A 57,671-nucleotide genomic window follows, 5' to 3' on the forward strand; every position below is an offset into this window, starting at 1 on the left:
GGGCAAGAGGAAAACCGACAGTATCAGCCAGAGCTACGTGATTGAAGTGGGCGAAAACCTACGCCTGGTCTGCGGTAAAAGCATTCTGGAGTTGAACGCCAGCGGGCAGATCAACCTGAGCGGCGTCAATATCAGCTTCCACGCCAGCGGCGATGCCGAGTTCAACACCGGCGGCGTGCTGCACCTGAACAACGGCGGCGGCCCCGGCGCCACGCCCGATGGCCAAGGCCAGAAAGGCGCCATTGACGCCAATATCAAGGCAGCGTTCCCCGCACCTAAAAGCTCCTGACGAGACCTGTTTGCCATGACGTACCGAATCAACGAATTCCAGTTTCAACTGCCCGCCAGTGAGTTGCAGGACGCGACGATCAACATCCTCAAGTTCCCCGAACTGGGCACGTCCCTGATCGTCAGCCGCAGCCTGCTGGCCGAAGGCGAAACCCTGCACAGCAACTTCAACGACCAACTCCAGCGCCTGGAAAAACAGGTGCAGGACTTGCGCTACCAACCGGGTGTCGATGTGCGCCTGGGCGCCGCGCAAGAGGTCGAAGGCATCGAGCTGCGCAGCCAGTTCAACAAGGGCAATGACAAGGTGTTCCAGTATCAGTTGGCCCTGGTGATACCGGGCACACGCAAGATGCTCGCGTTGAGTTATGTGAAGGCGGATAAGCTGGGTGATGCCGAGGCGGCGCATTGGGCGTTGATCAAGAACTCGCTGTCGTTCGACGCGCTTTGATGAGCGGCCTGCATGTCTGACGCACTTTGGGCGGCCCGGATGGGCGATGCGCTCGACCATACCTCGATGATGGCCGACATTCTCGGCGGCGTGCTGGAGGTGGCGGCGAACATCGCGATTACCGCACTGGCCACGGCGGCGGTGGTGGCCGCCACCGGGATCACCGTTGTCACGGGCGGGTTGGGGTGCTTCCTGCTGGGCGCAGTAGTCGGCGTGGTGGTGGGCCTCGCGATGAGCAAGACCGGAGCCGACAAGGGCCTGAGCAATTTATGCGAGGGCATCGGCAACGCGCTGTTCCCACCGACGGTACAGGCCAATATCCTCACAGGATCCCTCGATACCTTTACCAATAACATCCCCTCTGCCCGTGCTGCCGGGGCGGTTGTTTCCCATGTAGCACCGGCCGGCACGGAGTTGGAAATGCAGGCTCCGGAAGAAGAGCCTGAAGCCGAAGCCAGTTACCTGGACATGGCCGGCGAGTTCTTCTCACAGATGTGGCGCCCCACCGTGGCTTCGCCTGCGCCAGGTACAGAAACTAAGCCCGAAGACCTGGTGCTTTGCATGAAGCACCCACCGATGCCGCCGCAGTTCATGGCCGAAGGCTCGGACAAGGTGACCATCAACGGCCAGCCCGCGGTGCGCAGCGGCGATCGCAGCACCTGCGATGCGAAAGTGGTGTCCTCCGGCCTGATCTCCCCCGACGTCACCATCGGCGGCGGCTCGGTGGTGGTGCGTGAGATTCGCAGCGGCAAAACCCCGGGGGTCGGGTTGGCAGTGACTGTGCTGCTGATGCTCAAGGGCGGCAAGGGCAAGTTCTTCAGCAAATTGCCGTGCATGTTGGCCGGCGCGGCGGCGTCGATGGCTGTGAGCAGTGCGATGGGCGCGGCGGCCAACGCCGCCATGGGCTCGTCGAACCCGGTCCATGCGGCCACTGGGGCCAAGGTGCTCGGCGGCGATGACGAACTGGATTTCGTCCTACCCGGCCTGTTGCCGATTGACTGGCAGCGCTTCTACAACAGCCGCGATGAACGCCGTAACACGCTGTTCGGCAAGGGCTGGAGCGTTGCCTACGAAGTGTGCGTCGAAATCCGGCCCCATCCCGAAGGCGGCGACACCCTGGTCTACACCGACGAACAGGGGCGCCCCATCGATATGGGCACCATTCCTTTGGGCGGCGCGGTGTTCAGCGCCGGTGAGGGGCTTGCTGTACGGCGCAACCGCAATGGGCAGTTGTTGATCGAAAGCGACGACGGTGCGTACCGCTTGTTCGAGCCCACCCCGACAAACCCGTCGCTGCTGCGCCTGAGCCAATTGGGTGACCGTAACGACAACCGCATCTATCTCGATTATGACGAGGCCGACGGCCTGGTGCGGCTGCGCGACACCTTCGACCTGACTCAGGTCGAACTGATTCGCGACCCACTCCACGTGACCCGCATCGAGCGCGTCTACCCCGATCAACGCCGAGAAGTACTCGCAAGCTACGATTACGACGCCATCGGCAACTTGGCCGAGGTACGCGATGCCAGCGGCCAAGTGCAAAGGCGCTTTGCCTATGACACCGGGCAACGCATGGTGGAGCACCAGTTGCCCAGCGGCTTGCACTGCTTTTATGAGTGGGCCCTGATAGATGGTCTGGAATGGCGCGTGGTCAAACATTGGACCAATGAAGGTGATGCCTACCGGTTCGACTATGACTTGCAGGCCGGCACCACACGCATTACCGACAGCTTGCAGCGTGTCAGCACCCGGCACTGGAACAGCCAACACCAGATCATCCTCTACAGCGACAACCTCGGCCAGACCTGGCTGTTCGAATGGAACGACGAGCGCCAACTGCTCAACGCCACCGACCCACAGGGCGGCCGCTATGAATACAGCTACGACGAGGCAGGCAACCTCATCGGCGAAACCGACCCCCTGGGGCGCAGCGACTCGACGTTATGGCTGGAGCACTGGGCCCTGCCGTTGGCGCAAACCGACGCCGCCGGCAACAGTTGGCGCTACCGCTATGATCAGCGCGGCAACTGCACCGCCGCCATTGACCCGCTGGGCCATGTCACCCGCTATCGCTATGACGACCATGGCCAGGTCGTCGAGATCATCGACGCCACGGGTAAAAGCAAAAAGCTGCGTTGGAACCCGTTCGGGCAACTGATCGAGCACATCGATTGCTCGGGGTACCCGACCCGGTTCAGCTACAACGAGCAGGGCTTTTTGCAAGTCATCACCGACGCCCTCGGCGAACGTACCCAATTCCACTACGACGCCCAAGGCCGCTTGCTCAGCAGCCAATTACCCGACGGCCGTAGCGAGCAGTACCAACGAGATATCAGCGGCCAACTGACCGCTTATACCGACCCGGCCGGCCACACCACGCGCTATCAACACAACCGCCGGGGCCAGGTGCGCCAACGCACCGATGCCCATGGCCGGCAAGTGCAGTTCGGGTATGACAACTTTGGTCGGCTGCAAGCGCTGGTCAACGAGAACGGGGAACGTTACCGGTTTGCCTGGGATGATGGGGATCGGTTGACGGAGCAGCGTAACCTTGATGGCAGCGCGAAACGTTATACATACGATGCCCTCGATAACGTAAACAGAGTCGAGACCATCGCGGCGATGCGAACAGGTCAGCAGACCAATGAAAAAACTATCGTCCAGCATCTGCAACGGGATGCGATGGGCCGACTGACAACCCGAATCACACCAGATGGACAGTCCTGCTTCCGCTACAGTCCGTTGAACCAGTTAGTCGAAGCAATCGCTATCGATAACGACGGCAACCAACAACGAGTGGGCTTCGCTTATGACGCGCGGGGTTATCTCACCGAAGAAAAGAGCACCGCCGGGAACCTGAAGCATCACTATGATGAACTCGGCAATCTAATCCAGACGCAATTGCCTGATGGCCGCCGGATTAACCGCTTGCACTATGGCAGTGGCCATTTGCATCAGCTAAATCTCGACGGCCATGTAATAAGCGACTTCGAGCATGATCGACTGTATCGAGAGGTCATCCGGACACAAGGCCACATCAGTACGCGAAGCGAATATGACCGCAGCGGCCGCTTACGCACTCGCCAACATCGGCATGCCAGCCTAGCGGCCTTGATGCCAGCGCCCGAACAAATACATTTTGAGTTCGATCCCAGCGACCATCTTGTGGGTCGTCTCGAACGGGGCCCACAAGGACAACAACGCCAACTGCTGCACTACGATATGACAGGGCGGATCCGTGCAACCCAGGGAGGCCGCCAAACTCAGAACGAATCATTTTGCTTCGATGCCGCTGCCAATCTTCTCGACAGCTCATCCGGTTCTACAGAGCAGGTAGCGCATAACCAACTGATCACTTATCAGGATAAGCGGTACTGCTACGACGGGTTCGGGAGAGTGATTGAAAAATCCAGCAGACGACACGGTTTACAGCATTTTAGCTATGACACTGATCACCGGCTGATCGAAGTCCGAACGCAAAAACCAGAGGGAGAAAGCGTAGTCAGAATGCGCTATGACCCGCTGGGACGACGGATTGAGAAAACCGAACATAACAGCAAAGGGCAGCTCATAGGCCACACCCGCTTCGACTGGGACGGCCTGCAATTACTGAAAGAGCATAAAAATAGTCAAATCAGCCTGTACCTCTACCTCAATAATGGTCACGAGCCCCTGGCTAGGGTCGATGGTATTGGTGAAGGTCAACGAATTCGTTACTACCACAACGATCCCAATGGGCTGCCCCACGCGTTGACGGAAAGTGACGGTCACCCGCTATGGCATGCAGAGTTTCAGGTTTGGGGCAACACAGTCGATGAGACCCGCGAGCCCTACTTTATTGAGGAACAGAACCTGCGTTTCCAGGGGCAGTACCTAGACCGGGAAACAGGCTTGCACTACAACACCTTTCGTTTCTATGACCCAGACATAGGACGCTTCACCAGCCCCGACCCGTTGGGTCTGACAGGAAGCCTCAATCTTTATCGCTATGCACCGAATCCATTCACCTGGATCGATCCGCTCGGACTAAAAGAGGACGAAATCATTCGCTACATGGGCAAAAGCGAAACTGTCGCCTCTAAGGCTGCCAACGGCGGTAAGGGGGGCTTGGTTCCGAATATTAGGGGTGAGAAAGCCATCTGGGTCAATCATGACAGCAACCCCGGCTTCAACCCTGGAAAGGAACAGTATCGGGTAGTGGCCACAGTCAACAATGAAGGGGTCAGCATGCTCAACAATCATAAGGACATTTCTGACGTTGACTATAAAGAGACAGGGTTGAAAGATGGCGTGCTGTCAAAAACGAATGAACCCAAGGCAAAAGGAATCGGTAACCGATTACTCGACAAATTTAACAAAACCATTACCTCCTTTCGAGTCGAGAAAAAAGGCCCGAACGGAAAGTGGAAGACATGCGGATAGCGGAAAATGGACCTGTTCAACCTCCTTTCATACAAGCTTGAAAATTTCCTGAACATCCGGCCATGTCCGACAGAGTTCGGTGATGTTTTTTACCGAGAAGATGAGCCTTCTCTACTCTCTGTCGCCGCCAGAAAGCTCAATGGGACTACGCTTTATGTGAGCCGCTGGCATGACCTGTTTTCCATCAGTACCTTCGAAAAAGCCATGTCGAAGCTCGGCTTCACAGAACCGGACTGTTATGCCCTCCTGTCAGTCCTGTCACGCTTCGGTTATTTACTTGAAATAGACAACCGTCAACGGACCAATAAAGACTACTTTATCTTCTTCTATATAATTCAATTGATCACTTTGAAAAACAATCAGATCGATGCGAATGAACAGTTCAAAAACCACATACTCAAATCCCTGCTTTTCGAACTGAGCATTGAAGACGAAATTTATAAGCGTTTCAGCATCAAAAATAATAAACTGATACTAAACGCAGATATTCTAGGGCCAACCCCACTACTGGACGTTATTGACCTGATTTATCAGGCAATCAAGGCCGACGACCGAAAAGAAAATGTAATCTTTAGCGTCTTAAAAGACTACCAAAAAAGTATTATTACACTACTGACAAAACCCAACGACACGAATTATCGTTTCCGATTTAATGATTGCCACAGCGAATTCATGTATCCAGATGTATTTCTGCATGCTTACGCTAACGACAGGCAAACGTTATTTGACGCTATCGTTGATACGGTCAACCCACTTCAATCCACACACAATCTTTTTGTTTCCAACATCATCCTAATGAACTACGCCTTTTATATTATTAAAAATAAACCTCAAGAAATATTGAGACTTAAAAAGCATACCCGTGATAAAGCCGTGTTCGAAAAAGTGGTGCAAGCAATCATCTCTCGCCGGATGTCTGTCAAAAAAGAATGCTTCAGGAATATTCTGACAGATCACGATCTTTCCTCAATAAACGATAGCCCAACCGTGTTCTACAACATTTTATATTCGCTATAGCCGCTACGCCGTCAAGGCCATTGGATTGTCTGGGCAACCCTATCCTGATCAAGCGCCTGAAGACCGCATTGACCTGTATGCCTTAAAACACAAGGATCCTGTGACTATGGAAGGTAACGTGCTAAACACCGATTGGCCCAGCAGAGCAGCCTATGTCTGATGCCCTATGGGCGGCCCGGATGGGGGATGCGCTTTCCCACACTTCGATGATGGCCGACATCCTTGGCGGTGTGCTGGAGGTGGCGGCCAATATCGCGATCACCGCCGTGGCGACCGCGGCCGTGGTTGCGGCCACCGGCATTACCGTCGCCACTGGCGGGCTGGGTTGCTTCCTGCTGGGCGCGGTGGTGGGCACGATTGTCGGCCTGGCCATGAGCAAGACGGGGGCAGATAAAGGTCTGACGAATTTATGCGATAGCTTCAGCAATGCGCTGTTCCCGCCCACGGTGCAGGCGAACATTCTCACGGGCTCCACCGACACCCTCACCAACAACATCCCCGCCGCCCGTGCCGCCGGGGCGATCAGCTCCCACGTCGCGCCGGCCGGCACCGAGCTGGAAGAACCCGAGCCTGAGCCAGAAGCCAGCTACCTGGACATGGCCGAGAGTTTCTTCTCGCAGATGTGGCGTCCTACAGTGGCAACCCCCGCTCCCGGCGCCGTGCCCAAGCCGCTGGACCTGGTGGTGTGCATGAAGCACCCTCCTATGCCACCGCAGTTCCTTGCCGAGGGCTCGAACAAGGTCACGATCAACGGCCAGCCGGCGGTGCGCAGTGGTGATCGCAGTACGTGCGATGCGACCGTGGTGTCGTCCGGGTTGATTTCATCGAACGTGACCATCGGCGGCGGCTCGGTGGTGGTGCGCGAGATTCGCAGCGGCAAGACCCCGGGTGTGGGGCTGGCGGTGACGGCGTTGTTGATGCTCAAGGGTGGCAAGGGCAAGTTCTTCAGCAAGCTGCCGTGCATGTTGATCGGCGGCGCGACCTCGATGGCCGTGAGCAGTGCGATGGGGGCCATGGCCAACGCGGCGATGGGCTCGTCGAACCCGGTGCATGCGGCCACCGGCGCCAAGGTGTTGGGCGGCGATGATGAGCTGGATTTCGTACTGCCTGGCATCCTGCCGATTGATTGGCAGCGTTTCTACAACAGCCGTGACGAACGCACGGGCGGTTTGTTCGGTGCGGGTTGGAGCGTGCCGTATGAGGTGTGCGTCGAAATTCGTCCCCATCCCGAGGGCGGCGAAACGCTGGTCTACACCGATGAACAGGGCCGGCCTATCGACATGGGCAGTATTCCCCTGGGCGGCGCGGTGTTCAGCGCCGGTGAAGGGCTGGCCGTGCGGCGACACCTCAACGGGCAGTTGCTGATTGAAAGCGATGACGGTCTGTATCGCTTATTTGAGCCTTCCGCCAACCCGGCGTTGCTGCGCCTCAGCCAGCTCGGCAACCGCAACAACAACCGCATCCATGTTGATTACGACGAAGCCGGGCGGCTGATCCGGCTGCGCGATACGTTCGACTTGGTGCAAGTGGAGTTGATCCGCGATCAAGGCCACGTGATGCGGCTCGAACGTCTTTACCCCGATCAACGCCGCGAAGTACTGGTCAGCTATAGCTATGATGCCGCCGGTAATCTGGCTGAAGTACGCGACGCCACCGGCCAGGTGCAGCGGCGCTTCAGCTACGATGCCGGCCAGCGCATGGTCGAGCACCAGTTGCCGACCGGTCTGCGCTGTTTCTACGAATGGGCCTTGGTTGAAGACGTGGAATGGCGCGTGGTCCGGCACTGGACCGACGAAGGCGATGCCTACCAGTTCGACTATGACTTGCAGGCCGGTATCACGCGGATTACCGACGGCTTGCAACGCGTCAGTAGCCGCCACTGGAACACCCAGCACCAGATCGTTCGCTACTGCGATAACCTCGGGCAAACCTGGCGGTTCGAGTGGAACGACGAGCGCCAATTGCTCAGCGCCACCGACCCGCTGGGCGGGCGCTTTGCATACAGCTACGACGACGCCGGCAACCTGATCGGCGAGACCGACCCGCTGGGCCGCAGCGACTCGACCTTGTGGCTTGAGCACTGGGCACTGCCGCTGGTGGAGACCGACGCCGCCGATAATAGCTGGGCGTATCGCTACGATCAGCGCGGCAACTGCATCGCCGAAACCGATCCGCTGGGCTACGTCACCCGCTACCGCTATGACGATCACGGCCAGGTCGTGGAGATCATCGACGCCACCGGCAAAAGCAAGAAGATGCGCTGGAACCCGTTCGGGCAGTTGGTTGAGCATATTGATTGTTCGGGTTACCCGACGCGTTTCAGTTATGACGAGCGCGGTTATTTGCAGGTCATTACCGACCCGCTAGGGGAACGAACAACCTTCACATACGACACGATGGGCAGGATGCTCAGCCAGCAGTTGCCAGATGGTCGTATCGAGTATTTTCAACGCAACGCCTGTGGACAATTGACGGTCCATACCGACCCGTCAGGCCACTCGACTCATTATCAGTACAACCCTCGCGGGCGCATTCGCCAGCGCACGGATGCGCACGGCCGCAAAGTGCAATTCAGCTATGACAGCTACGCACGGCTGCAAGCACTGACCAATGAGAATGGCGAATGTTATCGTTTCACGTGGAATGCCAATGATCGCCTGGTCGAGCAGCGCGACCTAGATGGCAGCGCCCATCGCTATGACTACGATGCATTGAACAGCATCACCAGCGTCACTGCTTTACCACCTCACGACAGCAATGCGCCAGGTCTCCCTGAACAGCCTATTGTTCACTGTTTGGAGCGTGACGCTGCCGGGCGCCTGGTTGTCAAAATCACCGACGATGGCCGCACGGATTATTTATACGATCTCCTGGATCAATTGATCGCAATCACGTTCAAGGACGCCCAGGGCAACGAACAAAAATTGAGTTATCGCTATGACGCCCTCGGCCAGCCACTCGAAGAGCAAAGCTCGGCCGGCAGTTTGAAACATCGCTATGACGAATTGGGCAATCTGACCCAGACCCAATTACCCGATGGTCGCTGGATCAACCGTCTGTACTACGGCAGTGGTCATTTGCACCAGATCAACCTCGATGGCCAAGTCATCAGTGACTTCGAGCGGGACCGCCTGCATCGTGAAGTACTTCGCACACAAGGTCAGATCAGCACCCGCACTGAATATGATCGGGGCGGGCGGTTGCGCGCTCGTGTACGGTATCCAAGTACCCTGCCGCGACCACTGACGGGAATGAGCTCGACATACTTCGACTTTGATCCCAGCGACAACCTGATCGCCCGCCACGAACAAAAAGCAGGAATTGCACACCAAAAGTCGTTTCACTACGACGCCACTGATCGCATCATTGCCAGCCAGAATCCAATACATGGGACGCAGGAAAGCTTTGCTTATGACGCAGCGGCCAACCTTCTGGATGGTCCCCGGCCGGGTGTAGGCCTGGTGGTACATAACAAATTAATAACCTACCAAGACAAGCGTTACCGGTATGACAGTTTCGGTCGCCTGGTTGAAAAACGTAGTGCTCGTCGCGCCGTTCAACTATTCAAGTACGACGCTGAAAGCAGAGTGGTCGAAATACGAAATCAGCACGCCGCCAATGAAACTGTCATCACAATGACCTACGACCCTTTAGGTCGTCGGATTACAAAAACCGAACAAAACAGCAACGGTAATACGCTTGGTACCACTCGTTTTGTCTGGGACGGGTTGCAACTGATACAAGAGCACCGTAATAACCAGACCAGCCTTTATCTTTATGAAGATGGGAGCTATGAAGCACTGGCACGTGTTGATGGCCTCGGCCCACTGCAAAGAATCAGGTACTACCACAACGATCCTAACGGACTGCCGCACGAATTGACGGACCACGATGGGCACCGCGTATGGCAGGCCAGTTATTACGCTTGGGGTAATACTGCCGAGGAAACCAGAGAGTCTTCTTACATCGAAGAACAGAACTTGAGGTTTCAGGGGCAATACTTGGACCGGGAAACCGGTTTGCACTACAACACGTTCAGGTTTTACGACCCCGATATAGGTCGGTTTATCACGCCGGACCCCATAGGACTCGCCGGTGGCTTGAACCTCTATCAGTACGGGCCTAATCCGATGGGCTGGTGTGATGCGTGGGGGCTGGCAGGCAGTCCAACCACAGCGACTCATATCACCTACCTGGGCGTCGACAAAGCGACCGGCAAACCTTATGTCGGTTATGCCAGCATGCAAGGCAAACAGGTAGGTTCAGACGTATTGAACTATCGCTACGGGTCAAATTTCGATCGCTTTGGCGGCCAAGCACCTCAAGTCCTGCATACCGCCTACGGCCAGGATGGCAAGGACACTACACGAGGGCTGGAACAACGAGTGTATGAAGGCTTGGGAGGAAAAGATGGAACCGCCAACGCACAAAACCCGGTCGGCAAAGGAAATGGCCGAAGGAAAGAATACCTGGCTGCGGCGGATAAACATTTGTCTCAGACAGACTCAGGCAAAGCACTGGATAAACGCATAAAAGCCGCGAATAAAACCAAGGGCAAAGCCCCTGTCAAAGTCGCCGGCAAAAGCAGAGGTGCGCGAGCAGGCCGCTGCTCGTGAATATCATCAATGACTATTGAAAATGGAGTGGGCCCATGGCCAAGCGCATCCTCTGGAAGGAAGGCGATCTAGTCAGCCTCAAATTGCGAGATGACTTATACACCGTAGGCCAGATGATCAAGAACTCCGTCATGCGCTTCTACGATGTGAGAAGCGTGGACGGCGTCTGGACCGATCTTGCGCTGGACAAGAGTATGATCCTGTTCAGTGGTTTTGTCGGCAAGGTGGTGACCCAGAGATTGGCAACGGAAAAACTAATTTCCGTCACGCCATTTAGCCTTTCGGATCATGAGCGTTATTGGCTCAGGCCCCACGTCAGCTTTGAGGGTGGCTTTCCGTTTCGAGATGCTGATCTTGTTGACCTCGGCATCGACTGCGATGCTGACTACAGCCTGGTACCTGCACTAAAGGAAGATCTGCAACTTTCGGACAGTCGCGACATTATCGAAAAGTATGAGTTGACCAATATGTGGGGAGATGAGGACCTCAGCGACAGACTGTGTCGCTACTTCGATACCGGTGTTAACCGGGATGATTTGAAATATGAAGTCTTTCCGGGGCTCTGGAACGATCGTGAAAACCTCAGGCCTTTAACCCGACGACTGCCTTTGCCGTTGAGATAGACAAGCAGTGTTTAGGTGGTTTGAAGCATTAAAAAATGGGCACCCAACCCAGTCGGCGTGCCCATTTTTTCTACCACCCCCGCCCCCTGTCGAGACGGTACTGCAATTACGCGTTAACAGTGTCTTTCAGCGATTTACCCGGCTTGAATGCAACGGTGTTGCTCGCCTTGATTTTCACAGGCTCACCGGTTTGCGGTTTTTTGCCGGTGCGGGCGCCACGATGGCGTTGCAGGAAGGTGCCGAAGCCAACCAGGGTGACGCTGTCCTTGCGGTGCAGGGCGCCGGTGATTTCTTCGAGAACGGCGTTGAGGACGCGGTTGGCCTGTTCTTTGACACGGATCCTGCCGGCCATAGCACCATTGGGCTGGTACCGGAAATAGCTGTAAAACCCATTATTCATCGACTCAAGCGTGATGCAATGGGGCGCTTGAGCGCCAAGGTGACAGATGATGGTCACACCCAATACCCCTACGATGTGTTGGACCAACTGACTCGCGTCCACTTCATGGACACGAGCGGTCATTCACAGACACTGGGGTTCTCGTACGACGCTCTCGGGTAAATGCTGGAAGAACGGAGCCAAGCGGGCTCGTTGCAAAATCACTACGACGAACTGGGGAACCTGATCCAAAGCAAACTGCCCGATGGGCGCTGGATCAATCGCCTACATTACGGCAGCGGTCATCTGCATCAGATCAACCTCGACGGCCACGTCATCAGTGACTTTGAGCGCGACCGCCTGCACCGTGAAGTACTGCGCACCCAAGGCCAGATCAGCACCCGCAGCGAGTACGACCGCAGCGGCCGCCTGCGCTCACGCCAACGCCGCCACACCAGCCAGCCGGCGTTGGTACCGGCGGCGATACAGAAGCACTTCGAATACGACCCCGCCGACAACCTGATCGGCAAACTCGACCAGCAACCCACCACGCAGCATCGCCAACTGCTGCACCGGCCGCATCATTGCCAGCCAGGACAGCCTGGGTGGACAACGTGAAACGTTTGCCTACGACGCTGCAGCCAATTTACTCGATGGTCCAGCCACAGGTGCCGGGCTGGTCGTTAATAACCAACTGCTCACCTATCAAGACAAGCGATACCGCTATGACGGGTTTGGCAGGCTGATCGAGAAGCGTAGCGCTAGCCGAGGCGCACAGCACTTCAGCTATGACGCAGAACATCGCTTGGTTGAAGTCGTCAATCAAAGCAGCGCCGGCCAAACCATTGTGCGCATGACTTACGACCCGGTGGGACGACGGGTCGCCAAGTGTGAATATGACAGTAACGGCTACGTCCTTGGGGAGACCCGCTTCACATGGGGCGGTTTGCAATTGCTGCTTGAGAACCGTAACCAGCAGACCAGCCTGTACTTATACGAAGGCAGTGGCTACCAACCGTTAGCACGCGTTGACGGTGTAGGTACGTTGTCGAAAGTGCGTTATTACCACAATGACCTCAATGGCCTGCCCGAACTGCTGACCGAGTCCAACGGGCATGCACTATGGCAGGCCAGTTACCGGGTATGGGGTAATACGGTAGAAGAAATCCGGGAACCTTATTACATCGAAGAACAGAACCTGAGGTTTCAGGGGCAGTACTTCGATCGAGAAACGGGACTGAATTACAACACGTTTCGATTTTATGACCCCGACATCGGCCGGTTCACCACGCCTGATCCGATAGGGTTGGCGGGAGGAATAAATCTTTACCAGTATGCGAAAAATCCTGTCGGATATATCGATCCGCTAGGCCTGACGCCAGTTGACGCTCCTGGCTACAACGTATACGGCCTGTATGATCTGGACATAAATGGTAAGCCTGTCGGCGACCCCTATTACGTGGGCATCACCAACGACCTTGATCGAAGAACGGCAGAACATGTTGACTCTGGAAGGCTGACCGGAACGAGAAAAACCGGTTTGATCCCGATTGATGAGGACATCACTTATGGGAAAGCCAGGGGTTATGAACAAGCCTATATCGAACGCTATCAAACCAAGAACGGGATAATCGGCGAAAGCCCATCGGCCACCAACCGAGGCAATAAATACAACTCCTTCGATCACGACAACACCACGCGTGAACGAGGTCGCCATAAGTACTTTACAGATGCCTATAACAGCAAAAATTCCGGCCCAGGAAAAAGAGGAGGAGGAAAATGTCGTTGAGTAATTTCAAATTATTCGGCTGGGAAAAAAAGCCAAGAACGGTACTGCGCTCAATCAAGCCTGGGGATGTCTTCTGCTTTGAAGTGAGTAAAGGCCGTTACTGCTTCGGACGGATAATTGCCAAAGTCAGCGTCGGACACACAGCAGAAATTTATGACCTGTTTCTGCCTGAACCCACTGTTTCGGAGCAACAGATAAGCGCCGCAAAGAGAATAATTCCACCCGTTGTGCTGGACAGTTATGGTCTGTTCGATAAAAAAATATCGGGCGAGTGGCGAATCATCGGTTCAGGCCCCGAATTTATCCCTGGCGACGTAGACAACTTTTATTTCGTTTATGGTGCAGAAGAAAACCGTAAAAAAGTCGACATATTTGGCAACACCAGCCCTGTCTCAAATGCTGCGTCACAGGACTACCCCGCCTACAGCCCAAAACAGGACGATCAAATAAAGTTCATGCTTGGCGCTTAGTTTCAATGGTACCCCCACAAAAAATGGGCACCCGACCCAGTCGGCGTGCCCATTTTTCCTACCACCCCGCCCCCTGTCGAGACGGCACTGCTTACGCGTTGACGGTGTCTTTAAGCGATTTACCCGGCTTGAACGCAACGGTGTTGCTCGCCTTGATTTTCACAGGCTCACCGGTTTGCGGGTTTTTGCCGGTGCGGGCGCCACGATGGCGTTGCAGGAAGGTGCCGAAGCCAACCAGGGTGACGCTGTCCTTGCGGTGCAGGGCGCCGGTGATTTCTTCGAGAACGGCGTTGAGGACGCGGTTGGCCTGTTCTTTGGTGAGATCTGCTTTTTCAGCGATGGCGGCTGCGAGTTCTGGTTTACGCATGTGTGAAGCCTCTTTGACGGTTTTTTGTTGTTATGTCCGTGCTGCTCTCTTCTGGAGCAGCGCCCAAAGCGCCGCAGGCTCTACTCTGCGGCAGACGGGAGTGAGGATGGCATGCCCTCGCACGCTCCGCCAGTCTCGCGGCGACCTTTCTGAGGGTAGGAATGTGCTAATTCCGACAGAACGACCGGCATTTACGCCAGTAAAGGCGGAAGTTCTTTGTTGAGGGCCAGTTTTTCCATCACCGCCGTGCCCGTCAGCGCATAACCCAGCAGGCGACCGCTGGCGTCGCGGCACAGGGCCTTGATGTCGGCGCCCTGGCCTTCGACGCTCCAGACGCCTTCGGTGCCCCTTGGCGGCGGCGAAACCACCAGCGGGCAGACCGGGGTTTTCACGGTGACGGGCATCGGGCCGTAGCTGACGGCGGTGGCATTGCCGGCCAGGGTTTGGGCCAGAGCGCGGGCGCAGGTCATCAGAGGCATGACGTACAGCAGGTTCAGGCCGTCGACCTCAGCGCAGTCGCCCAGGGCGTAGATGTTGGCGTGGGAGGTCTTGAGGTGACGGTCCACCATGATCCCACGGTTGATTTGCAGGCCCGCGGCGGCAGCCAGGTCGATACGTGGGCGCAGGCCGATGGCCGAAACGACCAGATCGCAGGGAATCACTTCACCGTCAGAAAGGTGCGCTTCCAGCCCGTCCGCCGTGCGCTGCAGGCGGTTGAGCACCGGCCCCAGGTGGAAACGCGCCCCCAGGCCTTCCAAGCCAGCTTGTACAGCGGCAGCGGCTGCCGGGTGCAGCAGGGTTGGCATCACTTGCTCGCACGGAGCGACCAGGTCGATTTCATACCCGCCAAGGATCAGGTCATTGGCGAATTCACAGCCGATCAAGCCGGCGCCGAGCAGCAGCACGCGGCGTTTGCCAGCAGCGGCAGCGCGAAAGCGTGCGTAGTCTTCAAGGTCGTTGATCGGGAAAATCAGTTCCGCCGCGTCGCCTTCAACCGGGACGCGTACGGTTTCTGCACCCCAGGCCAGGATGAGGTCACGGTAAACCAACGCTTCCTCGCCGATCCACAGGCGTTTGTGGCCCGGGTCGATGCCGCTGACACGGGTGTGAGTTCGCACTTCGGCCTTGAGTTGCTCGGCCATGGCGCCCGGCTCAGCCATGCTAAGGCCGTCGGCCTCCTTGTTTTTGCCAAAGCCGGTGGAGAGCATGGGCTTGGAGTAGGAGCGCCCGTCATCTGCGGTGATCAGCAGCAAGGGGGTTTCGCTGTCGAGCTTGCGAAACTCCCGGGCCACGTTATAACCGGCCAATCCTGTGCCGATGATCACGACAGGTGCGTTCATTCCATTCTCCTTGTAGTACGTTTCTTAAATTCGGGATTAAGCGATTTCGATCATTTCGAAATCCATTTTGCCCACGCCGCAATCCGGGCACAGCCAGTCTGCAGGGACATCTTCCCAACGAGTGCCGGGCGCAATGCCGTCATCCGGCCAGCCGTCGGCTTCGTTGTAGATAAGGCCACAGACGATACATTGCCACTTCTTCATTACTTGCTTCCTCAGGTTCAGGCGTCTTGGCCGGCGGTCGTTGGATCCAGCGTTGCCGCGCGGCTCAGGGCGTTTTGTACTGATCGGGGCCGGCAGATGCAAGCGCGATCGACGCAAGGTGCCGGTTGAGCCCGGCAAAAGCCCAGGGTGCCATGGTAAGCTCGCCGCCTCTTTTGCTGCCAATACTGACTCACCGTGCCGCACTCAATCGCCCTCCCCGATGCTTGCCAATGGCTGATCCAGAGCCGTTTGAGCCCTCTGCCTACACCTTTGACCCTCAATTGGCTGTTCGATGACGGCTCGCTGACACGGCGGCTGACAGGGCTGTCCAACGACAGTTTCAGCGTAACGCCACTGTTCGAAGGCTGGCAGCCGCTGCGAGACGACGAGTGCGCCGCCCTGGACTTGGCTCCGGCCACTGTCGGCTGGGTGCGCGAGGTGTATTTACGTGGGCACGATCAGCCGTGGGTGTTTGCCCGCAGCGTGGCGGCGCGCAGTGCCTTGCAGGGCGATGGGCTGCACATGGATGAACTGGGCAGCCGCTCCCTGGGCGAGTTGCTGTTCTGCGATCAAGCCTTCACGCGCCAGGCAATCGAGGTGTGCCATTACCCAAGGCAATGGCTGCCGACAGCCGATCAGGCGGATGGGCTATGGGCACGCCGCTCACGTTTTGATCGTGGATCGCTAAGCGTGTTGGTAGCGGAAATCTTCCTGCCGGACTTCTGGCACGTGCTGCATGAACATCCGGAGAACTGCTGATGTACCAACGTCTGCTCAAATCCCTGAACCGCCTGAACCCGAGGGCCTGGGACTTCATTCAGTTGACCCGAATGGACAAGCCCATCGGCATTTACTTGCTGCTGTGGCCGACACTTTGGGCGTTGTGGATTGCGGGCAAGGGTTCTCCCTCTTTCATCAATATTGTGATTTTCGTGTTGGGCGTGGTGCTGACCCGGGCGGGCGGCTGTGTGATCAATGACTGGGCTGACCGCAAGGTCGATGGCCATGTGAAGCGCACCGAGCAGCGCCCGCTGGTGAGCGGAAAGATCAGCTCCAAAGAGGCGCTGGTGTTTTTTGCGGTGCTGATGGGTATCAGTTTCCTGCTGGTGCTGCTGACCAACGCCACCACGATCCTGTTATCCCTTGGTGGATTGGCGCTGGCGGCGAGCTACCCGTTCATGAAGCGCTACACCTATTACCCGCAAGTGGTGCTGGGCGCGGCGTTCTCCTGGGGGATGCCGATGGCCTTCACCGCCGAGACCGGCAGCCTGCCCGCTGCTGCGTGGCTGTTGTACATCGCCAACCTGCTGTGGACGGTAGGCTACGACACGTATTACGCGATGACCGACCGTGACGACGACCTGAAGATTGGCGTGAAATCCACCGCGATCCTGTTTGGCGATGCCGACCGCGTGATCATCCTGACCCTGCAAAGCCTGGCGCTGGTGTGCCTGTTGCTGGCGGGGACGCGGTTTGAGTTGGGCGGATGGTTCCATCTGGGGCTGCTAGCTGCGGCGGGGTGTTTCGCTTGGGAGTTCTGGTACACCCGCGACCGAGACCGCCTGAAATGCTTCAAGGCGTTTTTGCACAACCACTGGGCCGGGTTGGCAATTTTTGTTGGGATTGTGGCGGATTACGGGTTTCGATGAGGGGCCAGGCCCCTCACCGAGAGTGGCCTGAATCAGGGCTTGGCGACTTGCCAGGCGCCGTCCATTTTGCCGTCGCCGGTCATGTCGCCGGCCTTTTTATCCATGACGAAGGTATAGAGCGGCTTACCGTTGTAGGCCCACTGGCTCTTTTGGTCATCACGGGTGATCACAGTCCATTTGCCCATTGGCTTGTCGGTAGACTCGGCCATCAACGGCGGCCAGTTAGTCGCGCACTTGTCGTTGCACATGGATTTGCCATCGGCATCCTTGGCAAAGGTATAGAGCGTCATTTCCTTGTGATCCACCAGCATCCCGTCTTTGGTCATCGCCGGCTCCGCCGCGAACGCCAGGGTCGGCAGCGTCAACGCGGCCGTTACCAGCAGGGCTTTCCAGGAAACAGTACGGTAAGTCATAGGAACCTTCCTTTTGTGGTTGTCAGGATTCGGACCCAAAGGGTAGTCCAGAGTGCCGTGATTTGCCCAAGCGACTAAATTACTGTCACACGACTGCAATAATTCCGTTATCTAATGCGGCGCAAGACAGTTAAATGACAAGAGGATTTTTGAGCATGGTTGGCAGGAGCATTCTGATTGTTGACGACGAAGCGCCCATCCGCGAGATGATCGCCGTTGCGTTGGAAATGGCCGGCTATGACTGCCTGGAGGCTGAGAACTCCCAGCAGGCCCATGCCATTATCGTCGACCGTAAGCCGGACCTGATCCTGCTGGATTGGATGCTGCCTGGCACTTCCGGCATCGAACTGGCCCGCCGCCTCAAGCGTGATGAACTGACCGGGGATATTCCGATCATCATGCTCACCGCCAAGGGCGAAGAGGACAACAAGATTCAGGGCCTGGAAGTCGGCGCTGATGACTACATCACCAAACCCTTTTCCCCACGGGAGTTGGTAGCGCGCCTGAAGGCGGTATTGCGCCGCGCCGGCCCGACCGATGGCGAAGCGCCGATTGAAGTCGGCGGTCTGATTCTCGACCCGATCAGCCACCGCGTCACCATCGACGGCACACCGGCCGAGATGGGCCCGACCGAATACCGCCTGCTGCAATTTTTCATGACCCACCAGGAACGCGCCTACACCCGTGGCCAGCTGCTGGACCAGGTGTGGGGCGGCAATGTGTATGTGGAGGAGCGCACCGTTGACGTGCATATCCGCCGCCTGCGCAAAGCCTTGGGCGACGCCTACGAGAATCTGGTACAAACCGTGCGCGGCACTGGCTACCGGTTCTCCACCAAAAGCTGAGCCAACCCTTCTACTTCCTTAGCAGCTGACAAGGACGCATGTTTAAGTGAACCAGAACTGGCATGGCACCCTGATCCGCCACATGCTTCTTTTGATCACCGGCTGCCTGTTGGTCGGGCTGATCAGCGGCTACTACGGCTGGAGCCTGGCCATCGGCATCGGCCTGTACTTGGGTTGGACCCTCAAGCAACTGCTGCGTCTGCACGAATGGCTGCGCCAGCACAAACCCGACGAAGCACCACCCGACGGCTACGGCCTGTGGGGCGAGGTGTTCGACAGTATTTACCACCTGCAACGCCGCGACCAACGGGTACGCGGTCGCCTGCAAGCGGTAATCGACCGGGTGCAGGAGTCCACCGCCGCGCTCAAGGACGCGGTGATCATGCTCGACAGCGACGGCAACCTGGAATGGTGGAACCGTGCCGCCGAGACCTTGCTGGGCCTCAAAACGCCCCAGGACAGCGGCCAGCCGGTGACCAACTTGGTACGCCACCCGCGCTTCAAGGAATACTTCGAGCAGGACAACTACGAAGAAGCCTTGGAAATCCCCTCGCCGACCAACGACCGTGTGCGCATCCAGCTGTACCTGACGCGCTATGGCAACAACGAGCACCTGATGCTGGTTCGCGACGTAACGCGCATCCACCAACTGGAGCAGATGCGCAAAGACTTCGTCGCCAACGTCTCCCATGAACTGCGCACGCCGTTGACGGTGATCTGCGGCTATCTGGAGACGCTGCTGGATAACGTCGACGAGATCAACCCACGCTGGAGCCGTGCCCTGCAGCAGATGCAGCAACAAGGCTCGCGCATGCAGACCCTGCTCAACGACCTGCTGTTGCTGGCCAAACTTGAAGCCACCGATTACCCCTCGGACAATCATCCGGTGGCGGTGCAAAGCCTGTTGCAGACCATCAAGAATGACGCGCAAGCCCTTTCCGGCGAGCGCGGGCAGCAGATCAGCCTGGAAGCCGATCCACAGGTGTTGCTCAAGGGCAGCGAAGGCGAATTGCGTAGCGCGTTCTCCAATCTGGTGTTCAACGCCGTGAAGTACACGCAGGACAAAGGCGCCATCCGCATCCGCTGGTGGGCCGACGAGCAAGGCGCGCACCTGAGCGTGCAGGACTCCGGCATCGGCATCGACGCCAAGCACTTGCCTCGCCTGACCGAGCGTTTCTACCGTGTCGACTCCAGCCGCAACTCCAACACCGGCGGCACCGGGCTGGGCCTTGCCATCGTCAAGCATGTGCTGCTGCGCCACCGAGCGCGCCTGGAAATCAGCAGCGTGCTGGGACATGGCAGTACGTTCACCTGCCATTTTCCACCAGCGCAGATGACCCGTTCGCGGCTTGTCGGAAATGACGAATAACTCAAACACAGCACAAAACCAAATGTGGGAGGGGGCTTGCTCCCGATGGCGGTGCATCAGTATCAGATATGCTGACTGACACACTGCTATCGGGAGCAAGCCCCCTCCCACAATTGGAATTGTGCTGTTTCGAATAAGGCATTCCAGGCCCCACCCGGCGGTAACCACTAGGCAAGCGCCCCGCCAGCCGCTACATTGGCCGACTTGCGCCTGCCTCTCGGGCCTGCCTGTCACCCCTTATTGAACACATGGAACCTGCAAAACCCAATCATGGACCCTTCCCCTGGTATCACCCTCTCTACACTCTTCGCCGACTTCGGCATGATTCTTTTTGCTCTGATCCTGGTACTGCTCAACGGTTTTTTCGTTGCGGCGGAATTTGCCATGGTCAAGTTGCGCTCCACCCGAGTCGAGGCCATCGCCCACACCAACGGCTGGCGTGGACAGATCCTGCGTACCGTACACAGCCAGCTCGACGCTTACCTGTCGGCCTGCCAGCTGGGTATCACCCTCGCCTCCCTGGGCCTGGGTTGGGTCGGTGAGCCGGCGTTTGCGCACATCCTTGAACCGATGTTGGCCGCCGTGGGCGTCGAATCGCCGGAAGTGATCAAGGGCGTGTCGTTCTTTGCGGCGTTCTTCGTGATTTCCTACCTGCACATCGTGGTCGGTGAGCTGGCGCCCAAATCCTGGGCCATTCGCAAACCCGAGTTGCTGTCGCTGTGGACGGCGGTGCCGCTGTACCTGTTCTACTGGGCCATGTACCCGGCCATCTACCTGCTCAACGCCAGCGCCAACGCGATCCTGCGCATCGCCGGCCAAGGCGAGCCTGGCCCGCACCATGAGCACCATTACAGCCGCGAAGAACTCAAGCTGATCCTGCACTCCAGCCGTGGCCAGGACCCTAGCGACCAAGGCATGCGCGTATTGGCCTCGGCCGTGGAAATGGGCGAACTGGAAGTGGTCGACTGGGCCAACTCCCGCGAAGACCTAGTGACACTGGAATTCAACGCTCCGCTCAAGGAAATCCTCGCACTGTTCCGCCGCCACAAGTTCAGCCGCTACCCGGTGTACGACAGCGTCCGCCAGGAGTTCGTCGGCCTGCTGCACATCAAGGACTTGCTGCTGGAGCTGGCCGAACTCGACCATATCCCCGAGTCGTTCAACCTGGCCGAGCTGACTCGCCCGCTGGAGCGCGTGTCGCGCCACATGCCGCTGTCGCAGTTGCTGGAGCAGTTCCGTAAAGGCGGCTCGCACTTCGCCGTGGTCGAAGAGGCCGACGGCAACATCATCGGCTACCTGACCATGGAAGACGTGCTGGAAGTGCTGGTCGGCGATATCCAGGACGAACACCGCAAGGCCGAACGCGGCATCCTGGCCTACCAGCCGGGCAAGCTGCTGGTACGTGGCGATACCCCGTTGTTCAAGGTGGAACGCCTGCTCGGCATCGACCTGGACCATATCGAAGCCGAAACCCTGGCCGGCCTGGTCTACGAAACCCTGAAACGGGTGCCGGAAGAGGAGGAAGTGCTGGAGGTTGAAGGCCTGCGGATCATCATCAAGAAGATGAAAGGACCGAAGATCGTACTGGCCAAGGTATTGATGCTCGATTGACCCTCAATTGCCCAACGCAAAGTTGGGCAATGCGCCCACCGGCTGGTTGAACTCATACGGGATCGACACCAGCCCTGCCTCGGTGGCGCGCTGTACCACAAAGTGCAGGTGCGGCCCGCTGCTGTTGCCGGTATTGCCCGACAACGCCAGCGGACTCCCCACCGCCACGCGCTGCCCTACCCTCACACTGACCGACCCTTGCTTCAGATGCAGGTAGACCCCCTCGGTGCCGTCATCATGCTGCACCCGCACAAAATTCCCCGATGCATCATTGCCCCGCCCGGCCTGCTCGTTCTCGGTCTTCACCACCACGCCACTGCGCGCGGCGATGATCGGCGTGCCTTCGGGCATGGCGATGTCCATGGCGTAGCGGCTCTTGACGTCGGTGTGGCTGAAGCTGCCGCTGGGACCTTGGGTCAAGCGGAACGGACCGCCGCGCCAGGGCAAGGGGTAGCGGTAGGCTTGGGGTCGATAACGGGGGGTTGGCCTGTCGAGCATTGGACGCTCGACCTTGCGTTCCTGGATCACAAACGCCTGGGCGCCGGGGGTTTGCCGGTCGCTGAAAAACACCACGCCATTGGCGTCAGTGGATTTGTAGAGGGTCATGGCCAAGGTCGAGGTGGTGACCGTGGCCAACCCGCAGCAGATCAAAAGACGAAGGAGCATGGCGCGAACCTGCCGGGATGACTGAGCGGCAGGTTAGCAAGGGATAATGACAATCTTGTGGTGAGCTGAACCTTAAAGGATCAGGCACCCGGCACAAAATGCTTCTGAGCCGTACCGCGCGCAATCAGGCGGGAAATGTAGTCGAGTTTCTGCGCATCCTGGTCAATAAACCGGAAGGTCAGTTGCAGCCAGTCGCTGTCGGGCTTGGGCTCGAAGGCGACGATGGCGTGCAGGTAGCCGTTGAGACGGGCCACCTCGGCGTTGTCGCCTTGCTCAAGGTCGAGCACCGCACTTTCCAGCACCTGAGGCAGGACTTCAGTGCGACGCACTACCAGCAGCGCCTCCTTGATGCTCAGCGCTTTGATGACACATTGCTGAGTGCCGCTGGACAGCCGCAGTTGACCCTGGCCACGACCGGCGGCCGGCGCGGCGGAAGGGGCTTGCACTGGCGGGCTGTTGAGCAGGCCTTTGCTGGGCGCTGACGCCGCAGCTGCAACGGGGGCCGAACGCAACGCTTCAGGCTTGCCGCCCGTCAGGGCGCTCAGGGAATCGTTGCCAAAGGCCGAGTTCATTTTGGTCGGCGCGCTGGCAACCAGGGCGTCGAGGCGACCGACCTTGTGCAGGGCCTGTTTGACCTTGTTCAGCAGTTGCTCGTTAGTGAACGGTTTGCTGACGTAACCAGAAACCCCGGCCTGGATCGCCTGCACTACGTTCTCTTTGTCGCCCCGGCTGGTCACCATCACAAACGGCATGGCCTTGAGGTGCGGTTGCTCACGGCACCAGGTCAACAGTTCCAGGCCGGACATTTCCGGCATTTCCCAGTCGCACAGCACCAGGTCGAAGCTCTCGCGCATCAGTATGGTCTGGGCCTTCTTGCCGTTTACCGCATCTTCAAGCTTGATCCCGGGGAAGTAGTTGCGCAGGCACTTCTTCACCAGATCGCGGATAAACGAGGCGTCATCCACCACCAATACACTGACTTTACTCATCGACCCTTCATCCTATAAAAACTTCGGCACGCAGAACGCCTGACTGATGGCATTTTGCCAAAACTCGGTAGTCACAGCTGGACTTTATTTATTCCGCTGCGCAAAAAATTCAGACACCAGAAACGAAAACGCCCGACCAAAGGCCGGGCGTTAATTTCTCGGGCAACCTTACTTATCGTCAGATTCGCCCGGAACATTAGGGATTTGATCGGCGGAACCTTCAACTTCAGCCTTCATGCGCTTAAGGCCCATGTGCCGTACGTCAGTACCGCGAACCAAATAGATCACCAGTTCCGAGATATTGCGCGCGTGATCGCCGATCCGCTCCAGGGAACGCAGCACCCAGATGATGCTCAAGACCCGCGAGATAGAGCGCGGGTCTTCCATCATGTAGGTGGCCAGTTCACGCAGGGCTGTCTTGTATTCGCGGTCGATGACTTTGTCGTACTGCGCCACCGACAACGCCAGATCGGCGTCGAAACGCGCAAACGCGTCAAGCGCATCGCGCACCATGTTGCGCACCTGGTCGCCGATGTGGCGAACCTCCACGTAGCCGCGCGGCGCTTCGCCTTCCTCGCACAGCTGGATGGCGCGACGGGCGATCTTGGTGGCCTCATCGCCGATGCGCTCCAGGTCGATTACCGACTTGGAGATGCTGATGATCAAACGCAGGTCCGAGGCCGCTGGCTGGCGACGGGCCAGAATGCGCAGGCATTCTTCGTCGATATTGCGTTCCATCTGGTTGATCTGGTCATCAATCTCACGCACCTGCTGGGCCAGGCCCGAGTCGGCCTCGATCAGCGCGGTCACGGCGTCGTTGACTTGCTTCTCCACCAAGCCGCCCATCGCCAGGAGGTGGCTGCGCACTTCCTCAAGCTCGGCGTTGAACTGCGCGGAGATGTGATGGGTAAGGCCTTCTTTGCTAATCATGTTGGCGTCCTTGGAGCGTCCGGTAAGATGCGGAGAACCGCAGCGTCAATGCAAACAGAACCACAGCTTCCTAGCCGTAGCGACCGGTGATGTAGTCTTCGGTCTGCTTCTTCGCCGGATTGGTGAACAGGGTGTCGGTATCGCCGAACTCCACCAGCTTGCCCATGTACATGAAGGCGGTGTAGTCGGAAACCCGCGCCGCCTGTTGCATGTTGTGGGTCACGATAACGATGGTGAACTTGGACTTGAGCTCGTAGATCAGCTCTTCCACTTTCAGGGTCGAGATCGGGTCGAGTGCCGAACACGGCTCGTCGAGCAGCAACACTTCCGGCTCCACGGCGATGGTGCGGGCGATCACCAGACGTTGCTGCTGACCACCGGACAAGCCGAGTGCCGACTCATGCAGACGGTCTTTGACCTCGTCCCACAGCGCCGCGCCTTTAAGGGCCCACTCAACCGCTTCGTCGAGGATGCGCTTCTTGTTGATGCCCTGGATACGCAGGCCATAGACCACGTTTTCGTAAATGGTCTTGGGGAACGGGTTCGGCTTCTGGAACACCATGCCCACGCGGCGACGCAGCTCGGCCACGTCTTCGCCCTTGCGGTAGATGTTGGTGCCGTAGAGGTTGATCGCACCTTCCACACGGCAACCGTCGACCAGGTCGTTCATGCGGTTGAACGTGCGCAACAGCGTGGACTTACCGCAGCCCGACGGGCCGATAAAGGCGGTCACGCGCTGCTTGGGAATGTTCATGCTGACGTCGAACAGCGCCTGCTTGTCACCGTAGTAAAGGCTCAAGCCCGGTACTTCGATGGCCACGGTTTCCTGGGCCAGGCTCAGGCTCTGCTTGTCGCGACCCAGGGCAGACATGTTGATGCCATGGGAATGGGTGTCGTGTTGCATGGGATGCTCCCTGTGCTGTTGTGTGGGAGGGGGCTTGCCCCCGATAGCGATGCTTCAGAAACATGTGTGCCGGCTGGCACACCGCTCGGGAGCAAGCCCCCTCCCACAAATAAGTCCGCGTTCAATTCAGATCAGCTGTCCAGCGCCTTGTACTTCTCGCGCAAGTGGTTACGAATCCACACCGCCGACAAGTTGAGCGTGGCGATCACCAGCACCAGCAGCAAGGCGGTGGCGTACACCAGTGGCCGTGCGGCTTCGACGTTGGGGCTCTGGAAGCCGACGTCATAAATATGGAAGCCCAAGTGCATGATCTTCTGGTCCAGGTGCAGGTACGGGTAGTTGCCATCCAGCGGCAGCGACGGGGCCAGTTTCACCACGCCGACCAGCATCAGCGGCGCCACTTCACCGGCGGCACGGGCCACGGCCAGGATCATGCCGGTCATCATCGCCGGGCTGGCCATCGGCAGCACGATCTTCCACAGCGTTTCCGCCTTGGTCGCGCCCAGGGCCAGGGAGCCTTCACGCACGGTGCGAGGAATCCGCGCCAGGCCTTCTTCGGTGGCCACGATCACCACCGGCACCGCCAGCAGCGCCAGGGTCAGCGAGGCCCACAGCAGGCCCGGCGTACCGAAGGTCGGTGCCGGCAGGGCTTCGGCGAAGAACAGGCGGTCAACTGAGCCACCCAGTACATACACGAAGAAGCCCAGGCCGAACACGCCGTAGACGATGGCCGGTACACCGGCCAAGTTGTTCACGGCGATGCGGATGATTCGAGTCAGGGTGTTCTGCTTGGCGTATTCACGCAGGTACACGGCCGCCAGCACGCCGAACGGGGTCACGATCATCGCCATGATCAGGGTCATCATCACGGTGCCGAAGATCGCCGGGAAAATCCCGCCTTCGGTGTTGGCTTCCCGTGGGTCATCGCTCAAGAATTCCCAGACCTTGCTGAAGTAGAAGCCGATCTTGGTCATCGTGCCCATGGCGTTCGGCTGGTAGGCGTGGACCACTTTGCCGATGCCGATTTCAATTTCCTTGCCGTTGCCATCGCGAGCAGTCAAGGCATCGCGGTTGAACTGGGCGTGCAGGTCGGCAAGGCGCGCTTCGATGTCCTGGTAACGGGCATTCAGCTCGGCGCGGTCAGCATCCATATCGGCCTGGGCGGCGGCATCAAGTTTGCCTTCCAGCTCCAGTTTGCGACCGTGCAGACGAATGCGTTCGAGTCCGGCGTTGATCGCGCCGATATCAGTCTTTTCCAGGCTCTTGAGCTGTGCGGCGAGCTTGTTGACGCGATCGACACGGGCCTGCAGCTCCGGCCAAGCGGCCTCGCCTTCGGCGATAACCTTGCCATCCTGCTTGACGTTGACCAGGGTGCCGTAGAAATTGCCCCACTCACGACGCTCGATGGCCATGAGGTTTTTCGGTGTGCTCTGGTCTTTCAACCACTCGCCAACGATCCAGGTGAAGTCGTTGCCATTCAAATCCCGGTTGCCGACCTTGATCAGCTCGCGGGTCATGAACTCCGGGCCTTCATCAGGCACCGGCAGGCCAGCACTTTTCAGGCGCTCGCGGGGTACTTCTTCTTTCTGCACCACTTCGCCGATGACGATGTGGTTTTCCTGGCCCGGCACGTTGTAGTTGGCCTGGATCAGGTCAGCTGGCCAGAAGTGGCCCAAACCACGTACGGCAATCACGGCCAGCAAACCAATGGTCATAATGACCGCGATGGACACCGCGCCACCGCTGATCCAGACGCCGGGGGCGCCGCTCTTGAACCATCCATTCAGGGAGTTCTGTTTCACAGACTTCTACCTTTCTTAAAGCGACGAGTATTTCTTGCGCAGACGCTGACGGATCAGCTCGGCGAGGGTGTTCATGACGAAGGTGAACAGCAGCAGCACCAGCGCCGAGAGGAACAGCACGCGGTAGTGACTGCCGCCCACTTCCGACTCCGGCATTTCCACCGCGACGTTGGCCGCGAGCGTTCGCAGGCCTTCGAACAGGTTCATCTCCATCACCGGCGTGTTACCGGTGGCCATCAGCACGATCATGGTTTCGCCTACTGCACGGCCCATGCCGATCATCAGTGCGGAGAAGATGCCCGGGCTGGCGGTCAGGATCACCACGCGCGTCATGGTCTGCCACGGCGTGGCGCCCAGCGCCAGGGAGCCCAGGGTCAGGCCGCGCGGCACGCTGAATACGGCGTCTTCGGCGATGGAGTAGATGTTCGGAATCACCGCAAAACCCATGGCCAGGCCGACTACCAGGGCGTTGCGCTGGTCGTAGGTAATGCCTAAGTCGTGGGAGATCCACATACGCATGTCGCCGCCGAAGAACCAGGTTTCCAGGTACGGGCTCATGTACAGCGAGAGCCAGCCCACAAACAGGATCACCGGAATCAGGATCGCGCTTTCCCAACCATCGGGAACGCGCAGGCGGATGGATTCAGGCAGGCGGCTGAAGACAAACCCGGCCACCAGGATGCCAATCGGCAACAGCATCAGCAGGCTGAAAATCCCCGGCAGATGCCCTTCGACATACGGCGCCAGGAACAGGCCGGCGAAGAAACCGAGGATCACCGTCGGCATCGCTTCCATCAATTCGATCACCGGCTTGACCTTGCGGCGCAGGCTCGGGGCCATGAAGTAGGCGGTGTAGATCGCAGCGGCAACGGCCAGCGGTGCGGCCAGCAGCATGGCGTAGAACGCGGCCTTCAAGGTACCGAAGGTCAGCGGGGCCAGACTCATTTTGGGTTCAAAGTCGGTGTTGGCGGCGGTCGACTGCCACACGTATTTAGGCTCGTCGTAGTTTTCGTACCAGACCTTGCTCCACAGCGCGCTCCATGACACTTCCGGGTGCGGGTTGTCGAGCAGCAGCGGTTGCAGCTTGCCGCCGGCTTCGACGATCACGCGGTTGGCCCGCGGTGACAGGCCGAACACGCCCTGGCCATCGACCACTGGGTCCACCAGCAGGGTGCGGTGGGCGGTGCTGTGGAACACGCCGAACTTGCCGGAAGCGTCCAGGGCAGTGAAGCCTTTGCGGCGCTCTTCGGCAGTGATTTCGACGATAGGCGCAGTGCCCATCTGGAAGGTGCGGATCTGCTTGAAGCGCTGTTCGCCATCCGGGTCGCGGGCCATGAACCACTGGGCCAGGCCGCCTTTGGAGTTACCGATGATCAGCGAGATACCGCCCACCAGTTGGGTGCTGGCCGTGATTTCGGCGTTGCCGTCTTCCAACAGTTTGTAGCGACCGTTGAGGCTCTTGTCGCGCAGGCTAAACACATCCGCCAGGGCACGGCCGTTGATCACATACAGCCATTGCTGGCGCGGGTCGATGAAGATCGCCTTCACCGGCTCGGTCATTTGCGGCAGCTCGACACGCTTCTGCTCACTGGTGACTTCGCCGGTCATCATGTTTTCTTCGCGGCTCAGGGTCAGCACGTTCAAGTGCGAACCGGCCGAGCCTGCGATCACCAACGAGCTATCAGTGGCGTTGAGGGCGACATGCTCCAGCGGGCGGCCGGCGTCATCCAGCACGATCGGCGTTTCACCGTAAGGGTATTCAATCGCCGGGGTGATTGTTTTCTTGCCGTCCGGGTAAGACACCTTATAGGTGTGGCGGAACACCAGGGACTGCCCATTGGACAAACCGAGGATCACCAGCGGGCTGCCCGGCTGGTCTTCACCAATAGAAGCAACGCTGGTGCCGGCTGGAAGCGGCAGGTCGACGCGCTTGAGTTCAGCACCGGTCTCGACTTCAAAGAACAGCGCCTGGCCCTTGTCGGAAACCCGCATGGCGACTTGGTTCTGTTCTTCGAGGGAGATCATCAGTGGCTTGCCGGCGTCCTGAATCCAGGCCGGGGTCAGCGCGTCTTCCTTGGTCAACGAGGCGCCCTGAAACAATGGCGCGACGACGTAGGCGAGGAAGAAGAAGATTAGGGTGATAGCGCCAAGGACAGCGAGGCCGCCCACCAGCACGTACCAACGGGTCAGGCGATCTTTAAGCGCGCGAATGCGGCGCTTGCGTTGCAGCTCAGGCGTATTGAAATCAATGCGCTTGGGAGGAGAAGTCGTCGTCATGGTGGAATTGGCCAGATCATTCATGCGCACACCCTAGCGATCCTGTATGACAGAAAGATGACAGTGCAGTGACGCAACAAATCCGCCGCGAAGCATAGCTGGCAGCGGACTAGAAAATTCGGATGCGAGGCCGGTGAGCCGGCCCCGCGGAGGCAATCAGTTGCCTTCTTTCAAACCCAGGTCAGCCAGGGCCTTGGCGGCAACTTTGGCTGGCAGTGGGATGTAGCCGTCTTTCACTACAACTTCCTGGCCTTGCTTCGACAGCACAAGCTTCACGAACTCAGCTTCCAGCGGAGCCAGAGGCTTGTTCGGGGCTTTGTTGACGTAAACGTAGAGGAAACGCGACAGCGGGTATTTGCCGTTCAGGGCGTTTTCTTCGGTGTCTTCGATGAAGTCAGTGCTGCCTTTCTTGGCCAGGGCCACGGTCTTCACGCTGGCGGTCTTGTAGCCGATGCCCGAGTAACCGATGCCGTTCAGCGAGGAGCTGATCGACTGCACGACCGACGCCGAGCCTGGTTGTTCGTTCACGTTAGGCTTGTAGTCACCTTTGCACAGGGCCTCTTCCTTGAAGTAGCCGTAGGTGCCGGATACCGAGTTACGACCGAACAGCTGTACTGGCTTGTTGGCCAGGTCGCCGGTCACACCCAGGTCGCCCCAGGTTTTCACGTCGGCTTTGCCACCGCACAGGCGAGTCGAGGAGAAGATCGCGTCGACTTGCTCCATGGTCAGGTGCTGGATCGGGTTGTCCTTGTGCACGAACACGGCCAGGGCATCCACGGCAACCGGGATAGCGGTTGGCTTGTAGCCGTACTTCTGCTCGAAGGCAGCCAGTTCGGTGTCCTTCATCTTGCGGCTCATCGGGCCCAGGTTGGAGGTGCCTTCAGTCAGCGCAGGTGGTGCGGTAGCGGAGCCGGCAGCTTGAATCTGGATGTTGACGTTCGGGTATTCCTTTTTGTAACCCTCGGCCCACAGGGTCATCAGGTTAGCCAGGGTATCGGAACCGACGCTGGACAAGTTGCCCGACACACCAGTGGTCTTAACGTAAGCCGGGATTGCCGGATCAACACCTGCGGCCACCGCGTTGGCGGTCGCAACGCCAGCAGCGACAAAAGTCATTGCCGCCATCAAACGTTTCAGTTTCATGCCTTGCTCCTAGCAGATAGGGATAGTTGGATCGGGGCCAAGTATCGAGAGGCCGTGTGAACACTCTATGTCTGAAATATGACAATTGGATGAAAGGCCAGCATTGGGAGATCAAGCAGGTCAGGAAGGTATGGCGCGGAGAAACGGGGGTAATGCGCAGGTAACGCGGTAAATCAGCTACACACTGCAATCAATGAACGGACACCTGCCCCGTGGCGAGGGAGCTTGCCCTCTCGCCACGGGTGGATCGGGCTGCTTTTAGCGGCCACGCTTCCACAGATAGCCACCTACCACCATCCCCATGACACACAGCGCGGCCACGTAGTAAGCCGGGCCCATCGGGCTTTCCTTCATCAGCAGGGACACCGCCAGCGGCGTGAGGCCACCAAACACGGCGTAGGCCACGTTGTAGGAAAACGATAAGCCGCTGAAGCGCACCACTGGCGGGAAGGCTTTCACCATCACGTACGGCACCACGCCAATGGTGCCGACGAACAGGCCGGTCAAGGCGTACAGCGGGAACAGCCAGTCCGGGTGAGTCAGCAGGCTGTGGTAGAGCGTCCAAGAGGTCGCCAGCAGCAGCGCGCAACCACTGATCAGCACGCGGCCGGCACCAAAGCGATCGGCCAGGGCGCCGGAGGCGATGCAACCCAGGCTCAAGGTCACGATGGCCAGGCTGTTGGCTTGAAGCGCAACGGTCGGGCTGAAATGGTAGATGGTTTGCAGCACGGTCGGAGTCATCAGGATCACCACCACCACGCCGGCCGACAGCAGCCAGGTCAGCAGCATCGACAGTACGATCGCGCCACGGTGGTCGCGCAGTACCGCGCGCAATGGCAACTCGGCGGCCAGGGTTTTGCGTTGCTGCATCTCGGCGAAGATCGGCGTTTCATGCAGCCAGCGACGCAGGTACACCGACAGCAGGCCAAACACGCCGCCAAGCAGGAACGGGATACGCCAGGCGTAATCCGAGACCTGCTCAGGGCTATAAATAGTGTTGATCGCGGTAGCCACCAGCGAACCCAGCAGAATGCCGGCGGTGAGGCCGCTGGTCAGGGTGCCGCAGGCGTAGCCGATGTGGCGTGGCGGAACGTGTTCGGAGACGAACACCCACGCGCCTGGCACTTCACCGCCAATCGCCGCGCCCTGGATGACGCGCATCAGCAGCAGCAGGATCGGCGCCCACAGGCCGATCTGCGCGTAGGTTGGCAGCAGGCCCATGATCAGGGTCGGTACGGCCATCATGAAGATGCTCAGGGTGAACATTTTCTTGCGACCCAGCAGGTCGCCGAAGTGCGCCATGATGATGCCGCCCAGCGGGCGGGCCAGGTAACCGGCGGCGAAGATGCCGAAGGTCTGCATCATTCGCAGCCATTCGGGCATATCTGCAGGGAAGAACAGCTTTCCGACCACGGTGGCGAAAAACACGAAAATGATGAAATCATAAAATTCCAGCGCCCCGCCCAAGGCAGACAGCGACAGGGTTTTGTAGTCGTTGCGGGTCAGCGGGCGCGAAGGTTGCGCACTGCTTGCGGGCACGGAGGACATGGCAAGGCTTCTCTTATAGTAATCATCGTAATAAGGACGGCACGCCCGGGACTTGCGGCGGGTCTGGCAAGATAGCAAATCGCTTGTAAAAGCACAGCGCCAGGAGAACAGTTGTGCACAAAAGCCGCGATACAGCGTCTATTTACCGACCAAATGAACGCCGGGAGGTCGTCGTGGCGCCAGGGTCTCGATATACTCGGCCCTTGCGAGCGCAAGACCCGCAGCCTTGAGGGGCTGCTGTGCCAAAACGTCGTTGGGTGCCATCCAGCCGATTTGGCAGAGTTTCCCTTTAGTACGCCTTACGAGAAACGTATCGAACGGAGTATGTTTGTGCTGAAACGTTTTTCTAACAGTCGGCTATCCACCCTGCTCCACCTATAAAAGCGTCACGGGTCAGAGGCCCCACGGCATGATCGAACTCGAACAAGAAGATCCTATCCCGCAAGGCGATCTCGCCCTGCAAATCACCGCGCTCCCGCGTGAAACCAATGGCTTTGGCGATATCTTCGGCGGCTGGCTGGTCGCGCAGATGGACTTGGCCGGTACCGCCATGGCCAGCAAGGTTGCGGGCGGTCGCGTGGCTACCGTGGCGATTGATCGCATGGCGTTCCTGGTGCCGGTGGCCGTGGGCGCGCAGTTGTCCTTCTATACCCAGGCCCTGGAAATCGGCCGCAGCTCGATCCAGATGATGGTCGAAGTGTGGAGCGACGACCCACTGTCCAGCGAATGGCGCAAGGTGACCGAGGCGGTGTTTGTATTCGTCGCTATCGATGGCAGCGGCCGAACGCGCTCAGTGCCGTCGCGCGCGCGTTAAACCTCGCCGGGTTTTGACGGTCAATTGCCCCATTGCCTGCCATTGAGAGTGCTGTGTATGCCTACGCCCCACGTTGAAACCGTGAAAATCGACGAGCTGGACTGCTGGCGTATCCGCCACAACGGCGCTGAACTGATGATTGCCCAGCAGGGCGCGCATATCTTCAGTTACGGGCGTGAGGGCGAGCAGCCGCTGATCTGGCCGAACCCTGAAGCGGTATTCAAGCAAGGCAAAGGCATCCGCACTGGCGTACCGGTGTGCTGGCCATGGTTCGGGGTGTTCGACCGAAACCCGCAGAGCGTGAAGGCGATGCGCCAAATTGATCAACCTGCGGGCGCTCACGGTTTCGTGCGCACCGCGACCTGGGCATTGGCCGGGACAACACTTGAAGGTGAAACGCTGCGGGTGGACCTGGAACTACCCGTTCCTGCAGGCGGCTTTCCCGGCTGGCCCCATCAGGTCGACCTGACCTTGAGTCTGCTGCTAAACGATCAACTGCACATCCGCCTGACCAGCCATAACCGTGGCACCGACGCCGTAACCCTGAGCCAGGCGCTGCACACCTACTTCGCCGTGAGCGATGTGCGCAACGTGCAGGTCGACGGCCTGGAAGGCTCGGCGTACATCGATACCGCCGATGGCTGGAGCGAGAAGAAGCAATCCGGCCTGCTGCACTTCAGTGCCGAAACCGACCGCATTTACCTCGATACGCCCGCGCAGTTGAGCATTGTCGACAGAGACTGGCAGCGCCAAATCCAACTCACCAGTCAAGGCTCGAAATCGACCGTGATCTGGAACCCCTGGACCGAACGCGCCAAGGCCTTCGACGACATGGCCGACGATGGCTGGCAGGGCATGCTGTGCATCGAGACGGCGAATGTGCTGGATGATGTGGTGAGCTTGGCCCCAGGTGAAAGCCACACACTGGGCGTGAGCATCACCTCTATCGCCCTGTAAACCCAATCGAAAATGTGGGAGGGGGCTTGCTCCCGATAGCAGAGTGTCAGTCAGCAGATTTATTGCTGATAGACCGCTATCGGGAGCAAGCCACCTCCCACATTGTTATGCGTCGGGTCTTAGAGATCTGACTCCTTCACCACCCGCACCTTGCCCGCATCCAGCGCATACGCCGCATCCGCCAGGTCGTTATTCACCTTCTCTACCTTCAACGTACCCGTAACCCAAAGCGGCGTGTAGATATCATCCAGCTTCAACCCTTTGGGATAACGCACCAGCACCAACTGGTTAGGCGGCGGTGGTGGGACGTGAATGCACGCGCCTGGATACGGCACCAGGAAGAACAACGTACTGCGGCCCTTGGCATCGGTTTCCAACGGCACCGGGTAGCCGCCGATGCGGATGTCCTTGCCGTTCATCGCAGCCACGGTCTTGGTGGAATACATCACCGCCGGCAAGCCTTTGCTCTGCTTGAGGCCGCCCTTATCGGTAAAGGTGCCTTGGGCTTCCGGGGAGTTGTGATCGATCTCGGGCATGGCTTCGAGAGCCTTTTGGTCCGACAGCGGCATCAGGTCGAGCCAGTCGGTTTCCGGCAATTCGCCGGCGTGCGCCAGGCCAGAGCCCAGCAGGAAGAGAGTCAACAGAAGACGGCGCATGGAGAGGCTCGGCAAGTACAAGTGCCGAGCATTCTAGCCCTCTGCGCCTGCGCAGCGCAGAGGACTTTGTCGGCTGATTACTTCTTTTTGATCAGGCCGTAGATCACCAGCAGCACAATGGCACCGACCAACGCACCGAGGAAGCCTGCACCTTGGCCAGCCTGGTAGATACCCAGTGCCTGACCACCGTAGGTCGCGGCCAGGGAGCCGGCGATACCCAGCAGGATAGTCATGATCCAGCCCATGCTGTCGTCGCCGGGCTTGAGGAAACGCGCCAGCAGGCCGACGATAAAGCCGATAAAGATGGTTCCGATGATGCCCATGGCATTTCCCTCTGATTGAATGTGAGTCATGCCAAAGCCTAGTCAGGCTTTGCCATCCTGCAATCAGAGAGACGGCGGCAACCAATGGTTCCCGCCGTCACCAGGCTTATTGCTCAGCGATCAGCGCTTCAACCTTGAGGATCTGCGCTTGCAGCGTCGCACGGTCCTTGCAGCGCAGGTTGGCGTGGCCGACCTTGCGCCCGGCCTTGAAGGCCTTGCCGTAGTGATGCAGGTGGCAGTCATCGATGGCGATGACTTTTTCCACCGGCGGCACAACGCCGATGAAGTTGAGCATGGCGCTCTCGCCGACCTTGGCCGTGGAACCCAGTGGCAAGCCCGCCACCGCCCGCAGGTGGTTTTCGAACTGGCTGCACTCGGCGCCTTCGGTGGTCCAATGCCCGGAGTTGTGCACGCGCGGGGCGATTTCGTTGGCCTTGAGGCCACCGTCGACTTCAAAGAACTCGAACGCCATCACGCCGACATAATCCAGCTGCTTGAGCACACGGCTGGAATAGTCTTCGGCCAGGGCCTGCAACGGGTGGTCGGTGCTGGCCACGGACAGCTTGAGGATGCCGCTGTCGTGGGTGTTGTGCACCAACGGATAGAAGCGGGTCTCACCATCACGGGCACGCACGGCGATCAGCGAGACTTCACCGGTGAACGGCACGAAGCCTTCCAGCAGGCAAGCGACGCTGCCCAGCTCGGCGAAGGTGCCCACCACATCATCTGCAGTGCGCAGGACTTTCTGGCCCTTGCCGTCGTAACCCAGGGTGCGGGTTTTCAGCACGGCTGGCAGGCCGATGCTGGCGACGGCGGCGTCCAGGTCCGCCTGCGATTGGATATCGGCGAAGGCTGGCGTCGGAATGCCCAGGTCCTTGAACATGCTCTTTTCGAACCAACGATCGCGAGCGATGCGCAGGGCTTCGGCGCTCGGGTACACCGGCACGAACTGCGACAGGAAGGCCACGGTTTCAGCCGGGACGCTTTCGAACTCGAACGTCACCAGGTCGACTTCATCGGCCAGTTGGCGCAGGTGGTCCGGGTCGCTGTAGTCAGCGCGCAGGTGTTCACCCAAGGCCGCCGCACAGGCGTCCGGCGCAGGGTCCAGGAAAGCGAAGTTCATCCCCAGCGGGGTGCCCGCCAAGGCCAGCATACGGCCCAGTTGGCCGCCACCGATTACACCGATTTTCATCGTCAACAACCTCAGGCGATACGTGGGTCTGGATTGTCCAGCACGCTGTCTGTCTGCTCAGCACGGAATTTTTTCAGCACCGCGTGGAACTGCGGGTGCTTGGCGCCCAGGATACTGGCGGACAGCAGGGCTGCGTTGATCGCGCCGGCCTTGCCGATTGCCAAGGTCGCCACCGGGATGCCGGCCGGCATCTGCACGATGGACAACAGCGAATCGACGCCCGAGAGCATTGCCGACTGCACCGGTACGCCAAGCACTGGCAGGTGAGTCTTGGCTGCACACATGCCCGGCAGGTGCGCTGCGCCGCCGGCACCGGCGATGATCACCTCGATGCCACGGGATTCTGCTTCATCGGCATACTGGAACAGCAAATCCGGGGTGCGGTGGGCAGAGACCACTTTCACTTCATACGGAATGCCGAGTTTTTCCAGCATATCGGCGGTGTGGCTAAGGGTGGACCAATCGGACTTGGAGCCCATGATCACGCCAACCAATGCACTCATCGTCGTGCCTCTTCTCTCTGGGCGCCCGCAGGCGCGTCAAAAAACAACAAGCCACGCGGGAAATCCGGCGTGGCTTGTTGTACGAATTTTGGCCGGTTGGACCGGCCGAAGGCCGCGCAGTATACCGTAATAATCCAGATAAACAGCCCCTCGGATGACCATCTGTCTAGCGGGGCAAACCGGCGGTTTTATTGACTTAAGAGTCAGTCCCATACACCGCGAAATACTGTGGGAGGGGGCTTGCTCCCGATGGCGGTGTGCCAGGCACTTATCTGTCACTGATACACCGCTATCGGGGGCAAGCCCCCTCCCACATTTGCCCTGCATTCGGTCCGAGATCGGGCTCAGGTGTTCTGCGCCGCGCCACCTTCCAACTTGCGCCACAACAACCGCACATTCGCCTTGCGCACCAACGCGCAGCGATACAGCCGAATTTCCAGCGGCACATGCCATTGCGGCCCACCGCAGACCACCAGTTCGCCTCGGGCAAGTTCGGCACGCACGCTCAACTGCGGCACCCAGGCAATGCCCAGGCCTTCCAGGGCCATGCTCTTGAGACTGTCGGCCATGGCGGTTTCGTAAACGGTGGTAAAGCGCAGCGCGCGCTGGCGCAGCAGCAAGTGCACCGAACGACCAAGGAACGCGCCGGCGCTGTAGGCCAGCAACGGCACGCTGCCCTCGCCTTCCAGATCGAACAGCGGCTTGCCATCAGCATCGGCCGCGCACACCGGGAGCATTTCGGTGTTACCCAGGTGCAGCGAGGGGAAGATTTCGGCGTCCATCTGCATCGCCGCGTCCGGATCGTAGAACGCCAGCATCAGGTCGCAACCGCCTTCGCGCAGGGCGTGCACGGCGTCGCCGACGTTGGTGGCGACCAGGCGGGTGGCGATGTTCAAACCTTCGTTGCGCAACTGCGCGATCCAGCGCGGGAAGAAGCCCAGCGCCAGGGAGTGGGCGGCGGCCACTTGCATGACTTCGCCCTGCCCGCCTTCCAAGTGATGCAAATGGCGCAGGACCTCGCCGAGCTGTTCGACCACGGTGCGCGCGGTGACCAGAAACAGCTGCCCCGCTGCCGTCAATTCCACCGGTGTACGGGAGCGATTGACCAGGGTCAGGCCCAACGCAGCCTCAAGGCTACGGATACGTCGGCTGAACGCTGGCTGAGTGACAAAGCGCCGCTCCGCCGCCTGGGAAAAGCTGCGCGTCGCCGCCAAGGCGCTGAAGTCTTCCAGCCATTTGCTCTCAAGGTTCATCACTGCCTCCCACGGGTACGCACCATTTTGGCACACACGCCCGCCATGATAGCCGGGTCACATCTGCATTATGCCGTTTATGCATAGGCCAGTGCTTAACAGCATTGGCCCAAATTTTCCTACAGGCCTAGCATTCGCAGCGTTCCGGCCTGTTCCGGGTCCATATTGAGATGATTTCCGTCATGTCCTCCGCTGCATCATTCCGCACAGAAAAAGACCTGCTTGGCGTACTCGAAGTACCCGCCCAAGCGTATTACGGCATCCAGACCCTGCGAGCGGTGAATAACTTCCGCCTCTCGGGCGTTCCGATTTCGCATTACCCGAAATTGGTGGTCGGCCTGGCAATGGTCAAGCAAGCAGCCGCTGATGCCAACCGCGAGTTGGGTCAGCTTAGCGAAGCCAAGCACGCTGCCATCAGCGAAGCCTGTGCCCGTCTGATCCGCGGCGATTTCCACGAAGAGTTCGTGGTGGACATGATTCAAGGCGGCGCCGGCACTTCAACCAACATGAATGCCAACGAAGTCATCGCCAACATCGCGCTGGAGGCCATGGGTCACCAGAAGGGCGAATATCAATACCTGCACCCCAACAACGACGTGAACATGGCGCAGTCGACCAACGACGCCTACCCAACCGCGATCCGTCTGGGTCTGCTGCTGGGCCATGACGCGCTGCTGGCCAGCCTCGACAGCCTGATCCAAGCCTTCGCCGCCAAAGGCGTCGAGTTCGGCCACGTGCTGAAAATGGGCCGCACCCAATTGCAAGACGCCGTGCCGATGACCCTCGGCCAGGAATTCCGCGCCTTCGCCACCACCCTCAGCGAAGACCTGGCACGCCTGAAAACCCTGGCGCCAGAGCTGCTGACCGAAGTGAACCTGGGCGGCACCGCCATCGGCACCGGCATCAACGCCGACCCGCGTTACCAGGCCCTGGCCGTGCAACGCCTGGCCACCATCAGCGGCCAACCGCTGGTACCGGCTGCCGACCTGATCGAAGCCACCTCCGACATGGGCGCCTTCGTGCTGTTCTCCGGCATGCTCAAGCGTACCGCCGTGAAGCTGTCGAAGATCTGCAACGACCTGCGCCTGCTGTCCAGCGGCCCACGCACAGGGATCAATGAGATCAACCTGCCAGCGCGTCAGCCAGGCAGCTCGATCATGCCCGGCAAGGTCAACCCGGTCATCCCGGAAGCCGTGAACCAGGTAGCGTTCCAAGTCATCGGCAACGACCTGGCCCTGACCATGGCAGCCGAAGGCGGCCAACTGCAGTTGAACGTGATGGAGCCGCTGATCGCCTTCAAGATCTTCGACTCGATCCGCCTGCTGCAACGCGCCATGGACATGCTGCGCGAGCACTGCATCGTCGGCATCACCGCCAACGAAGCACGCTGCCGCGAACTGGTGGAACATTCCATCGGTCTTGTCACCGCGCTGAACCCGTACATCGGCTATGAAAACGCCACCCGCATTGCGCGTATCGCCCTCGAAAGCGGCCGCGGAGTGCTGGAACTGGTGCGCGAAGAAGGCTTGCTCGACGACGCCATGCTCGACGACATCCTGCGCCCCGAAAACATGATCGCTCCACGTTTGGTCCCGTTGAAGGCCTAAGCGTTTGTTGCACCGCTCACCAGGTTGAGGGACTAGACACCTCTCACCTTTTGAGGGCCTGAAGGCTCGTTCTTCAGGCCCTTTTTTTTGCCTCAAGGTTGTGAAATGAAGCCCATAAAAATTCCAATATCGCCCTGCAAACCCGCCTTGCCCGAATCAGCGGCGCTGAAACCTTTAATCGGCCCGTGCAGACGTATCACGTACTCCTAGGTATAGTGCCGCCCCTCTCGCGTCTGCGGCCGTCGGTAACGAGGCCCGGTACAGCGCGAAACCGCATGAATAACAACACCCGCAAAAGGATTGGGGTCGAACTGTCGCGCACTGCCTGGTGCCATGCGACGTGTCGGACCGTCCTGCGTTTGCCATTAGAAAAATCAGCGAGGAACACTCCATGCTCGAAGTCATCAACGACTTCCTCTCAGGGAAAGTACTGATCGTGCTCATTGTCGGGCTCGGCGGTTATTTCACGATCCGCTCGCGTTTCGTTCAATTGCGTCACTTTTTCCACATGTTCTCGGTGTTCAAAGACAGCTTGAAGAGCAGCTCCGGCCAACTCAGCTCGTTCCAGGCGCTGATGCTCAGCCTCGCCGGTCGCGTGGGCGCCGGTAACATCGCCGGTGTCGGTATTGCCGTAACCCTCGGCGGCCCGGGTGCCGTGTTCTGGATGTGGGTCACCGCGCTGGTGGGTATGTCGTCGAGCTTCATCGAATGCTCCCTCGGCCAGCTGTACAAGCGCACCGACGCAGAGGGCACCTACCGTGGCGGCCCGGCTTATTACATCCAGCACGGTTTGCAGAAGCGCTGGCTGGGTATGGTCATGGCGTTCCTGCTGCTGGTGACCTTTGGCTTCGCCTTCAACGGCCTGCAAGCCCATGCCGTGACTCACTCGCTGAACAACGCTTTCGGCCTCGACACCACCTACACCGGCCTCGCGCTGGCGGTGCTGCTGGGCCTGGTGTTCATCGGCGGGATCAAGCGCATCGCGTCCATCGCCGACCTGCTGGTCCCGGTCAAAACCCTGGTGTACATCGCCGTGACCCTGTACGTGATCGTGCTGCAATTCGACCACGTGCCGGCCATGCTCGCGACCATCGTCAAGAGCGCTTTCGGCCTCGACCAAGCCTTCGGTGGCCTGGTAGGCAGCGCGATCATCATGGGCGTGAAACGCGGCGTGTTCGCCAACGAAGCCGGTCTGGGCAGTGCGCCTAACGTGGCAGCGGTGGCTTCCGTAGAACACCCGATCGCCCAAGGCGTGGTCCAGGCGTTCAGCGTTTTCCTCGACACTTTCGTGATCTGCACCTGCACCGCGCTGCTGATCCTGCTCTCCGGTTTCTACACCCCAGGCTTTGAAGGCGACGGCATTGCCCTGACCCAGAACTCCCTGGCCGCTGTGGTCGGTGACTGGGGCCGCATGTTCATCTCGGTGGCCCTGGCTTTGTTCGTGTTCACCTCGATCATGTACAACTACTACCTCGGCGAGAGCAACCTGCGCTTCCTGGTGGGCAACAACCGTAAGGTGCTGATGGGTTATCGCGCGCTGGTGCTGGTGCTGATTTTCTGGGGCTCGATCGAGAACCTGGGCACCGTATTCGCCTTCGCCGACATCACCATGACCATGCTCGCCTTCGTCAACCTGTTCGCCCTGGCGTTCCTGTTCAAGATCGCCATGCGTGTGCTGGACGACTACGACCGCCAACGCGCTGCGGGCATCAAGACCCCGGTGTTTGATTCCAGCCAATTCCCGGACCTGGATCTGGACCGCAAGGCCTGGCCGGCCAACCCGGCAAAACCGGACGCGGCCCCATCGGCTGAACTGAACGCTCAAGTACAACGCTGAGCGCAGCTAGATAGATGACACGCCGCCTGGCCTTGGGCATGCTCTGGGCCCGGCGGCGTTTTTCGTTCAGGAGATTTGTTCATGCAACCAGCTAACAACGTGATGGTGCTCTACACCGGCGGGACCATTGGCATGCAGGCCAGCGCGAATGGCCTGGCGCCCGCGTCCGGCTTCGAAGCGCGCATGCGCGAGCAACTGGCCGACGCGCCATTGCCAGCCTGGCGCTTTCGCGAAATGGCGCCGCTGATCGACAGTGCCAACATGACCCCCGCTTACTGGCAGCGCCTGCGCAGTGCCGTGGTCGAGGCCGTGGACGAGGGCTGCGATGCGGTGTTGATCCTGCACGGCACCGACACCCTGGCCTACAGCGCGGCGGCCATGAGCTTCCAACTGCTGGGTTTGCCGGCGCCGGTGGTGTTTACCGGCTCGATGCTGCCGGCCGGCGTACCTGACAGCGATGCCTGGGAAAACGTCAGCGGCGCGTTGACCGCGCTGGGCGAAGGCCTGAACGCCGGCGTGCACCTGTTTTTCCACGGTGCGCTGATGGCGCCGACCCGCTGCGCGAAAGTGCGCAGCTTTGGTCGCAACCCCTTCGCCGCGCTGCAGCGTAACGGTGGCGTAGCCAAGGCCGAGGCACTGCCCGCCGCCCTGGATTATCGCCAGCCCAAGGCCGTGGCCAACGTCGGCGTGTTGCCGCTGGTGCCGGGCATCGCCGCCGCGCAGTTGGATGCGCTGGTCGACAGCGGCATCCAGGCGCTGCTGCTTGAATGCTATGGCAGCGGCACCGGGCCCAGCGACAACCCGGCGTTCCTCGCCAGCCTCCAGCGCGCGCAGGATCAGGGCGTGGTCGTGGTCGCAATCACCCAATGCCATGAAGGTGGCGTGGAGCTGGATGTGTATGAAGCCGGCAGCCGCCTGCGCGGCGTGGGCGTGCTGTCCGGTGGCGGCATGACCCGCGAGGCCGCGTTCGGCAAGCTCAATGCGTTGATCGGCGCAGGCCTGGCCAACGCCGAGATTCGCCGCCTGGTCGAACTGGACCTGTGCGCCGAGTTGGCTTGAGATCCGATTCAAGCGATCCGGTAGAGCGTCACTCCCGCCACGATCCCGGCGGCGCACGGCATGGGAATTGCTCGGCTCAGGTATTCATTGGCCGGGATCATCCCCATGCTGCACTCGCACCTGACTACCCTCAACGCCGTTTCGCTGGTGCTTGAGGCTTTCAGCGCCCAGGGCATCAGCCCTGAGGTGCTGTTGGCCGGCAGCGGTATTGCAGCGGCGGACCTGAACCACGCCGATACACGCATCACCACGCGCCAGGAAATGCAGGTGTGCGCCAACGCGGTGGCCCTGCGCCAAGCCATCGGCCTGGAACTGGGCCAGCGCATGCGCGTGTCGTCCTACGGCCTGTTGGGCTATGCGCTGCTCACCAGTGCCACCTTCGGTGACGCTTTACGCCTGGCCCTGCGCTACCCGGCGCTGTTGGGAACACTTTTCGAGCTGAGCCTTGAGGAGGACGGCCAACGCGTCTGGTTCACCGCCCGCGATTACCGTGAAGACCCTGCGCTGGCCGCGTTCAATATTGAGTTGTGCCTGGCTTCACTCAACGTCATCTGCGACGACTTGCTCGGTCGCCCGCTCCCTCTGCTGGGTGCGCGTTTTGAATACCCGGCGCCAACCTACCAGGCGCGTTACGAAGAGCGCTTCGCCTGCCCGCTGGAATTCAACGCCACCAGCAACGCCTTTGCCTTCGACCGCCAGTGGCTCGATCAACCGCTGCCCTTGGCCGACGCCGTCACCCATCGCGCCATGACCGAGCGCTGCCGCAAACAAAACACCGAGTTCACCGGACGCCAGGCCTGGCTGGGCCGCGTGCGTCAACTGCTGGCGGCGCAACTGCCGGCAGCGCCAGGGCTGGATAAACTGGCGGAGCAGTTGAATTGCTCGCCACGCACCTTACGCCGGCACCTGCATGACTTGGGCAGCAGCTATCAGGAGTTGCTCGACGAACTGCGCTTCGAGCAGGCCAAGCAGTGGCTGGCCAACGATGCAATGCCCATCCACCGCATTGCCGAGCACCTGGGTTTCAGTGAGACCGCCAGCTTCCGTCATGCCTTTGTGCGCTGGAGCGGAGTCGCGCCAAGCCAGTTCCGCCCCTGATCCCCACGTCCAGGCGGGGTGAATACGGACAGTGTCTTTGGCCATATTCATCCCCTTTTGGCCGCTCCTGCCGTTCTCTTGCCGCGTCGGCGAGGCAACACTGCAAGACACCGCCAAACGCCTGCGAGTACACCACTATGCTGACGATCTACTCGGACGATCACCATCTGCACCACGGTCGATGCGAACTGATGGACGGGCAACTGATGCCCTGTTTCGAAATGCCCTCCCGTGCTGATCACGTACTGCAACGGGTCAAGGACCGTGATCTGGGGCCGGTGCGAGCCCCCGAGGACTTTGGATTGGCACCGCTGCAACGCATCCACAGCCACGCCTACCTGGATTTTTTCAAAGGGGCCTGGGCACGCTGGGTTGAGTTCGGCCAGGACGGCGACCTGCTGCCCTACACGTGGCCAGCCCGCACCTTGCGCCGCGTGCTGCCCACCAGCCTGCACGGTCAATTGGGCTATTACAGCTTCGACGGCGGCGCGCCGATCACCGCCGGCACCTGGCAAGCGGCCTATAGCGCAGCGCAGGTGGCGCTGACCGCGCAACAAGCGATTCAACAAGGTGCTCAAAGTGCCTTTGCCCTCTGCCGCCCACCGGGGCACCACGCTGCAGGCGACTTGATGGGCGGCTATTGCTACCTCAATAACGCTGCAATTGCCGCCCAGGCCTTTCTCGATCAAGGCCATGCCAAGGTCGCGATCCTTGATGTGGATTACCACCACGGCAACGGCACCCAATCGATTTTCTATGACCGCAGTGACGTGCTGTTCACCTCGATCCACGGACATCCGGAAGCCGAGTTTCCGTTCTTCCTCGGCTATGCCGATGAGCTGGGCGACGGCGCCGGTAAGGGCTTCAATTTCAATTACCCGCTGCCGGCCGGTGCCGGCTGGGATACCTGGAGCGCCGCGCTGGATCAGGCCTGCGCGCAAATCGAGCGCTATGGCGCCGACATCATCGTGGTGTCCCTGGGGGTAGACACGTTCAAGGACGATCCCATCTCGCAGTTCAAGCTCGACAGCCCGGATTACCTGGAGATGGGTGCGCGTATCGCCCGGCTGGGCAAGCCCACGCTGTTCGTCATGGAAGGCGGCTACGCGGTGGAAGAAATCGGCATCAATGCCGTCAACGTTCTCGAAGGTTTTGAGGGGTCAATCCAATGAACATGCTCAAGTCGCTTGCGCTGTGCGCCGCCGTATTAAGCAGCGCCGTCCACGCCGAGGAAAGAACCCTGCGGGTCTACAACTGGTTCGACTACATCACCCCCAAGGCGCTGGAAGACTTCAAGGGTCAGAACCCTCAGATCAAACTGGTCTACGACATCTTCGACACCAATGAAGCCCTGGAAGCCAAGCTACTCACCGGCAACTCCGGCTATGACGTGGTGGTGCCGTCCAACGTGTTCCTGGCCAAGCAGATTGAAGCCGGTGTGTTTCAGCCCCTGGACCGCAGCCAGTTACCAAACTGGAACCACCTCGACCCCAAGCTGATGAAGCTGATCGAGGCCAATGACCCCGGTAATAAATTCGCCGTGCCCTACATGTACGGCACCATCCTGATTGGCTTCAACCCGGCCAAGGTCAAGGCCGTGCTGGGCGACAACGCTCCCGTGAACAGCTGGGACCTGATCTTCAAGGAAGAGAACATCAGCAAGCTCAAGCAGTGCGGCGTCGCCCTGCTGGATTCGCCATCGGAAATCCTGCCGCTGGCCTTGCAGTATCTGGGCCTGGACCCCAACAGCAATAACCCGAAGGACTATGAGAAAGCCGAAGCCCTGCTGCTTAAAATCCGCCCGTACATCACCTACTTCCACTCCTCCAAATACATGGCCGATATCGCCAATGGCGACATCTGTGTGGCCGTCGGTTATTCCGGCAGCTTCTCCCAGGCTGCCAACCGCGCCAAGGAGGCCAGGAACGGCGTGACCGTGGACATGCGCCTGCCCAAGGAAGGCGCGCCGATCTGGTTCGACATGCTCGCCATTCCCAAGGGCGCAAAGAACCCGCAGGACGCCTACGCCTTCATCAACTACCTGCTGCAACCTGAGGTGATTGCGCCGATCAGCGATTTCGTCGGCTACCCCAACCCGAACAAGGACGCCACCGAACGGGTCGACCCGACCATCCGCAATAACCCTAACCTGTACCCGACCGAGGCGGCGATGGCGACGTTGTACACCTTGAAGCCGTTGGACAGTAAAGCTGAACGCGCCAGGACCCGGGCCTGGACCAAGATCAAATCGGGGACCTGACCGCACCTCACACAGGACTCAGGCTAAGTAATTACCGCCCGCGCCAATCCTCCCCTCACTACCGTTGTCCTCTGCAACGGCGCCGCACCCCGGCGCCGTACTTCCCAAGAAAGGGCCCCGAGCCACCCACGCTCACGCGCCCTTCATTTCTGCAAAGGACTTGCCTATGCCTGAAGCAACGCTTCCTGATCATCCGTCGGCCACCAGCCACAATCGACCCCCTACTACCTATGAGCTACTGACTCAACTGACCTCCGGCCCGAACAGCCGGGAGGTGGCCGCCGTGACCCTGCGCTCGGCGCTCAAGGAGCTGTATCCAACCCTGGCCATCGACCCGGACCTGGCCATGGTCGTCACGCCGAATTGGCGCGTCGTCGATGATCAAGTCCTATCCGCCCCGGCCTATGCCATGTCGCTCACTTCGGTGCTGGCAAGCCAGATGCTGAACCCGAAGCCGGTGATCTACCTCGATGGCGAACACTTCCTGACACTGCAACCCGACGCCCGGCCACCGGTGCATTTACCGGTAAAAATCGATGCCATTGCGCGCATGATCAATGAGCTGTCAGAACTGATGCTGTCTGCCTTCCAGGAGCAGTACCTCAATTACTGGAATGCCTCCGATGGCCGAAGCGGGCACCGCTGGAAAGTGTTCTCACAATCCCTGCGCAAAGTATGGAATGTCACGGCGCAAGAGGGCTGGGATGAACATGATTGCGCCATAGCCAGGTCGCTGTTCCTTTTTCCGGAGCGAGCCACACGCTCTGCCCAGGACAGCTACAACACTCACGCCTACCTGATCGACGTCGATGCGCTGCAAGACAGCCAGACCGCTCACACCGCCCTCATGGACATCGCCGTAGTGATTGGTGAGCATGAGCAGGGCAAGCGGGTCCTGGTTTACTCACTGGTCAACGGCTACGAAAAATTCGACTCGCTGGAGCAATTCGGAGAACAACTGCCCGACCGAATGAACGCACGGAACAATGAGCTAAGCCTGCAGTGGCGGCTGTACGAACCGCCGGGCAATTTCTTCGACAGCCTGGCCGGCGCACTGATTGCGTTGCAACTCGACGCAATAGGCTCGATTGACAAAGACGACCGCAAAGCGATCAACGTGGACGCCGACGCCAGCCCCCTGGTCGCGGTTGCCAACGTCCTGCCGGTGGTCGAGGACTTGAGCGATCACTCGCTATCCAATATCCGTGACATCCATGAGCGGTTGCCCGACTGGCTGGCCCACGCCTCGGACTTGGATATTTCCATCTACAGTCGGCGCGTGATCGATCTTGCCGAGTTGCATACCCTCCAGAAGGGCGCGTCCTTCAATGACGATATTGCGCCGATCCGCGAATACACCCGCGATCAGTTGCAGAGCCAGATTCGTGCGCACGCCCAAGGTGCAAACATCAACGTCGACAAGATCGAAGTTCACATCGAAAGCCCGGTTGTCTGGGGAAGCACGTTCATCGTGCCCACGGCGCCGGACATCACACGCCGTAACCTGATCGACCTAGCCCTGGAAAACCTCACAGGCCTGCCGACCGGCCAACCCCGCGTGCTCTATAACGGCAGCGCAGCTCCCCCGTGGCTGTCTTACACCTACCTGAAGGGCGTGATTGAAAACATCGATATCGGCCAGCACTACCCGGCGCTGATCAAGCGCACGCTGCTGGAAGATACGGTTCAGGCCAAGGGCAGACAAACGCTCTACATCAACCATTTGCGCGTACAGCTGCCTTTGCTGGCACTGCAACTCAAGATTCGCCAACAGCACGGGGTCGATGAACTCGGTGCGCGCTACGTCGCTGCCGTAATGCAGGACGAAGACCACGGGCGACTCGTCGACGGGCAGGAGATTGTCATTCGCCCCTTGGCATTCTTACCGACCTTGCGCCCCGGCAATGATCAGGATGTGGTTGCCAATATGTTCGTGATCGGCGCCAAAGACGCCGCCGCGGGCCCGTGCCTGCTGTACCGTCCCTTGCTGGAACCAACGCTGCTGCAGTATCCGTCACGGCAAAACCTGATCTACGCCATCAAACACACGCGCCCACTTCGCGACTCGGTGCTGGCCTGGCTGCCAGAGGCGGCGCGCTTCAACTACGCGCAGTATGTATTCCCCGATAAATGGCCATCGCCATGGACGGTCATTCGAGGGCTGGTCGAGCCGCAGGTCATGGTGTACATGAGCGGCTCCATTACCTTGAGCGACCAGGTGCTTGGCGCAGCCCCGCTGGCCGCACTGTTCAAAGCCAATGCCGAGGCCATGGTCGAACTGGCGGGCCGCCAGTCAGTCTCCAATGCGCAAAAACGCTGGGCAACCTTGCGCCAGGCAGGCTGGCAAATCTTCAATGCGACGTTGCCGTTCCTGGGGCGCACGGCCGGTATCGCCGCCTGGATCTGGCAGATCATGGATGACTTGCAGGACATCGCCCAGCAGGACAACCCCGAAGCGGACCCCGAAGGCGCCTGGATAGCCCAGGTCGACCTGTTACTCAACCTTGGCATGGCCCTGGCGCTGCACGGGGCCTTGCGTCACGCGCCGGTCGAAAAACCCAGCGAAGAAACCAGGCTGAAAACAGAATCGTCAGCGGTCGAACCCGCCGAAAAAGTCGAGCCGCCGCCCAGCAAAACCTCCGTGGCCCGGCTGGACAACGTAACGGGCACCGAGCTGCCGAGTCGGCACCAGGGCCTGCTGAACATTCGCGGCGCCATCCCCACCGACCGTCCAAGCCTGGAGGCCACACTGGACAGCTTCAAAATCGAGAGGCCCGCGGGCCTGGAACCTCAGGTCACAGAGCCTGGTATCTATCTGCACCTCTACCCGAACGCCCAGAAATGGTACGCCGTGGTCGGCACGCGCTGGTTCGAAGTCAACGTAGACGAAGCGGATAACGTGGTCATCATCGACCCAGGCAATCCCTCGCGAATGGGCCCCATGCTACTCAACAACAAGGCGGGCCAATGGTTTGTGGACACACGCCTGCGCCTGCGCGGTGGTGGCTTCAAAAACCGGCGCAAGGCCGTGCAAACCCGCAATACGTCTCGAATCGGCGACCTGCGCAGGCAGCTCGACGAATTCGACGCTAATGAGCGCAGCAGGCAGTCGGAAATCGCCGGCGCACACACGGCGATAGGCGACGAAGCAGGCCCCTCCACCGAATTGCGCCGCCAGAGCTTCATCGACAAGGTCGACGCCCGAATCCTGGATTACGACGTGCCGATCCGCCAACTCAGGTCACTGGGCATTATCGATAACGTGCCCAACTACCAGAGCTCCATGATCGACTATTTGCACAAGCAACTGCTGTTGACGCGCTCCGCCATCAACCAACGCTTACCGCGGTTCCGTGAAACCCTGGAAAGCTCCGTCCCGAGCCTTGAGTCGGTCACCGGCATTGATGCCAAGACCAAGACACAAACCGCCCGGGCCATGTCGGACATGACGGGCGAAATGATCAGACGCATGGAGTACGTGGAGACACGTTTTCATGAACTGGAAACGCTTGGCATCGACGGCAACAAGGTCATTCAGAGCACGCAACACGCCCTGCCCAAGCTTCAATTGCGGGACTTGAAGGCGTTTCAAGTCACCCTGGCCCGTCACCTGTGCGTCCAAGAGGGCGACGGCGAAGCGTTCGATACTGCGCGCGAGCTGCTCGACACCATCGTCGATGCCGCCGATCTTCACATACAGAGCTGCACGGAGGCGCTGGCCGACACGGCTATTCGCTCGTTGGAGGAGCGTATCGACGTGCTCAACAGCCTGGTCGATCAATTTTCCATCGTTGACCAGCGCCTGCTGGACCTGCATGCCGAATACCCCGAGCAGGTACAGCGCGAGCCCCTGGAAATCCTGCGCAAGCAGATCAACGAATTCAATCAGCACTTCGTTCGCGAGCTGGCCCTGTTGCTCAGGGAAAGCAAAGCGTTGGAGCCCAAGCCCGGCAGTTCGAAAACCGCATCACCCCCCAAGCGCAAGATCATCAAGACACGCTTCAACGGCGTGGTGGTCGGCGAACCGCGCGCGGCCGAAGAAGGGCTGGTGGATGTAAAGTCGCCGCTGACGGGCAAAGTCATTGCGACCTTCCATGAGAAAGAGCCTGGGGTGTGGGTCGAACGCGATAGCCGCCCTTCCGGACCGCGACCGCCCCAGGCAATAGACCTGAACGTGAGCCTCGAAGAGGGTGACCAGTTGCTTCAGGACGAACCTGCCGCGACCTTGCGGACCCTGGGCCACTCAAAAAAGGCCGGGCGCATTCCGGTCGAAATCGAGGAGATGTTCCACCAATACGCCGCTCGCCTGGAGCGTGCCGTCAGCCGCATCGAAGAAGCGTTGACCCAACGTAATCTGACCGAAAGCGATCGCCCTTCCGCAGCCTCCACTAACAAGCAGCTCAACGACACGGCGCAGCGCCTGTACGAGCTGGGCACCACGACCCGGATCAGCATGACCAAGCAGCAACCGCCCACAGCGGCACGGGTGGAGTGGCTGTTTGACCGGGGTTTGGTGGAAATTGCCAAGGTCATCACCCGGCGTCGCCTCAAGGGGCCGGGCAAAGACTTTCTGGACGAGTACGAAATACGCGACCATCAAACCCACAACGTGCTGTGGTATGCCCACTTTCACTACAGCTCAGCGCAAGCGGCCGCCGAAGAATATATCGCCGGGCACCTCAAGACGCGTGAACAACAGAAGCAAGGGGGAAGCCTGCAGCGCACCGGCTTGAACGACCACGACCAGATCGCGATTTACCGCAGTCAGATCGGGTCGAAACTCGCCAAATCGCTTTTTTTTGACAGCTGACCGTGCTGCTTGTCGGCGCCCCAGGCCTTGCGCAGACGCTTCAGCGCGTCGGCAATCGCGGCTTCAGGCACGGCGGCAAACCCCAACACCAGGCCGGCGCGCTGATCCGCCGGCGTGGTGGAGTGCGCCAGCCAGTAGCTGCTCAGACCATTGACCTCAACGTCGGCCGAGCGGGCCTGATCCAGCAGTTGCTGTTCGCGGGCCAAGCTGTCCACGCGCACCGTCATGTGCAGCCCCGCCGCTACGCTCGGCAACTCGCCAACCCCCGGCAGACCGCTGGGCCAACCGGCCAGCAAGGCATTGCGCCGGCTTAATGCTGCGCGGCGCATGCGGCGGATGTGCCGTTGAAAATGGCCCGCCGCCATGAACTCGGCCATCACTGCCTGAGTGCTGACTTCCGAGTGGCGCATGTCGACAGCGCGGCGCCGTGAGAAGGCGTCCACCAGACCCGGCGGCAACACCAGATAACCCAGGCGCAGCGCCGGAAACGCGACTTTGCCGAAGGTGCCCACGTAGAGCACGCGACCACTGCGGTCCAGCGCGGCCAACGGTGACAGGGGCGCGCCGCTGTATCGGTATTCGCCGTCGTAGTCATCTTCGACGATCCAGCCGCCTCGGCGCTCGGCCCAGGCCAGCAATTCCAAGCGCCGCGCCAGGCTCATCACCACGCCCAAAGGGTATTGATGGGAAGGCGTGACGTACGCCAGGCGACAGTCGCCCAGTTGATCAAGGGCCTGGCAGTCGATGCCGTCACTGTCCACCGGCACCCCATGCAGGCACCCACCGGCCAGGGCAAATGCATGGCCTGCGGCGCGATAGCCAGGGTTTTCCACGGCCACGCCATCGCCGGGCTCCACCAGCAACTGTGCACAAAGGCTAATCGCCTGCTGTGCACCACTGGTGATCACTATTTGCTCAGCCGTACATTGCATCCCCCGCGAACTGCGCAGGTATGCCGCGATCAGCCCGCGCAGACGCCCATCGCCTGCGGGGTCGCCATAGCACAGCTGTTGCAGGTCCGGCTTGCGCCAGAAGGCCCCGTTCAGCTTGGCCCAGACCTCGAACGGGAACAGATCGAAAGCCGGCACACCGACCCGAAACGCCTTCGGCGGCCCTGCGGGTGGCTGCGACAGATAGTGGTTTTGCAGTCGCCCCAGGGCCGGTCTGTGGATAACTTCATCATCGAGATCCGCCGGCAAATTTTCCCATTTTGTGGATAAGGCTGGGGATAAGCCTGTGTGTAACCCTGTGGATACTTTTGTGGATAGTTTTTCCGTCGAGGGCAGTTGAGCGACGTAAGTGCCATCGCCGACACGCCCTTCGATAAACCCCTCGGCATACAGTTGATCGTAGGCACGTACCACGCTGTTGCGGGAAATCGACAGCGCGGCGGCCAGGTCACGGCTGGCCGGCAGCCGCGTGCCACTGATCAGGCGACCATCGAGTACGCGCTGGCGTAGGGCTTCATAGAGCTGGCGCGTCAGGCCCCGGCCGCGATCCAGCTCGATACCGGCGGGGGTGAATGACAGAGGCGGCGCAGTCGGCGACATATTGGACCTATGAAATTGGCCGTAGATGGCTCTTACAACGGACCATTAGCCTGCCTAGGATACTGGCATTCGCCAAGGAAAATATTCATGTACACACCTCGCGCCTTTGCCCTCGACGACTTACCCGAACTGCATCAATTGATCCAGCACTCCCGCCTGGCGCAACTGGTGACCTTTGGCGAGCAAGGCCTGCAAGCCAGCCACTTGCCGCTGCTGCTCAACCCCGATGAAGGCCCCAACGGCACGCTTTACGGGCACTTGGCCAAGGCCAATCCGCAGTGGCGCGATTTACAGAATGGCAACGACGCCCTGCTGATTTTTGCCGGCGCCGACGCGTACATCAGCCCGGCGTTTTACCCGGCCAAGGCCGAGCACGGCAAAGTGGTGCCGACCTGGAATTACATCGCCGTGCATGCCTACGGCAAGGCCGAGGTGTTTACCGATGCCGAGCGCCTGCTGGCGCTGGTCAGCGCCCTCACCGACCGCCACGAAGGTAACCGTGCGCAACCATGGAAAGTCAGCGACGCCCCCGCTGATTACATCGACGGCATGCTCAAGGCCATCGTCGGCTTTGCATTGCCCATCGAGCGCCTGATCGGCAAACGCAAACTCAGCCAGAACCGCAGCGCGGCGGACATCGCCGGCGTGCGCGATGGCCTCGCCGCCAGCGCGGACGTGCGCGACCAGACCCTCGCACGTTTTATTCCCCAAGGAGTTTCAGAATGAGCCAGATCGACATCCGCCAGGTCACCGCAGCCGACCACGCCGCCTGGTTGCCGCTGTGGCAGGCGTACTTGACGTTCTACAACACCGAACTGCCGGACGCCGTCAGCCAAAGCACCTGGCAGCGCCTGATCGACGCCAGCGAGCCGACCCATTCGGCACTGGCCTGGCAGGACGGCAAGGCGGTGGGCATGGTCAACTTCATCTATCACCGATCTAATTGGAGCATCGAGAACTCCTGCTATTTGCAGGATTTGCTGGTGGACCCTGCCCAACGCGGCACCGGTGTCGGCCATAAACTGATCGAGTTCGTCTACGCCACTGCCAAGGCCGACGGCTGCTGCAAGGTGCACTGGCTGACCCACGAGACCAACGCCACCGCGATCCAACTCTACGAGCGCATCGCCGAACGCCCTGGCTTCATTCAATTTCGTAAAGGTCTTTAAGGAGCGCAGCATGTCTACTTCCCTCGCCGACTGGAAAGGCGTCCCGGCGCCCACCGCTCAACTGCTCGAAGGGCGCTTTATCCACCTGGAAAAACTCGACCCGGCGCGCCACGCCGATCAACTGTGGCAAGCCCTCGAAGGCCCCGGCGCCGACCCCAAGCTGTGGGATTACTTGCCGTACGGCCCGTTTACCGAGCGCGCCGCGTTCGATGCGTGGCTGAACAACCACGCGGCCAATACCGACCCGTACTTCTTCAGCATCGTCGACCGCGCGACCGGCCAGGTGCAGGGCATCCTCAGCCTGATGTCCATCGTCCCGGCCCAAGGCCGCATAGAAATCGGGCATGTCACCTTCGGCGCGCCGATGCAGCGCTCACCCAAAAGCACCGAAGCGGTGTACCTCTTGGCCAAATACGCGTTCGAGCAGGGCTACCGCCGCCTGGAATGGAAGTGCAACAACGGCAACGCCCGCTCCAAATATGCGGCTGAGCGGTTGGGGTTCAGTTTTGAGGGGGTGTTCCGCCAGCATATGGTGGTCAAGGGGCAGAACCGGGATACGGCGTGGTATTCGATTTTGGATTCGGAATGGCCGACGGTGGGCGCGGGGTTTGAGGCGTGGTTGTCGGAGTCCAACCAAACCGCCTCGGGTCAGGTAAAAAGCCTGGCGCAGTGCCGCCAGGCTTAAGCCTTAGTTCAGCTTCTGGGCCAGCACCGCAATGTGCTCCGGCCCGATCCCGCAGCAACCGCCCAGGTGGCTGGCACCGCGTTTCTGCCAGTCCGCGGCCCAATGCAGGTAGCCCGGCGGATCGAGGTCCTCGCGCAACGGATCCAGGCCATCGTTGGCCGTGGCTTCCTTGGGTTGCGGCGGGAAGGCATTGGCGTAGGCGCCGATCTGGATCGACACGCCCAGACGCTCGAAGGTTTGACGCGCCGCGTCGATGGCCGCGCCAATCACTTCCGGCTGGCTGCAATTGAACAACAACACTTGCACACCCAACTGCGCCGCCACTTCGGCCGCGTCTGCCACCGGCTCGCCGGAGCGCAGGCGCGGGACGTCGTCAGTGTCTTCATCTTTCAAGGTAAACGACAGCCAGAACGGCTTGCCATCCTGAGGCAGGCCCGCATGAATCGCCCGCGCCTCGACGATTGAACTCTGGGTTTCCGCCAGCCACAAGTCGACGTGGGGCGCGAGCCCCTGCACCAGTGGGGTGAGCAACTCAGACACGCGCTGTGCTTCAAACAAGTCCGGACGATAGGAGCCAAACAGCGGCGGCAGCGAACCGGCCACCCGCACGTTTTTGCCCGACGCCGTTACCGCACGACGCGCCAATTCGCCGGCCAACGCCGCCAAGGCCTGGCCTTCGGCAGCAAACCGCGCTTCACCGATATGAAACGGCACCACCGCGTAGCTGTTGCTGGTGATCACGTTGGCACCGCTGTCGATATAGGCCGCATGCACAGCCTCCACCGCCTGCGGCGCTTCGCTCAGCGCCAATGCCGACCACTCCGGCTGGCGAAACGGCGCGCCACGGCGCTGCAGTTCACGGCCCATGCCGCCATCGAGAATTACTGTTTCTGCGCCCATATGCTTTTTACTCATAAGCTTATGAAAATAACTCACTATGAGAGTCGTTCTTATAACTATTTAATACGTTCAATTCGCTTCATACCAACTCTTTTTTCTAAAGGTGTCCTTCGTGAAACTTAAACCCCTGCTGGCCCTGGGCCTGATGACACTGGCTGCCTCCACCCAGGCGTTTGGCGGTACGACCCTGGACCGGATCGAACAGAAAAAAGAGCTGGTGGGCGTGCTGATGGAAAGCTATCCGCCGTTCTCGTTTCTCAATGACCAGAACCAGTTGGATGGTTTTGACGTCGATGTGGCCAAGGCCGTGGCGCAAAAATTGGGTGTGAAGCTGCGTCTGGAAACGCCATCGTGGGACGTGATCGCCGCTGGCCGCTGGAGCGGGCGCTACGATATTTGCATCTGCTCGATGACCCCGAGCAAGGCCCGCGCCGAAGTGTTCGACTTCCCGGTGGAGTACTACGCCTCGCCGGCCGTGATCGTGGTCAATGCCAAGGACGACCGCATTCACGCCGCCAAGGATTTGAGCGGCAAGAAAGTCGGCCTCACCAGTGCCTCCAGCTATGAAAGCTACCTGAACAAGAACCTGGTGATCGAAGGCGCCGAAGACACACAACTGCAGTACCCGTTCGAAGAGGTGCAGATCGCGCCGTACGACACTGACAACGTCGCCTTCCAAGACCTCGGCCTCGGCGCTGGCGTGCGCCTGGACGCGATCCTTACCAACCTGGTGACCGCACAGCCTCGCCTGACCCAGGACAAACGCTTCAAGCTTGCTGGCGAACCGCTGTACTCGGAGCCCAACTCGGTAGCTATCGAAAAAGGCGACGCCGCGTGGGACAGCAAAGTGCGTGAGGTGTTTGCCCAGCTCAAGCAGGACGGCACCTTGAGCAAGCTGTCGCAAAAATGGATCGGCGCTGATATCAGCCGATGAGTTTTCGCACGCGGCTTTACCTGACCTGGGCGGCGCTGTTCGCCCTGTTTGCGAGCTTCTTCCTGAGCTTTGACCTGAAGTTCTCGATCATTCTCGACAAGCTGCCCAACCTGGTCGGCCTGCACCTGGCGCCCAATGGTTTCCTGCAGGGCGCGGCGTTAACGCTGTTCCTGTGCCTGTGTTCGATTCTGGTGTCGTCGGCGCTGGGCTTCGTCACGGCACTGGGGCGCCTGTCCAGCAGCGCGGTGGCGTTTGGCATCGCCACCTTCTACGCCTCGTTCTTCCGTGGCACGCCGTTGCTGATCCAGATCCTGCTGATCTATCTGGGCATGCCGCAACTGGGCCTGGTGCCCGGCGCGATCACGGCTGGGATCATTGCTCTGTCGCTGAACTATGGCGCGTACCTGAGCGAAATCTTCCGCGCCGGCATCCTTGGCGTGCCCCACGGCCAACGCGAAGCCGCCCTCGCGCTGGGCATGCGCGATAACGCGATCTTCTGGCACGTCACCCTGCCCCAAGCCATGCGCACCATTGTTCCGCCCGCGACTAACCAATTCATCTCGATGCTCAAGGACTCGTCCCTGATCTCGGTGATGGGCGTGTGGGAAGTGATGTTCCTCGCGCAATCCTACGGCCGCTCAAGCTATCGCTACATCGAGATGCTCACCACCGCCGCAATCATCTACTGGGTGATGTCCCTCGCCCTGGAATTGATCCAGGCGCGGATGGAACGTCACTTTGGTAAGGGCTACGTTCGGCGCGGGTGAAGTCAGTAGAGCGGGCGTCGCACCCGCCCCCCCTCTGCAAACCGCGCGCCTTATCGCACAAGACCTGGGAAGTCTCCTGCAATCCAGCGGCACTGCGCCTGACATTTATCCCGCCTGAGCATCGCTAAATTCCCCGCCTCAAATATCAAGAGGTGGGCCTACATGCCGTTCATACACAAACAACTCGCACTGGCGATCATGCTGTCGCTGGGTGTCGCGAGTACTCAAGACGCGCAGGCACGGGGCGATATGGAGCCGGACAGCGAATGGCTTGATTGGATTGTCATGCCCGATGAAAGCCGACAGTTCGAACCGGCCGTCCCAGGGCCAGATGACTTCTACTTCGCGGATCGGGCGACGAGTCGCAACGGCCTGAACGTCGCCCGCGTGCTCGACGCTGCCGTGGATGAACTGTACGCGTCGGGCGAAATCAGCGAACAGGCCAAGGACGAGCTGGACGATTACGGCCAGTACCTGTCCAGCCTTGCACCCGGCCAGGTCGGGGCCGCGCTTGAGCAACTGGCCGGCAGCCAAAACGCCAATCTGGGCACCGCCACGCAAAACGCCCTGAAGCAGTTGAACGCCAGCCTGCTCTCGGCAGTACGTCAGTTAGATATGGACACCCGCGAGACAGGCCGAGTTTGGCTGCAGGGCCTGGACAGCGGCGGCAGGCTCGACGCTCAACACGGCAGCGCCGGCTTGAGCCAAAGCACCCAAGGCGTGCTGCTCGGCGCCGACTGGTCAATCGACCACGCGTGGCGAATCGGTGTGGTGGGCGGCAAGTCCGGCAGCGGCTTGAGCACCAAGGGTTTCAAGGGTGAAGTGGACAGCTGGCACCTCGGCACCTACGCCGCACGTCAGGACGGGCCGCTCTCGATGCGCCTCGGTGCGCTTTACAGCAGCCATCGCGGGCAGAACAAACGCTCGGTCGATCTAGGCTTGCTCGACTATCGTGAGCAGCTCAGCGGCAAATACAAGGCCCACAGCCAGAACGCTTTTGCCGAGTTGGGCTATCAGTTGGACGCTGCCGGCTGGCGCGCCGAGCCCTATGCCGCCGTCGGTTTCCAGCGCTACCAGCGTGATCGTTTCGAGGAAAAAGGCGGCTACGGCGCGCTGAACGTTGGCACACAAACCCAGCAGAACCTCAGCAATACCTTCGGCGTGCGAGTCTCCCAAGACTTCGCGCTG

The 57,671-nt window shown here is 59.8% G+C and carries 47 protein-coding genes and 1 pseudogene (2 of these 48 only partly in view); 28 read left to right on the forward strand and 20 right to left on the reverse strand.

Annotated features, from left to right (window positions below; translation table 11 throughout):
- From AOA61_RS11365 to AOA61_RS11390, 6 genes are all read left to right on the forward strand, one after another.
- On the forward strand, positions 1-289 hold the 3' end of the coding sequence (locus AOA61_RS11365) for a type VI secretion system Vgr family protein (RefSeq protein ID WP_099601764.1). 1,652 nt of this gene lie to the left of the window's left edge; only the last 289 of its 1,941 coding nucleotides appear in the window; the start codon falls outside the window, past its left edge; the stop codon is at positions 287-289.
- Positions 290-304: 15 nt separating this feature from the next.
- A complete protein-coding gene (locus AOA61_RS11370) occupies positions 305-736 on the forward strand; it encodes a DcrB-related protein (RefSeq protein ID WP_032884442.1) in 432 nt (143 codons plus the stop codon).
- Positions 737-748: 12 nt separating this feature from the next.
- Positions 749-5,158, forward strand: coding sequence for an RHS repeat-associated core domain-containing protein (locus AOA61_RS11375; protein WP_099601765.1), 4,410 nt, complete (start codon positions 749-751; stop codon positions 5,156-5,158).
- A gap of 6 nt (positions 5,159-5,164) precedes the next feature.
- Positions 5,165-6,175, forward strand: coding sequence for a hypothetical protein (locus AOA61_RS11380; protein WP_099601766.1), 1,011 nt, complete (start codon positions 5,165-5,167; stop codon positions 6,173-6,175).
- Positions 6,176-6,327: 152 nt separating this feature from the next.
- Positions 6,328-10,791 (forward strand): RHS repeat-associated core domain-containing protein, encoded by a 4,464-nt coding sequence (locus AOA61_RS11385; RefSeq protein ID WP_099601767.1) that lies wholly within the window; start codon positions 6,328-6,330, stop codon positions 10,789-10,791.
- Positions 10,792-10,826: 35 nt separating this feature from the next.
- A complete protein-coding gene (locus AOA61_RS11390) occupies positions 10,827-11,414 on the forward strand; it encodes a hypothetical protein (RefSeq protein ID WP_099601768.1) in 588 nt (195 codons plus the stop codon).
- A gap of 106 nt (positions 11,415-11,520) precedes the next feature.
- Here the strand turns inward: AOA61_RS11390 and AOA61_RS11395 are convergent, their stop codons facing one another.
- Complete coding sequence (locus AOA61_RS11395) at positions 11,521-11,766, reverse strand: HU family DNA-binding protein (protein ID WP_099601850.1); 246 nt, start codon at positions 11,764-11,766, stop codon at positions 11,521-11,523.
- On the opposite strand from AOA61_RS11395, the pseudogene AOA61_RS11400 reads away from it, so the two are divergent.
- Both AOA61_RS11400 and AOA61_RS11405 read left to right on the forward strand, forming a co-directional pair.
- Positions 11,755-13,165, forward strand: a pseudogene (locus AOA61_RS11400) (RHS repeat-associated core domain-containing protein); the annotation flags it as partial. The gene AOA61_RS11395 and the pseudogene AOA61_RS11400 overlap by 12 nt on opposite strands.
- Before the next feature lie 407 nt (positions 13,166-13,572).
- Positions 13,573-14,052, forward strand: coding sequence for an Imm26 family immunity protein (locus AOA61_RS11405; RefSeq protein WP_099601769.1), 480 nt, complete (start codon positions 13,573-13,575; stop codon positions 14,050-14,052).
- 91 nt (positions 14,053-14,143) lie between these two features.
- On the opposite strand, the gene AOA61_RS11410 is transcribed toward AOA61_RS11405, so the two are convergent.
- The 3 genes from AOA61_RS11410 to AOA61_RS11420 form a co-directional block, all read right to left on the reverse strand.
- The gene (locus tag AOA61_RS11410; protein WP_003176958.1) at positions 14,144-14,419 is read right to left on the reverse strand and encodes an HU family DNA-binding protein; all 276 of its coding nucleotides are present in this window, start codon (positions 14,417-14,419) and stop codon (positions 14,144-14,146) included.
- A gap of 191 nt (positions 14,420-14,610) precedes the next feature.
- Positions 14,611-15,759 (reverse strand): NAD(P)/FAD-dependent oxidoreductase, encoded by a 1,149-nt coding sequence (locus AOA61_RS11415; protein WP_099601770.1) that lies wholly within the window; start codon positions 15,757-15,759, stop codon positions 14,611-14,613.
- A gap of 36 nt (positions 15,760-15,795) precedes the next feature.
- Positions 15,796-15,963: a rubredoxin gene (locus AOA61_RS11420; RefSeq protein WP_032884447.1), complete on the reverse strand. Its 168-nt coding sequence runs from the start codon at positions 15,961-15,963 to the stop codon at positions 15,796-15,798.
- Between the two features lie 195 nt (positions 15,964-16,158).
- On the opposite strand from AOA61_RS11420, the gene AOA61_RS11425 reads away from it, so the two are divergent.
- Both AOA61_RS11425 and ubiA read left to right on the forward strand, forming a co-directional pair.
- Positions 16,159-16,722: a chorismate lyase gene (locus tag AOA61_RS11425; protein WP_099601771.1), complete on the forward strand. Its 564-nt coding sequence runs from the start codon at positions 16,159-16,161 to the stop codon at positions 16,720-16,722.
- Complete coding sequence (gene ubiA, locus AOA61_RS11430; RefSeq protein WP_032884449.1) at positions 16,722-17,612, forward strand: 4-hydroxybenzoate octaprenyltransferase; 891 nt, start codon at positions 16,722-16,724, stop codon at positions 17,610-17,612. The genes AOA61_RS11425 and ubiA overlap by 1 nt, the downstream gene beginning before the upstream one ends.
- 32 nt (positions 17,613-17,644) lie before the next feature.
- Here the strand turns inward: ubiA and AOA61_RS11435 are convergent, their stop codons facing one another.
- Entirely contained in the window at positions 17,645-18,025 is a 381-nt protein-coding gene (locus AOA61_RS11435) for a hypothetical protein (RefSeq protein WP_095185229.1), read from the reverse strand.
- A gap of 155 nt (positions 18,026-18,180) precedes the next feature.
- On the opposite strand from AOA61_RS11435, the gene phoB reads away from it, so the two are divergent.
- From phoB to AOA61_RS11450, 3 genes are all read left to right on the forward strand, one after another.
- On the forward strand, positions 18,181-18,870 hold the full coding sequence (gene phoB, locus AOA61_RS11440; RefSeq protein WP_032884451.1) for a phosphate regulon transcriptional regulator PhoB: 690 nt from the start codon (positions 18,181-18,183) through the stop codon (positions 18,868-18,870).
- A gap of 82 nt (positions 18,871-18,952) precedes the next feature.
- Entirely contained in the window at positions 18,953-20,239 is a 1,287-nt protein-coding gene (gene phoR / locus AOA61_RS11445) for a phosphate regulon sensor histidine kinase PhoR (protein WP_185168236.1), read from the forward strand.
- Positions 20,240-20,509: 270 nt separating this feature from the next.
- Entirely contained in the window at positions 20,510-21,850 is a 1,341-nt protein-coding gene (locus tag AOA61_RS11450) for a hemolysin family protein (RefSeq protein WP_032884453.1), read from the forward strand.
- 3 nt (positions 21,851-21,853) lie between these two features.
- On the opposite strand, the gene AOA61_RS11455 is transcribed toward AOA61_RS11450, so the two are convergent.
- The 8 genes from AOA61_RS11455 to AOA61_RS11490 all read right to left on the reverse strand — a co-directional run bounded on the left by AOA61_RS11455 (position 21,854) and on the right by AOA61_RS11490 (position 32,109).
- The gene (locus AOA61_RS11455; protein WP_032884454.1) at positions 21,854-22,516 is read right to left on the reverse strand and encodes a M23 family metallopeptidase; all 663 of its coding nucleotides are present in this window, start codon (positions 22,514-22,516) and stop codon (positions 21,854-21,856) included.
- An 80-nt stretch (positions 22,517-22,596) separates the two neighbouring features.
- Positions 22,597-23,505: a response regulator gene (locus AOA61_RS11460; RefSeq protein WP_032884455.1), complete on the reverse strand. Its 909-nt coding sequence runs from the start codon at positions 23,503-23,505 to the stop codon at positions 22,597-22,599.
- Between the two features lie 168 nt (positions 23,506-23,673).
- The gene (gene phoU / locus AOA61_RS11465; protein ID WP_032884456.1) at positions 23,674-24,435 is read right to left on the reverse strand and encodes a phosphate signaling complex protein PhoU; all 762 of its coding nucleotides are present in this window, start codon (positions 24,433-24,435) and stop codon (positions 23,674-23,676) included.
- A gap of 70 nt (positions 24,436-24,505) precedes the next feature.
- Positions 24,506-25,339 (reverse strand): phosphate ABC transporter ATP-binding protein PstB, encoded by an 834-nt coding sequence (gene pstB, locus AOA61_RS11470; protein WP_032884457.1) that lies wholly within the window; start codon positions 25,337-25,339, stop codon positions 24,506-24,508.
- Between the two features lie 131 nt (positions 25,340-25,470).
- The gene (gene pstA, locus AOA61_RS11475) at positions 25,471-27,141 is read right to left on the reverse strand and encodes a phosphate ABC transporter permease PstA (protein WP_032884458.1); all 1,671 of its coding nucleotides are present in this window, start codon (positions 27,139-27,141) and stop codon (positions 25,471-25,473) included.
- A gap of 15 nt (positions 27,142-27,156) precedes the next feature.
- Positions 27,157-29,190, reverse strand: coding sequence for an ABC transporter permease subunit (locus tag AOA61_RS11480; RefSeq protein WP_177326410.1), 2,034 nt, complete (start codon positions 29,188-29,190; stop codon positions 27,157-27,159).
- A gap of 384 nt (positions 29,191-29,574) precedes the next feature.
- Entirely contained in the window at positions 29,575-30,561 is a 987-nt protein-coding gene (locus AOA61_RS11485) for a phosphate ABC transporter substrate-binding protein PstS (protein WP_032884460.1), read from the reverse strand.
- A gap of 258 nt (positions 30,562-30,819) precedes the next feature.
- Positions 30,820-32,109 (reverse strand): MFS transporter, encoded by a 1,290-nt coding sequence (locus tag AOA61_RS11490; protein ID WP_032884461.1) that lies wholly within the window; start codon positions 32,107-32,109, stop codon positions 30,820-30,822.
- A 409-nt stretch (positions 32,110-32,518) separates the two neighbouring features.
- Here AOA61_RS11490 and AOA61_RS11495 point away from each other — a divergent pair, with 409 nt between their 5' ends.
- Together AOA61_RS11495 and AOA61_RS11500 are read left to right on the forward strand one after the other, a co-directional pair.
- Positions 32,519-32,923: an acyl-CoA thioesterase gene (locus AOA61_RS11495; RefSeq protein WP_003176975.1), complete on the forward strand. Its 405-nt coding sequence runs from the start codon at positions 32,519-32,521 to the stop codon at positions 32,921-32,923.
- A 57-nt stretch (positions 32,924-32,980) separates the two neighbouring features.
- Positions 32,981-33,880, forward strand: coding sequence for a D-hexose-6-phosphate mutarotase (locus tag AOA61_RS11500; RefSeq protein WP_099601772.1), 900 nt, complete (start codon positions 32,981-32,983; stop codon positions 33,878-33,880).
- A 119-nt stretch (positions 33,881-33,999) separates the two neighbouring features.
- Here the strand turns inward: AOA61_RS11500 and AOA61_RS11505 are convergent, their stop codons facing one another.
- The 5 genes from AOA61_RS11505 to AOA61_RS11525 all read right to left on the reverse strand — a co-directional run bounded on the left by AOA61_RS11505 (position 34,000) and on the right by AOA61_RS11525 (position 37,807).
- Positions 34,000-34,536: a DUF3299 domain-containing protein gene (locus AOA61_RS11505; RefSeq protein ID WP_099601773.1), complete on the reverse strand. Its 537-nt coding sequence runs from the start codon at positions 34,534-34,536 to the stop codon at positions 34,000-34,002.
- Between the two features lie 77 nt (positions 34,537-34,613).
- Positions 34,614-34,859, reverse strand: a complete 246-nt coding sequence (locus AOA61_RS11510; RefSeq protein WP_032884464.1) for a GlsB/YeaQ/YmgE family stress response membrane protein — start codon at positions 34,857-34,859, stop codon at positions 34,614-34,616.
- 106 nt (positions 34,860-34,965) lie between these two features.
- A complete protein-coding gene (locus AOA61_RS11515) occupies positions 34,966-36,051 on the reverse strand; it encodes a 5-(carboxyamino)imidazole ribonucleotide synthase (protein WP_095185232.1) in 1,086 nt (361 codons plus the stop codon).
- An 11-nt stretch (positions 36,052-36,062) separates the two neighbouring features.
- On the reverse strand, positions 36,063-36,554 hold the full coding sequence (gene purE / locus AOA61_RS11520; protein ID WP_003176980.1) for a 5-(carboxyamino)imidazole ribonucleotide mutase: 492 nt from the start codon (positions 36,552-36,554) through the stop codon (positions 36,063-36,065).
- Between the two features lie 344 nt (positions 36,555-36,898).
- Positions 36,899-37,807: a LysR substrate-binding domain-containing protein gene (locus AOA61_RS11525; protein ID WP_010566930.1), complete on the reverse strand. Its 909-nt coding sequence runs from the start codon at positions 37,805-37,807 to the stop codon at positions 36,899-36,901.
- Positions 37,808-37,989: 182 nt separating this feature from the next.
- Here AOA61_RS11525 and aspA point away from each other — a divergent pair, with 182 nt between their 5' ends.
- The 7 genes from aspA to AOA61_RS11560 all read left to right on the forward strand — a co-directional run bounded on the left by aspA (position 37,990) and on the right by AOA61_RS11560 (position 50,478).
- The gene (aspA, locus tag AOA61_RS11530; protein ID WP_032884466.1) at positions 37,990-39,414 is read left to right on the forward strand and encodes an aspartate ammonia-lyase; all 1,425 of its coding nucleotides are present in this window, start codon (positions 37,990-37,992) and stop codon (positions 39,412-39,414) included.
- A gap of 391 nt (positions 39,415-39,805) precedes the next feature.
- The gene (locus AOA61_RS11535; protein WP_095185233.1) at positions 39,806-41,251 is read left to right on the forward strand and encodes a sodium:alanine symporter family protein; all 1,446 of its coding nucleotides are present in this window, start codon (positions 39,806-39,808) and stop codon (positions 41,249-41,251) included.
- An 81-nt stretch (positions 41,252-41,332) separates the two neighbouring features.
- Positions 41,333-42,310 (forward strand): asparaginase, encoded by a 978-nt coding sequence (locus tag AOA61_RS11540; RefSeq protein ID WP_032884468.1) that lies wholly within the window; start codon positions 41,333-41,335, stop codon positions 42,308-42,310.
- 105 nt (positions 42,311-42,415) lie between these two features.
- Positions 42,416-43,408, forward strand: a complete 993-nt coding sequence (locus tag AOA61_RS11545) for an AraC family transcriptional regulator (RefSeq protein ID WP_032884469.1) — start codon at positions 42,416-42,418, stop codon at positions 43,406-43,408.
- Positions 43,409-43,545: 137 nt separating this feature from the next.
- Entirely contained in the window at positions 43,546-44,580 is a 1,035-nt protein-coding gene (locus AOA61_RS11550) for a histone deacetylase family protein (RefSeq protein ID WP_099601774.1), read from the forward strand.
- Complete coding sequence (locus tag AOA61_RS11555) at positions 44,577-45,668, forward strand: polyamine ABC transporter substrate-binding protein (RefSeq protein WP_032884471.1); 1,092 nt, start codon at positions 44,577-44,579, stop codon at positions 45,666-45,668. Before AOA61_RS11550 ends, AOA61_RS11555 begins: the two co-directional genes overlap by 4 nt.
- A gap of 166 nt (positions 45,669-45,834) precedes the next feature.
- A complete protein-coding gene (locus AOA61_RS11560; RefSeq protein ID WP_099601775.1) occupies positions 45,835-50,478 on the forward strand; it encodes a DUF6543 domain-containing protein in 4,644 nt (1,547 codons plus the stop codon).
- On the opposite strand, the gene AOA61_RS11565 is transcribed toward AOA61_RS11560, so the two are convergent.
- On the reverse strand, positions 50,433-52,028 hold the full coding sequence (locus AOA61_RS11565) for a PLP-dependent aminotransferase family protein (RefSeq protein WP_099601776.1): 1,596 nt from the start codon (positions 52,026-52,028) through the stop codon (positions 50,433-50,435). The genes AOA61_RS11560 and AOA61_RS11565 overlap by 46 nt on opposite strands.
- 87 nt (positions 52,029-52,115) lie before the next feature.
- On the opposite strand from AOA61_RS11565, the gene AOA61_RS11570 reads away from it, so the two are divergent.
- From AOA61_RS11570 to AOA61_RS11580, 3 genes are read left to right on the forward strand one after another with little or no spacing between them, the layout of a single operon-like run.
- Positions 52,116-52,754, forward strand: coding sequence for an FMN-binding negative transcriptional regulator (locus AOA61_RS11570; protein WP_099601777.1), 639 nt, complete (start codon positions 52,116-52,118; stop codon positions 52,752-52,754).
- Entirely contained in the window at positions 52,751-53,197 is a 447-nt protein-coding gene (locus AOA61_RS11575) for a GNAT family N-acetyltransferase (protein WP_099601778.1), read from the forward strand. Before AOA61_RS11570 ends, AOA61_RS11575 begins: the two co-directional genes overlap by 4 nt.
- Before the next feature lie 10 nt (positions 53,198-53,207).
- Positions 53,208-53,882: a GNAT family N-acetyltransferase gene (locus tag AOA61_RS11580; protein ID WP_032884476.1), complete on the forward strand. Its 675-nt coding sequence runs from the start codon at positions 53,208-53,210 to the stop codon at positions 53,880-53,882.
- A gap of 3 nt (positions 53,883-53,885) precedes the next feature.
- Here the strand turns inward: AOA61_RS11580 and AOA61_RS11585 are convergent, their stop codons facing one another.
- On the reverse strand, positions 53,886-54,782 hold the full coding sequence (locus tag AOA61_RS11585; protein WP_095185240.1) for a homocysteine S-methyltransferase family protein: 897 nt from the start codon (positions 54,780-54,782) through the stop codon (positions 53,886-53,888).
- Positions 54,783-54,894: 112 nt separating this feature from the next.
- Here AOA61_RS11585 and AOA61_RS11590 point away from each other — a divergent pair, with 112 nt between their 5' ends.
- The 3 genes from AOA61_RS11590 to AOA61_RS11600 form a co-directional block, all read left to right on the forward strand.
- Positions 54,895-55,716: an ABC transporter substrate-binding protein gene (locus AOA61_RS11590; RefSeq protein WP_032884478.1), complete on the forward strand. Its 822-nt coding sequence runs from the start codon at positions 54,895-54,897 to the stop codon at positions 55,714-55,716.
- The gene (locus tag AOA61_RS11595) at positions 55,713-56,483 is read left to right on the forward strand and encodes an amino acid ABC transporter permease (protein WP_032884479.1); all 771 of its coding nucleotides are present in this window, start codon (positions 55,713-55,715) and stop codon (positions 56,481-56,483) included. The genes AOA61_RS11590 and AOA61_RS11595 overlap by 4 nt, the downstream gene beginning before the upstream one ends.
- A gap of 162 nt (positions 56,484-56,645) precedes the next feature.
- Positions 56,646-57,671, forward strand: partial view of an autotransporter domain-containing protein gene (locus AOA61_RS11600; RefSeq protein WP_099601779.1) — the 5' portion only. 285 nt of this gene lie beyond the right edge of the window; 1,026 of the gene's 1,311 nt are visible here — the first part of the coding sequence; the start codon lies at positions 56,646-56,648; the stop codon falls past the right edge of the window.

The organism is Pseudomonas sp. 2995-1, from assembly GCF_002742505.1.
GTDB classification, from domain to species: Bacteria; Pseudomonadota; Gammaproteobacteria; order Pseudomonadales; family Pseudomonadaceae; genus Aquipseudomonas; species Aquipseudomonas sivasensis.

What these genes read in the sequence shown, in the direction of transcription:
- AOA61_RS11370 (WP_032884442.1), top strand. Translation starts at nt 305, where the DNA reads ATGACGTACCGAATCAACGAATTCCAGTTTCAACTGCCCGCCAGTGAG.
- AOA61_RS11375 (WP_099601765.1), top strand. Translation starts at nt 749, where the DNA reads ATGTCTGACGCACTTTGGGCGGCCCGGATGGGCGATGCGCTCGACCAT.
- AOA61_RS11380 (WP_099601766.1), top strand. Translation starts at nt 5,165, where the DNA reads ATGGACCTGTTCAACCTCCTTTCATACAAGCTTGAAAATTTCCTGAAC.
- AOA61_RS11385 (WP_099601767.1), top strand. Translation starts at nt 6,328, where the DNA reads ATGTCTGATGCCCTATGGGCGGCCCGGATGGGGGATGCGCTTTCCCAC.
- AOA61_RS11390 (WP_099601768.1), top strand. Translation starts at nt 10,827, where the DNA reads ATGGCCAAGCGCATCCTCTGGAAGGAAGGCGATCTAGTCAGCCTCAAA.
- AOA61_RS11395 (WP_099601850.1), bottom strand. Translation starts at nt 11,766, where the DNA reads ATGGCCGGCAGGATCCGTGTCAAAGAACAGGCCAACCGCGTCCTCAAC.
- AOA61_RS11405 (WP_099601769.1), top strand. Translation starts at nt 13,573, where the DNA reads ATGTCGTTGAGTAATTTCAAATTATTCGGCTGGGAAAAAAAGCCAAGA.
- AOA61_RS11410 (WP_003176958.1), bottom strand. Translation starts at nt 14,419, where the DNA reads ATGCGTAAACCAGAACTCGCAGCCGCCATCGCTGAAAAAGCAGATCTC.
- AOA61_RS11415 (WP_099601770.1), bottom strand. Translation starts at nt 15,759, where the DNA reads ATGAACGCACCTGTCGTGATCATCGGCACAGGATTGGCCGGTTATAAC.
- AOA61_RS11420 (WP_032884447.1), bottom strand. Translation starts at nt 15,963, where the DNA reads ATGAAGAAGTGGCAATGTATCGTCTGTGGCCTTATCTACAACGAAGCC.
- ubiA (WP_032884449.1), top strand. Translation starts at nt 16,722, where the DNA reads ATGTACCAACGTCTGCTCAAATCCCTGAACCGCCTGAACCCGAGGGCC.
- AOA61_RS11435 (WP_095185229.1), bottom strand. Translation starts at nt 18,025, where the DNA reads ATGACTTACCGTACTGTTTCCTGGAAAGCCCTGCTGGTAACGGCCGCG.
- phoB (WP_032884451.1), top strand. Translation starts at nt 18,181, where the DNA reads ATGGTTGGCAGGAGCATTCTGATTGTTGACGACGAAGCGCCCATCCGC.
- phoR (WP_185168236.1), top strand. Translation starts at nt 18,953, where the DNA reads ATGCTTCTTTTGATCACCGGCTGCCTGTTGGTCGGGCTGATCAGCGGC.
- AOA61_RS11450 (WP_032884453.1), top strand. Translation starts at nt 20,510, where the DNA reads ATGGACCCTTCCCCTGGTATCACCCTCTCTACACTCTTCGCCGACTTC.
- AOA61_RS11455 (WP_032884454.1), bottom strand. Translation starts at nt 22,516, where the DNA reads ATGCTCCTTCGTCTTTTGATCTGCTGCGGGTTGGCCACGGTCACCACC.
- AOA61_RS11460 (WP_032884455.1), bottom strand. Translation starts at nt 23,505, where the DNA reads ATGAGTAAAGTCAGTGTATTGGTGGTGGATGACGCCTCGTTTATCCGC.
- phoU (WP_032884456.1), bottom strand. Translation starts at nt 24,435, where the DNA reads ATGATTAGCAAAGAAGGCCTTACCCATCACATCTCCGCGCAGTTCAAC.
- pstB (WP_032884457.1), bottom strand. Translation starts at nt 25,339, where the DNA reads ATGCAACACGACACCCATTCCCATGGCATCAACATGTCTGCCCTGGGT.
- AOA61_RS11485 (WP_032884460.1), bottom strand. Translation starts at nt 30,561, where the DNA reads ATGAAACTGAAACGTTTGATGGCGGCAATGACTTTTGTCGCTGCTGGC.
- AOA61_RS11490 (WP_032884461.1), bottom strand. Translation starts at nt 32,109, where the DNA reads ATGTCCTCCGTGCCCGCAAGCAGTGCGCAACCTTCGCGCCCGCTGACC.
- AOA61_RS11495 (WP_003176975.1), top strand. Translation starts at nt 32,519, where the DNA reads ATGATCGAACTCGAACAAGAAGATCCTATCCCGCAAGGCGATCTCGCC.
- AOA61_RS11500 (WP_099601772.1), top strand. Translation starts at nt 32,981, where the DNA reads ATGCCTACGCCCCACGTTGAAACCGTGAAAATCGACGAGCTGGACTGC.
- AOA61_RS11505 (WP_099601773.1), bottom strand. Translation starts at nt 34,536, where the DNA reads ATGCGCCGTCTTCTGTTGACTCTCTTCCTGCTGGGCTCTGGCCTGGCG.
- AOA61_RS11510 (WP_032884464.1), bottom strand. Translation starts at nt 34,859, where the DNA reads ATGGGCATCATCGGAACCATCTTTATCGGCTTTATCGTCGGCCTGCTG.
- AOA61_RS11515 (WP_095185232.1), bottom strand. Translation starts at nt 36,051, where the DNA reads ATGAAAATCGGTGTAATCGGTGGCGGCCAACTGGGCCGTATGCTGGCC.
- purE (WP_003176980.1), bottom strand. Translation starts at nt 36,554, where the DNA reads ATGAGTGCATTGGTTGGCGTGATCATGGGCTCCAAGTCCGATTGGTCC.
- AOA61_RS11525 (WP_010566930.1), bottom strand. Translation starts at nt 37,807, where the DNA reads ATGAACCTTGAGAGCAAATGGCTGGAAGACTTCAGCGCCTTGGCGGCG.
- aspA (WP_032884466.1), top strand. Translation starts at nt 37,990, where the DNA reads ATGTCCTCCGCTGCATCATTCCGCACAGAAAAAGACCTGCTTGGCGTA.
- AOA61_RS11535 (WP_095185233.1), top strand. Translation starts at nt 39,806, where the DNA reads ATGCTCGAAGTCATCAACGACTTCCTCTCAGGGAAAGTACTGATCGTG.
- AOA61_RS11540 (WP_032884468.1), top strand. Translation starts at nt 41,333, where the DNA reads ATGCAACCAGCTAACAACGTGATGGTGCTCTACACCGGCGGGACCATT.
- AOA61_RS11545 (WP_032884469.1), top strand. Translation starts at nt 42,416, where the DNA reads ATGCTGCACTCGCACCTGACTACCCTCAACGCCGTTTCGCTGGTGCTT.
- AOA61_RS11550 (WP_099601774.1), top strand. Translation starts at nt 43,546, where the DNA reads ATGCTGACGATCTACTCGGACGATCACCATCTGCACCACGGTCGATGC.
- AOA61_RS11555 (WP_032884471.1), top strand. Translation starts at nt 44,577, where the DNA reads ATGAACATGCTCAAGTCGCTTGCGCTGTGCGCCGCCGTATTAAGCAGC.
- AOA61_RS11560 (WP_099601775.1), top strand. Translation starts at nt 45,835, where the DNA reads ATGCCTGAAGCAACGCTTCCTGATCATCCGTCGGCCACCAGCCACAAT.
- AOA61_RS11565 (WP_099601776.1), bottom strand. Translation starts at nt 52,028, where the DNA reads ATGTCGCCGACTGCGCCGCCTCTGTCATTCACCCCCGCCGGTATCGAG.
- AOA61_RS11570 (WP_099601777.1), top strand. Translation starts at nt 52,116, where the DNA reads ATGTACACACCTCGCGCCTTTGCCCTCGACGACTTACCCGAACTGCAT.
- AOA61_RS11575 (WP_099601778.1), top strand. Translation starts at nt 52,751, where the DNA reads ATGAGCCAGATCGACATCCGCCAGGTCACCGCAGCCGACCACGCCGCC.
- AOA61_RS11580 (WP_032884476.1), top strand. Translation starts at nt 53,208, where the DNA reads ATGTCTACTTCCCTCGCCGACTGGAAAGGCGTCCCGGCGCCCACCGCT.
- AOA61_RS11585 (WP_095185240.1), bottom strand. Translation starts at nt 54,782, where the DNA reads ATGGGCGCAGAAACAGTAATTCTCGATGGCGGCATGGGCCGTGAACTG.
- AOA61_RS11595 (WP_032884479.1), top strand. Translation starts at nt 55,713, where the DNA reads ATGAGTTTTCGCACGCGGCTTTACCTGACCTGGGCGGCGCTGTTCGCC.